The organism is Halorubrum rutilum, from assembly GCF_042665015.1.
Lineage (GTDB): Archaea > Halobacteriota > Halobacteria > Halobacteriales > Haloferacaceae > Halorubrum > Halorubrum rutilum.
Map to the genome: position 1 here is coordinate 256,435 of NZ_JBHTBL010000008.1, position 56,333 is coordinate 312,767.

Here is a 56,333-nt window from a genome sequence, read left to right on the forward strand (position 1 = left end):
GCCGAGTCGTGATCGAGGGGAGCGCGCGCACCGTCGCGGTCAACGCCGCCTTCGGCCACGAGGTGAACGAGACCCTCGCGCGCCTGCTCGCGGCGCTCGTCGGTCAGCGCGCGGGCTCGTCGGTCGGGATGGACGTGGACCCCTACCGGATCGAGTTTGAGGTCCCTCACGGCGTCAACCCCGGGACCTTCCGCGAGGTGCTGGAGACGACCGACCCCGACCGGCTGGAGGCGTACCTCGAACTCGCCCTGAAGAAGTCGGACGCGCTCAAGTTCACGCTCGCGCAGGTCGCCGCGAAGTTCGGCGCCGTCAAGCGCTACCGCGAGGGGAAGGGGCGGTTCGGCGGCGACCGCCTGCTCGCGGCGCTGGAGGGGACGCCCGTCTACGACGAGGCGCTCCGCGAGGTGTTCCACGCCGACCTCGCGGTCGGGGAGACGGCCGAGCTGTTGGCCGACCTGCAAGACGGGTCGATAGAGACCGCGATCGCCCGCGAGCGCACGCCGCTCGGGACCGCCGGGCGCTCCGCCGGGACCGAGTTCCTCGTCCCGGAGAACGCCGACGCCGACGTGATCGAGACGGTCCGCGAGCGCATCCGGAACGACCGCGTCATCCTCTTCTGTCTCCACTGCGCCGACTGGCGGCGCACGACGAAGGTGCGGCGCGTCCCCGACCAGCCGGAGTGCCCCGACTGCGGCTCGACCCGCGTCGCCGCGCTGAACCCGTGGGACGACGAGACGGTCGCGGCGGTCCGGGCCGACGAGAAGGACGAGGAGCAGGAGCGGCGGACGGAGCGGGCGCATCGGGCGGCGAGCCTCGTCCAGACGCACGGGAAGCGCGCCGTGATCGCGCTGGCGGCGCGGGGGGTCGGGCCGCACAACGCCGCGCGGATCATCAACAAGCTGCGCGAGGACGAAGACGAGTTCTACCGCGACGTGCTCAGACAGGAGCGCGAGTACGCGCGGACGCAGTCGTTCTGGGACTAGATCGAGACTCAACTGTTACGGTCATTGATAAGCAAAACCGTGGTGCGATCGTTCAGTTATAAATAATCGGCCGTGCGACGAATACGTCCAACGCCCCGGTAGCTCGGTGATACTTTTTTAGCTACTTCACCGTGGCACCGCCAAAGCCCCAGTCGCGAGGACTCGCGCGGCTCGCTGCGCGCTTCGGTCGCTCACTTCGTTCGCTCCCTCCATTGCTTGCGTCGCCGTGCTTCGCCCTTCCGAGAGACTTCGTCTCTCGTCTTCCCGCTCGCTCCGCTCGCGGGAATCGCGACTTGCCCCTTTGAGTCCCGCCCGCACAGCGCCGCACAGCCTCACACCTCCCCAGCCTCGTCGCTCGCTCGGGCTCCCTTCGGTCGCCCGCTCGCGACTCCCTCGCGCGTGCTGGCTCGCGGCCGCCACGGGCGGCCGCTCGCAGGCGCACGCCACCGCACATCTATTTATAAATAGTCACCGCTGTCGCCCCCACGATTCGCCCCCTATTCGTCCGGGTACTTCGGCTCGCGGCGCTCGGCGCGCTCGGTCGCGCGCTCGATGACCTCACGGACCGTGTCGGGGCCGTCGCTCGCGCGGTAGACGTCGCCGTGTCCGGGGTACATCGCCTCGACGGTGTCGGGCAGGCGGTCGAGGAGCGCGTGCAGGCTCTCGATCAGCGTCTCGCGCGACTGGCCCGCCATGTCGGTGCGGCCGAAGGATCCGTCGTCGAACGCGCCGTCGTTGTAGACGACCACGTCGCCGGAGTAGAGCCGCTCCTCGCCTACCAGAGCCACGTGGTCGTCGGCGTGACCCGGCGTCTCGACGACCTCGCAGGGCTCGCCGCCGACGAGCACCTCGTCGCCGTCGCCGATCGCCACGTCGCGTCGCGGGTGCGCGGCGTTCGCGTAGAGGGTGGCGTCGAAGCGGTCGAGCACCGCGTCGAGCTCGCCGACGTGGTCGTGGTGTTGGTGGGTCAACACGACACGGTCCAGCCCGTCGACGCCGGCGTCGTCGAGCGCGTCGGCGACGACGTCGTCGACGCCCGGCATCGTCCCGGCGTCCACGAGGGTCGGCGCCTCGCCCGGCACGAGGTACGCGTTGCAGGTGAACTCCTCCGCGTCGGCGGTGGCGGTGATCGGCTCCATACCCACACGAGGGCGTTCGCGGCGTAAAAACGTGTGCGGGCCCGGAGGGCGTTCCGGCAGGGGATTTATCAGTCGCGCTCTGTTAGTCGTACACACAGATGGGCTTCGGAAGCTACGACGAATCCGAACAGGAGAATCAGGACCTGGACGCGGATTTCGACGACGAGGACGGAGTCCGAGCGGCCGAAGAGGTACACGAGGGCGAGGTCGACTACGAGCCCGGCGCCTCGAACGACGAGCTCCTCGACCGGCTCCAGGAGATCAAGTCCGAGGAGACCTGATCGGGTGACAACGCCGAGCCGGACGCTCGGAATCGCATTCTCCGACGGCGACCGAACCAGCCGCCTAGCCGGCGCCGTCGTCAGGGCCGACGGGACCCTCGACGGGCTCGCCTTCGAGCGCTGCGCGGTCGGCGGCACCGACGCGACCGACGCCGCGATCGCGCTCTTCGACGCGCTCGACCGCGAGGACGTGCGACACGTCGCCTGCGCCGGCGTCGCCCCGGCGTGGTTCAACGTCCTCGACCTCCGCCGACTGCACGAGGCCCTCGACCGACCCGTCTACGCCGTGAGCTACGAGCCGAGCCCCGGGCTCGAACCCGCGCTCCGCGAGGCGTTCGACGGCGACGCGCTGGAGCGCCGGCTCGGCGTCTACCGGTCGCTCCCGCCGCGCGTCCGGGTCGAGCGCGACGGGCCGGACGCCGGCGGGGCCGACGACGCCGGGGGCGGCTACGTCGACGACGCCGACACCGAGAACGGCGGCGCCGACCCCCTCTTCGTCCGCGCGGTCGGGATCGACGACGGCCGCGCGGCCGCCGCCGTCCGCGACTCGGTCCGGGAGGGGTTCCGGCGGCCCGAGCCGCTCCGGCTCGCCGCGCTCGCGGCGAGCGCGCACCGCGAGGCGGTCGCGGGGGGGTGACGGCGGGTCCCGCGCGACCGCGTCCGCCGCGCCGGATATATGTCGCCCCCGCCCGACGGCCTCGGCATGAACGACGGCGACCCGACGGCCGACGGCCCCGACCGGGGCGACCCCGCCCCCGACGTGACGTTCCGCGACCGCGAGCGCCTCGTCCGAACGCCGGCCCACGGCGTCGCCCTGGACTGTCTCGCGGCCGGGATCGCAGCCGCGCGCCCGGACCGACTGATCCCGGGCGCCGCGTCGGTGCGCGACGGGATCCTCCGGATAGAGGGAGCAGAGACGGGGAGGGGAGTCGGGAGCGCCGACGGGGTCGGCGAGTACGACCTCGACGATTACGACCGCGTGCTTCTGATCGGCGCGGGCAAGGCGTCCGCGGAGGTCGCCGCCGCGCTCGCCGGCGTGTTCGAAGACGGCGACTACGGGATCGCCGAGGGCGTCGTCGTCACCGAGGACCCGGAGACGGGACCGTCGACGCCTGGGGTCGAGATTCTCCCCGGAGACCACCCGGTGCCGAGCGACGCGGGCGTGGAGAGCGCGCGACGCGCCCTCGATCTGGCCGAGCGCGCCGGCGCGGACGACCTCGTGATCGTCGCGGTCACCGGGGGCGGGAGCGCGCTGCTCGCGGCGCCCGCCGACCCGATATCCCCCGACGATCTCCGCGATCTGACCGAGGCGCTGCTCGCCTGCGGCGCGTCGATCGACGAGATCAACGCGGTCCGCAAGCACTGCTCGGCGGTCAAGGGCGGGCGGCTCGCGCGGGCGGCGGCGCCCGCGACCGTCGCCACGCTCGCCGTCAGCGACGTGATCGGGGACCCGCTCGACGTGATCGCGAGCGGGCCGACCGTCCCCGACCCCTCCACCTACGGGGAGGCGCTGGCGGTGCTGGACCGCTACGACCTCGACGTCCCCGACTCGGTGCGCGAGCGGCTCAGTGCGGGCGCGGCGGGCGACCTCGCGGAGACGCCGACCGCGGGCGATCCGGCGTTCGACCGGACGCGGGCGTTCGTCGTCGGTAACGGCCGGACCGCGCTCGACGCCGCCGCGGACGCCGCCGCCGAGCGCGGGTACGAGCCGCTGACCCTCGCCGCCGGGGTCCGGGGAGAGGCCCGGGCGGCCGGGACCGCCCACGCGGCGATCGCGGAGGAGTGTGCGGTGCGGGGGTCGCCCGTCGAGCCGCCCGCCGTACTGCTCTCGGGCGGCGAGACGACCGTGACGCTCGGCGGCGCCGACGGGACCGGCGGGCCGAACGCGGAGTTCGCGGCGAGCGCCGGCCTCGCGCTGGCGGAGGGACCGCTCGGCGAGCGCGAGGGGGCGGCGGGCGACGGGGGAGAGGCCGACCCCCGGATCGTCGTCGCCGCCGCCGACACCGACGGGATCGACGGCCCGACCGACGCCGCGGGGGGGATCGCGGACGCGACGACGCTGGACCCGGACGCCGCCCGCGACGCCCTCGACCGCCACGACGCGTATCCGCTGCTCGACGAGGCCGACGCGCTGCTCCGCACCGGTCCGACCGGCACGAACGTCAACGACCTGCGCGCCGTCGTGGTCGAGGCCGCGGACGGGGAGTGAATCGGGGCGGTACCGAGGAGTGAATCGGGCCGCTCACGACGGGTAAGTCGGGACCGCCGGCGCCTACCGGTCGGCGCAGTACTCGACGAAGTTCCGCAGGATCTTGAGCCCCGTCTCGCCGCTCTTCTCGGGGTGGAACTGCGTGCCGAACACGTTGCCCGCCTCGTTGGCGACGACCGCCGGGAAATCGACGCCGTAGTCGGCGGTGGCGACGACCGCGTCCGGGTCGTCGGGGGCGGCGTAGTACGAGTGGACGAAGTAGGCGTGCTCGCCCTCCACGCCGTCGATGATCGGGTGGTCGCGCTCGATGTCGAGCTCGTTCCACCCCATGTGCGGGACCTTGCGGTCGACGTCGAACCGGACGTTGGTGCCGGGGATCAGGTCCAGGCCCGTCACCTCGCCTTCCCCCTCGTGGTCGGCCTCCTCGCTGGAGGTGAGGAGCATCTGCATCCCGAGGCAGATCCCGAACAGGGGGCGACCCGCCTCGGCGTGGGCGGTCAGCGCCTCGCGCAGCGGGCCGGCGTTCTCCATCCCCTCGCGGAACGCGCCGACGCCCGGGAGGACGACCCCGTCGGCGGCGGCGAACGCCTCGGGGTCGTCGGTGATCTCGACGGACGCGCCCGCGCGCTCCAGCCCGCGGGTCGCCGACCGGAGGTTGCCGAGCCCGTAGTCCACGAGCGCGACGGACACCTCCCGGTCCGTTGCTGAGTCGTCCATGCCGCCGCTTGATCACCTGCGTGGAAGTCAGTTTCCATCCGTCCCGCCTTACATATCAGTACATATCTGTCTGTATATTTAAACAGCAAAACTTTTGAGAGCTTAGTCGGATTCACAGACGTACTCCTCATGGCGAAACGACGCAAGTTCCTCAAGATCGCGGGTGCGGGAAGCATCGTTGGACTCGCGGGATGTAGCGGCGGCGGTGGCGGCGACGGGTCAGACGGCTCCGGAAGCTCCGACGGGTCAGACGGCTCCGGAAGCTCCGACGGGTCAGACGGCTCCGACGGCGGCGACTCGGAGAGCGAGCCCGAGATGACCTTCGGCGGCGACGGCACGGTCGACTTCGGCATCTCCCCGTCGGTCCCGCAGGAGGACCTCAACGTGCAGTACTCCCCGCTCGAAGATCACATCGGGAGCTACCTCCGGGAGAACTACGATGTCCCCAGCGACCTCAGCGTTGAGGGGACCATCGGAAGCAACTACAGCGCCATCATCCAGTCGCTCGGCCAGGGAACGCTGGACATCGCCGAGACCGGGCCGTTCGCGGCCGCGCTCGGCGTGAAGACCGACAACGCGGAGATCATCCTCCAGCGGTACGGCTACGGCGGCTGGACGTACAAGAGCATCATCGCGACGCCGAACGACAGCGACATCGAGGAGCTGTCCGACCTCTCCGGTAAGACGGTCGCGTTCTCCGACCGCCTCTCGACCAGCGGCGCGCTGTACCCGCTGTACAGCATGTCGAGCGAGGGCGACCTCGACGTCGGCGAGCTCCCCGAGGGCAACGGGTCGCAGGCCGAGTTCGACGCCCGCTTCGCCGGCGGCCACGTCGGCTCGTACACCCTCCTCGAACAGGGACAGGTGGACGCCGCCGCGATGGGCGGGTTCGTCCGCGACACGAAGACCGGCCCCGCGCCCGAGGAGTGGCAGGAGGTCGCGACCACGCTCCACGAGGACGAGGGGCTCCCGCGCGCGCCCATCGTCGTCTCCCCGGAGCTCAGCGACGATGTCCAGACGGCCATCCAGGAGGCGTTCCTGGAGGGTCCGGACAGCATCTACTACGGCGCCGACGGCGAGGACGGCACCGGAGACGACCTCTGGTTCAGCCGCGTCCGCGAGGCGAACCAGGAGGACTACCAGTCCGTCATCGACGTCGCCGACGAGCTCGGCGTCGGGACCGACATCTTCGAGCAGTAGATCCCCCCACCCCCGTTTCGGATCGCTTTTCACACGATCGGTCCGTTCTCGCACAAAGCCACACTCCATGCCAACGATCGAATTCGAAAACGTCACCAAGATCTACGACGAGGACACCGTCGCCCTCGACGACGTGTCCTTCACCATCTCCGAGGGGGAGTTCGTCATCCTGCTCGGGCCCTCCGGCGCCGGGAAGTCGACGATGCTCCGGGTGTTGAACGGGCTCACGCAACCGACCGAGGGGACCGTCCGGGTCGGCGGCGAGGAGCTCAGCGGCAACCGCAGCGAGGTCGGGATGGTGTTCCAGGAACACTACCTCATCGAGAGCAAGACCGCGTTCGGGAACGCCCTGTCCGGGGCGCTCTCGCGGAACGGGCTCCTTCGGAGCGCCCTCGGGATGCACGACGACGCGGACAAGATGACCGCCCTCGAAGCCCTCCAGACGGTCGGCCTCCTCGACGAGGCCGGCCAGCGCGCCGAGTCGATGAGCGGCGGGCAGAAACAGCGGGTCGGGATCGCCCGCGCGCTGGTCCAGGAGCCGGAGGTCGTCCTCGCCGACGAGCCGGTCGCCAGCCTCGACCCGAAGGCCGCCCGCGACGTGATGCGCTACCTGAAGAAGGCCGCGACCGACCAGGACCTCACGACGGTCACCAGCCTCCATCAGGTGAACATCGCGCGGGAGTTCGGGGACCGGTTCCTCGGCATCCGCGACGGCGAGGTGATCTTCGACGGCGACGCCGACGACCTCACGATGGACGAGATGGACCGGATCTACTACGGCGAGGCGCAGGGCGGCAAGGCGGTCCCGACCGGGGCGGCGGGCGACGAGTTCGACGGGAGCGACGCCGACGCCGCCGCCGACGGAGGGGGTCGGGCGTGAGCTCCGACTCCGCGATCGCGGACCAGTTCCGGGCGCTCGAACGGCTCCGCCGGCTCAAGTACGTCCTGTGGGGCGTGTTGCTCGCGGCGGTCCTCGGCGTCACCTACTGGGGGCTCGGCTTCATCGGCTTCCAGCCGAACGTCGTCGCCGGGCGGCTGCCGGGGATGTACGAGTTCATCAGGACCGGCTTCTTCCCGCCCGACTTCCAGAACTTCACGATCTACACCAAGGACCAGGGGATCACCGGACTACGGGCGATCCCCGCGAGCTTCGGCGACGGCGGGGCCCATATCGTCGAGAGCCTCCAGTCGTCGCGGCAGTCGCTGGTGAAGGCGAGCCTCGTGACGCTCCTCTTAGGCTTCATGGGCACCGTGTTCGCCTTCCCGTTCGCGCTCGTTCTCGGCGTGCTCGGCAGCGAGCGCGTCACCCCGTTCCCCTTCAACTTCGTCTTTCGGGGCACCCTCAGCGGCATCCGCGCCATCCCCGCGATCGTCTGGATCTTCCTGTACATCCCCATCGGGCCGCCGGGCCAGGTCACCGCGGTGCTCGCGATCGCGACCGACAGCATCGGGAACCTCGGCCGCCTGTTCACCGACGACCTCGAAGAGATCGAGGAGGGGCCGATCGAGGCGATCCGGTCGACCGGCGCCTCCGGCACCCAGACCGTGAGCTTCGGGATGCTCAGTCAGGTGTCGCGGTCGTTCATCGCGTGGACGCTGTACATCCTGGAGATCAACACCCGGATCGCCATCTCGCTCGGCGTCGTCGGCGCCGGCGGCCTCGGGCTGATGATCCGGAACAGCCAGGACCTGTTCGAGTTCCAACAGACCGCCGCCGGCCTCGTGATGGTGTTCATCGTCGTGCTCGGCATCGAGCTGATCTCCTCGCGCATCCGCGCCCGGCTCCGGCCCGGCGAACACGAGGGGAAGGGGCTGCTCGAAGCGATCCGCGGCCTGTTCGACCCGCGGAAGTGGCTCGGCGTCGGCGACCGCCGCGACCGGGACTGACGGTCAGTACTCGCCGAGCCGGGACTGGCCGTCGCCGCCGTCCTCGTCTCGCTCGCCGACGCCGCTCAGCTCGCCCGCCCGCGCGATCGACTCGAAGAAGCCGTCCCGCTGGCTCCGGTCGTACAGCGTCGCGGCCGGGTGGACTGAGAGGAGCACGCGGCGCGACGCGCCCGCGATGCGGGCGTCGACGACGCCGCCGGACTCAGACGTGATCGCCACCGAGCGGTCGAGCAGGTGCTCGCTCGGCACCTTCCCGAGCGTCACGATCAGCTCCGGGTCGAGCCGGCCGATCTCGCCTTCGAGGTGACCGCGGCAGTTCGCCAGCTCCTCGGCCGTCGGGTCGCGGTTGTCGGGCGGCCGGCAGCGCACGCAGTTCGTGATCCGGACGTCCGCCCGCGCGAGGCCGGCGTCCCGTAACGCCTCGTCCAACACGTCCCCCGACCGCCCGACGAAGGGCTCGCCCCGCTCGTCCTCGGTCGCGCCCGGCCCCTCGCCGACGAACAGGAGGTCGGCGTCCGTCGGGCCGACGCCGTCGACGATCCGACTCCGCGACTCGACCAGCGCCGGGCAGCGCTCGCAGGACGGCACCCGGAGGTCCGCGTCGAGCGCGTCCCCGTGCTCTGTCATGCGTTCCGATCCGGACGCGGGCGACATAAGTCCGTCCGCCCCGCGTCGCCGGCGCCCGTCCGGTCGGCGTCCGACTCGCCTTCGACGACGCCCCTTTCACCGGCGGGCGCCTGGATCGGCCATGCCGACGGTCAGCGAGACGTACATCGAGAACCGCCAGCGGGTCCAGCCGACCCACACCAACAACTACGAGTCGGCCCATGGGGGGAACGTCGTCAAGTGGATGGACGAGATCGGCGCGATGTCGGCGATGCGCGCCGCCGGCGAGACCTGCGTCACGGCCAAGATCAACGGGCTCGACTTCAAGCGTCCGGTGCCGCAGGGCGACACCTGTATCGTCGAGTCGTACGTGTACGCGGTCGGGCGGACGAGCCTCCGAACGCGGATCCGCGCGTTCCGCGAGTCGCCGCGGACCGGCGAGCGCGAGCCGACGACGGAGTCGTACTTCGTGTTCGTCGCCGTCGACGCCGACGGGAACCCGACGCCCGTGCCGGAGCTGGAGGTCGCCGGCGAGCGGTGTCGGGAGCTCCGGGAGGAGGCGCTGGCGGGCGAACCGGACGAGGACCGGTGAGGACGGGGAGAGCGGGCCCGCGGGCCGGTCCGCCTCAGTAGTCCCCGAGCACGCCGAGGCGCCGCGCCCGCCGCGTCGCGTAGTGAAAGACGACGTAGCCGCCGAGGAGGTAGGCGACCGCGACGCCGACGAGGAGCGCGAGGTCGGCGGGGGCGAACTCCCACAGCCGGACCCCGTCGACCATCGCGCGCTGGAGCATCGCGCTCCCGTGGGCCAGGGGGAGGACGCGGGTCCACGGCGCGTCGAAGACGGGCGCCGAGACCAGCGCGACGAAGCCGAACTGCAGGAGGTTCAGCCAGTTGCCGATCCGCTTGTACAGCACGGTCACGCCGCCGGCGGCGAAGCCGAGCCCGAGCACCGAGGTGACCGCGAGCCCCGCGACGGGGATCACCGTGAGCGGGTCGAGGCTGAGCCGAGCCCCGGTGAGCAGCAGCATAGCGGCGAGCACGACCGCGCTCGTGAGGAACGTCCGAACCACCTTCGCGACCCCCTTCAGGAGCGCCACCGGCGCGAAGCCGAACGGCGTGGTGATGTGGCGCTCCAGAGTCCCCCACTGCACCTCGCTGCCGATGTCGTTCGACACCGACGAGTAGGCGCCGACGGAGAGCGTCCACAGGAAGTAGCCGACGACGATCCCCGACAGCGAGTCCGTCAGCGCCCGCCCGGCCAGGAGCCGCCCGCCGTAGAAGAGGACGCCGAAGAAGAACAGCGCGACGACGATCCCGCCGACCGCGTTCGCCGGGTACCGGACGAATATCAGGTACTCGCGGTAGAGGACGGCCTTCGCGAGGTGGACGTAGGTGGCCGGGCGGGGCTCCCCGTCGGCGTCGACGGCGGCGGGCGCGGCGCCGGTGTCGCCGCCGCTCACGGCGACCGCCCCCGCGAGTCGGCGGCCGCGTCCGAGAGGTCGCCCTCGCCCGAACCCCCCTCGTCCGAGCCCCCCTCGCCCGGTTCCACGCCGGTGAGGTCGACGAACACGTCCTCAAGCTCGGGGCGAACGGTCTCGATCCCCTCCACGGTGACGCCCGCCGCGCGGAGCGCGTCCATGAGGTCGTACAGGGCGTCGCCCCCGGCGGCGACCTCGACGGCGGTCGGGCCGCGTCGGTCTCCTCCGTCGCGCCGGTCCCCGTCGCGCTCGACCGCGCCGAGGTCCGTCTCGACCCCCCGCACGTCGAACCGCTCCCGGAGGGTCGCGACGACCGCGTCGTCGACGTCGGCGCTGACGACGCGGACGACGTCGCCGGCTCCGGAGCGGAGCGCCGCGACGGTGTCGTCGGCGACGATCCGCCCGTTCGCCATCATCACCACGCGGTCGCAGACGTCCTCGACGACGTCCATGTCGTGGCTGCTGAGGACGATTGTGAGCCCCTCCTCGCGGGCGAGCCGGCGGAGCTCCCGGCGGAGCGTCCGGGAGCTCTCGACGTCGAGGCCGAGCGTCGGCTCGTCGAGGAAGACGAGCTCGGCGCCGCCCGCGAGCACGCTCGCCAGCGACACCTTCTGTTTCATCCCGCGCGAGAGCTCCCGAACCGGCGTGTCGGCCTTCGCGGTCAGTTCGAGCCGGTCGAGCAGGCGGTCGTGTCGCCCCCGCACCGAGTCCGGGTCGACGCCGGCGATCGTCGCGAAGTACCGCAGGTTCTCGCGGACGGTGAGCCGCCAGTAGTCGTTGCGCGCGCCCTCCAGCATCGCGTCGACGTTCGCGTACGCCGCCCGCCGCCCGTCGGTCACGTCCGCGCCGAACACCCGGACCGACCCCGAGTCGGGGAGGACGATCCCGAGCGTGCACTTGATCAGCGTCGTCTTGCCGGCGCCGTTGGGACCGAGCAGCCCGACGATCGAGCCGCGCTCGACGGTCAGGCCGACGTCGTCGACCGCGAGCACGGATGCCGCGCCGTCGCCGAACCGCTTCGAGAGCCCCTCGATCGCGAGCGCCGGCGGAGCGGCGTCCGCCGGCTCCTCGCCGGGGCGGACGCCGTCGGACAGAGAGCCGTCGCGCTCGCTCGCCGCGCCGCGTGCCATTACCGGTCGATACGTGCCGAACGGGGATATATCCGCGTTCGGGGGCTACCTCCGGGCGCGATGGATCTCGATCGATTCGCCGCGGACGCCCCGGCCGACGACGCGCCCGGCGACGCGCGGGTCTGCGTCGTCGCGACGCAGTCGGACACCTTCGAGCGCTGTCGAGAGGGGTACTACCCGGCGCCGCGGTCGTACGACCGCACCCGCGCCGACTTCGACTACATGGCCTTCTACCGGACCGCGCCGGTGTCGGCGGTCACCCACTACGCCCGCGTCGTCGACCGGGTCGAGCAGACCCGCGGCGAGCCCGGGCCGATGGACGAGGGCGACTGGGCGGCGCTGATCGACCCGTTCTCGGAGGAGCGGGTCGTCGTCGTCTTCGAGTTCGACGGGCTCGTGCCCCTCGACTCGCCGGTCGAGAACGACCGGAACGGCGTGCGCGGCGCGTGGTACTGCGCGGTCGACGACCTCCGCGCCGCGGGGACGCTCTCGGCGCTCCGCGACCGGGCGGAGGGCTGACCGGCCGGTCGCGGTCGCCGGCGCTATCGAAGGTTACTGTGACTGATGGTTTGGAGAGGCGACGCTGAATAGCGCGCGCGAATCTGCCGGAAGAGACTTGTCGGACTACTCCCGGAAGCGAAGCAGTAGCGGGTACCGTGACGACCCGGATCGTGTCGGGCGTTCTCACCACGCAAGAGCTATTCTGCGTGGTCGCCTGCGTCGGCACGTGAAGCGCTACGAGAACGCCCTCGGGTTCCTCGCGCTCGCCGCCCTCTGGGGCGCCTCCTATCCCGCGATACGCGCCGCGAAAGCGGGCGTCGAGCCGCTGCTGATGGCCGCACTCCGGTTCGACGCCATCGGCGTCGTCGTCCTCGGGTACGCACTCGCCCGCAGCCAGCAGGTCCGCCCCACCGGCGCCGACGCCGCGACGATCCTGATCGGTGGTGTCGGCATGATCGCCGTCCACAACGGCCTCCTCTTCGTCGGCCAGACCATGGTCTCCGGGGCCGTCGGCGCGGTGGTCCTCGCTACCGTTCCCATCTGGAGCGTCGCGTTCGCCGTCGTCGCCCTCGACACCGCCCGCCCGACGCCCACGCGCGTCCTCGGTATCCTCCTCGGCCTCGTCGGTACCGGCGTCCTCGTCGTACCCGGTCCCACCGACATACAGCCGCCCGACCCGCTCGGCGTCGCACTCATGACCGCGAGCGCGGTCGCGTTCGCGCTCGCCGCCGTCGCCCTCCGCCGCGAGACCCCCGCGCTCGGCGTCGCCGCCCGCCAGGGCTGGATGATGCTCGTCGGCGGCACCGTCCTCCACGCCGCCAGCCTCGCCCGCGGCGAACCCCAGACCGTCGCACTCACCCCGGACGTGCTCATCGCGTTCGGGTTCCTCGTGTTCGCCGCCGGCGTCGTGGGCTACCTCCTCTACTACACGCTCCTCGACCGCCTCGGTCCCGTCGAGGTCAACCTCTTCGGGTACGTCGCCCCCGTGTTCGCCGCCATAACCGGGTGGCTCTTCCTCGACGAACGCCTCGCAGCGACCACCGTCGTCGGCTTCCTCGTCATCGCCGTCGGCTTCGCGCTCGTCAAACGCGACGCCATTCGCGACGCGCTCATCGACGAAGCCGCACCAGCGACCGGCGACTAACTGGCTCGACCAGCGTCCGCCGTCCTCGCGGCGGTCGTCCGCTGCTCGGTTGGCTTCGTTGAACCCCCAACGGCGACGCCTCTTCGATTCGCGCGGAATACGGAGCGCAAAATCGTCCGCGAGGGATCTCCCGGCTTTCAATCGTCCGGCGTGATAGATGCAGGGCGCGAATGCGGTGCGAACCGAAGCCGATCTTCGGGAGAGACCGATCGCTCGTACGGGGGACTCACGGACCGCTCAGTACAACGGATGTAATCAGGAAACGGTCAGATTAGGTTTCGGGATCCGTGTTGAGCGAGTCCAACCCTTCTTCGAGCGAGTCGACACCCTGCTCAAGCGTTTGTCGGGTATCGGGATGGTCTACATCTTTAATGGCGAGGTTGGTCTGCTTGATCGCCTCAGTGAGTCGCTGAGAAGGTTTCATAACGTCAATATGTCGGCTAATCGTAAAATACCCCGGTACTCAACTGATAAGCTACGCGCGGTAAACACCGAGCGACTATCGGAATATCCCTCTGTGCTGGCGGAACCCTCGGCGGTTAATACGCAGGCGCGTTCCATCGGTTAGTTCAGTTCACTACCTCCGGAATGAATACGACTGCCGTGCTGAATACACCCCTCTGTATCGGTCACGCTGAACCGATGCCCGCGATTGGACGAGATCCTACATCGGTTGACTAGTCCTGCTGTGAGTATCCTCTGAGCTCCCCAATCCGTTGTCAACAGTCCCGAGCCGTATCGTCGAACCAGCCCCTCCGCAGGGGTGAACGGAGCTGTGTGATCCTCGACAGAGTGCCGCTGTGGTGGCTAATCAGCCCGAGATCGAGAAGGGGAATCGGATCAAGAACCGACACAATCGCTTGATGGAGGGCCGAGCACGGGGACCGTACCGCCCATTACGGGCGTCAGGGAGTGCCCAGTCTTATCGAAGTCGCTCGTGTTTTTGTATATTATGCTGACAACGTGACAACGTTCTCATCGTCATTAGTAGTGCGTCAATAAGACAACTATCATGAATGAATAGCGCTTAGGCATCGATATGACCAACGACGGCACTGGAGGGGCTTCCGGGCCCGCTGACTCGATGGCGTCAGCCGGTATCGAGATGGACATGGACGTGCGCAACCGTGTCCACGTCATCCCGTTAGGCTACGAACGCGATCGAGTCGTCGTTCCCCCCATACGGATGGGAGCGGACGCGGTAGTCCTGGTGAAACACAACGGAGACGATCCCGAGGACTACCCCGAGTACTACGATGATATCTTCGAGGCCTTCGACGAGTCTGCCGTCCGAGTGACCGAAGTAACTGCCGATATATTCGACCTCTACGACGCGCTTGGCACGATCGCCGGGCTGATTCAGAAGCATGACCGCGACGATATATACGTCAACCTGGCCACTGGCGGGAAAGTCACCGCCATCGCCGGGATGATCGCCTGCATGGTCACGGAGGCGGCTATCCCGTACTACGTGAGTGCGGACACGTACGGTGACCACCGACAGGAACCGGTCGCTCGGAACGTCACCAACATCTCGAACCTACCGACCTATCCCATCGATGCACCCACCCCCGAGCAGGTACAGATGCTCGCGTACATCGCGGAGGAGGGCCCGGTATCGAAGAAGCGGCTCATCGAATACGCTGAGGGCCAAGACCTGCCGTTTATCGCTGATTATCAAGGCGGTGATCTCAAGGGGAAATATCGGAAGCTCGATTCCGCGATTCTCGACCCGCTCGTGGAGGACGGTTCCGTCAGCCTCGACCAGCAAGGACGACGAAAGGTCGCGTACATCACTTCCAACGGTGAGAATACGCTTCGTGGTTTCAAATATATGATAGAGAAAAACGAGAGGCAATGAATCGCCTCGCAATGGGTCGTTGAGCGCGCGTATCGGTCACCAGTTCGGTACGTGATGTGATCGGCTCGAACGGTACAGGCTCGTACGGCGGATGGATTCGGCGGTCACGCTTCAGCGCTCACCCCCTGTATTCGACACCAGCTCCCGTCGGGTTCCGAGTGTTTCAACGGGTTAGAATCGGCAGCCCGCGGTCGGGGTCATCCGCCGTCGGCGCGCACCGAAGGCGTCGTCGCGTCCACGTGCGCGACCCGATCGTGCGCGGCGGGCGGCGTCGCCGCGTGCTCGGGGTGGAGACACGCGAACAGCGCCGCCAGCGAGTCGACCAGCCGGTGGCTCGGGCGGTTGAACAGGGCGTTCCCGTCGACCGCATAGGTTCGGTCGCCGGCGACCGCGGCGAGGTCGCGCCAGCCCGGCCGCGCCGCGAGGTCGCCGATCGCGTCGGCGGCGCGGTCGCGGTCGAACCCGCAGGGGGCGACGACGAGCGCCTCGGGATCGAACTCGCGCACGTCCGCCCACGCGACCGGTTCGGAGGGGCCGTCGGGCTGGAACGAGGGGTCGCCGCCGGCGACCTCGACCATGTCGCGGACCCAGTGTCCCGCCCGGATCGGCGGATCGGTCCAGTCCAAGACGGCGGCCCGGGGGCGCCCCTCGTCGGCGACCGCGCGCTCCGCGCGTTCGCGGACCGCGTCGACGCGCTCGCGGAGGGCGGCCCGGAGCTCGCTCGCGGCCGCCTCCTCGCCGACCGCCTCGCCGATCCGCACCGCGTCGTCGAGCGCGTCAGAGAAGGAGTGCGGGTCTAGGGCGAGCACGTCGGGTTCGGGGTCGAGCGCGGTGGCGGCCGCGCGGACCTCGCTCGCGTCGACCGCGCAGACGTCGCAGGTCGCCTGCGTGACGAGGAGGTCGGGCGCCAGTTCGGCGAGCCGGTCGGCGTCGAGGTCGTAGACCGCGCCGTCGACCGCGCGCATCTGCGCGTCGATGTCGGCGGCGGAGCGCCCCTCGTGGGCGACGACCGTGCTCGTCAGCGTCGGCAGCTCGCGGGCCGCGGGCGGGTGGTCGCAGCTGTGCGAGACGCCGACCGGCTCGACGCCGAGCGCGAACAGCGTCTCGGTGGCGGATGGCAGGAGCGAGGCGACGCGCATGGGGGACCGTCAGCGAGCGAGGGCGAAAAGCGCTCCGGCGGGGTCACTCGGCCGGGAGCCGCGCCGCGGCCGCGGCGGCGTACGCGGCCGCGAGGTCGCCGTTCGGAAGCGCGTCGCGCGCGGCCGCGCACCCCCAGCGCACGCGGTCGCGCCGCTCGCCGGGCGGGAGCTTGTTCGTCGCCACCGTCTCCGCGGTGTCGAGCAGCGCCCGGGCGGCGTCCGCGTCGCCGCGCTCGGCGGCCGCGCGCGCCTCCGCGAGCAGCTGTCCGAGGCTCGCCCGGACGTCGTGTGGGACCTCGTCGGGATCGGTCACGGTCGAGTCCGGTCGTCGTCGGTCCGGTCGTCGGCCACCCTCGCGAACGCGAACTCGGTGCTACTTCCCAGCGGGTCGGTCGCGGTCCGGGTCTCGACGTCCGCGAACCCGGCCTCGCGGAGCTGTCCGAGGGTGCGGTCGCGCCCGGGCGCCGAGAAGAACATCCGACCGCCCATCCAACCGCGGCGCACCGTCTCGAACCGGCCGCTCGGCAGCGTCATCAGGAGCCGACCGCCGGGTCGGAGGACGCGGGCGAACTCGGCGTAGACGGCGGGGTGGCGGTCGCGCTCGACGTGAAACACCGCGTGATACGCCGTCACCGCGTCGAACCGGTCGGCGCCGAACGGGAGCGCGGACATCTCGCCGTGGACGAGCCGGGCGTCGGGAACGGTCTCGCTCGCCAGGTCGAGCCCGCGCCGCGAGACGTCGAGCCCGACGCTGCCGGCCGGGAGGTTCGCGAGCGTCCGAGCGCCGTCGCCGCAGCCGACGTCGAGCACGTCGGGATCGGTCGGAAGCTCCGCGAGGAGGTCGTCGATCAGCGCCGCGTCGGAGCCGTCCGGATCGCGGCGAGCGGCGTACGTCGCCGCCACCTCGTCCCACGCGCGCCGCACCTCGTTTCGGTCCATGCGCGATGTTACCGCGCGAGCGACATGACTCCTCTGGCGGCGACCGCCGCGGAGGGATCGGCGTCGGTCGATAAGCGGTGATAAACAAATCGATCGTGGGGATTTTCGCGACACGTGACGGGGACGGCTCCGGATCGGAAAACCCACTTTTTTAATTAATGAACGTGATGTACCCCGCGTTGCATGAGGATGACAGTTCGTCACATGAGTCGTCTACGGAATCGAGTGACCGAGAGTAACGGGGAGGGGAGGCTATGACGACGGGGATCGACATCGCCGTGGCCGCGGTGCCGCTGCTCCTGGCGGGGATCCTGTTGGTCGGCTTCCTTTGGCCGGCGACTCGCGCCATGCCGGTGGCGTGGGTCGCGGCCATGGTGGTCGGCTACGCGGCGTGGAACATGCCGGTGAACTGGCTGTTCGCGGCGTCCGGCGTCGGCGTGATGACCGCGATCGAGATCCTCTGGATCGTCTTCGGCGCGCTCGTGCTCTTGTACACCCTGATGGAGGCCGGCGCGTTCGACCGGATCAACCGCGGGTTCGCGACCGTCAGCGACGACAGGCGCGTCCAGATCGTGCTGATCGGCTTCTTCATGGCGACGTTCATCGAGGGCGCCGCCGGCTTCGGGACGCCGGCCGCGGTCGTCGCGCCGCTGCTCTTGGGACTCGGTTTCCCGGCACTCGCGGCGGTCATCGCCGGGATCATCGGCCACATCATCGCCGTCACGTACGGGGCGGTGGGGACGCCGATCGTGGTCGGGATTCAGAGCCCGATGGAGAGCGTCGAGTTCACCCGCAGCGCGATCGAGAGCGGCGGGATGACCGTCCAGGAGTTCTCCGTCAACGTGGCGGCGTGGGCGGCGACGTATCACGCCTTGGTCGGATTCGTGATGCCATTGTTCGCGGTCGGCATGGTCGTCTACTTCTTCGGCGACCCGGACGACCGCTCGCTGGCGCCGGCCTGGGAGGTCGCGCCGCTCTGTCTGGCGTCGGGGATCGCCTTCGCGGTCCCGTACTGGATCTCGGCGTGGTTCCTCACGGCCGAGTTCCCGTCGCTCATCGGTTCGATGGTCGGCGGTGCGATCATCCTGAGCGTCCTGCGTGCGGGGTACCTCCTGCCCGACGAGGAGTGGGAGTTCCCGGACCGGGAGCGGTGGGCCGACCACTGGGTCGGCTCGATCGAGCCGGGACAGTCGAACGGATCGAACGGTGAGGACGCGGAGACCCGCGGCGGCGTCTCGCCCGAGGCCGAGGCGGCCGAGCTCAGCGGCGGCGAGGACATGTCGCTGCTGAAGGCGTGGTCGCCGTACGTCCTGCTCGTGGTCCTGCTGGTCGTGACGCGGGCGGTCGACCCGATCTCGAACTTCATCAACCGGGACGCCTTCGTCGTCACCGTCAGCGACATGTTCGGAACCAGCCTCAGCGGCGCCGTCGCGTGGATGAACGTGCCGGGCTTCTGGCTGCTCGTGAGCGCCGTGCTCGCGATCCCGATCTTCGGCATGTCCGGCGACGAGATCTCGGCGGCGTGGAAGGAGGCCGGTCGGAAGATCGTCTCGCCGTTCATCGCGCTCGTCTTCGTCATCGCGATGGTCCAGGTGATGCTCCAGTCCGGCGCGCATCCGGGCGCGCCCGAAGTGGGGAGCATGATCGTCCTGCTCGCGCAGACGACCGCCGACATCCTCGGCGTCGGCTACCCGGCGTTCGCGTCGCTCATCGGCGCGCTCGGCGCCGCGATGGCCGGGTCGAACACCGTCTCGAACATCACCTTCGGCGCGTTCCAGTTCGAGGCGGCGACGCAGCTCGGGCTCCCGCGGACGATCATCGTCGGCGCGCAGGCCGTCGGCGGCGCCATCGGGAACCTCGTCGCGATCCACAACCTCGTCGCCGCGCTGGCGACGGTGGGCCTCCTCGGACAGGAGGGCCGGGTGATGCGGCTGAACCTCATCCCCCTGCTGTACTACGCGACCGGCGTCGGGCTGCTGTGCCTGCTGTTCAGTTACGTGCTGTTCCCCGGCGTGTTCTGAGCGCAGGAATAGGACGGCGATGCCGTGCGGATTTCTTTTGTTTGCGTGGCGGGTTTCGAAAGGGCTACTCGCGGATCGGTAGTGTAGGATTGCAAAGTCCTGGCCGCTCGGCTATACGCGGTTGATTTCGGACCGTCGGTGAAAACCTCCAAAGCCCCAGCCGCTCGGCTGTACGCGATTAGTGACTCGACGACGGAGAACATCTCCAAAGCTCCAGCCGGGAGGACCTCCGAACGTCGTTCCTGCTCGCTTCGCTGCGCGGGCTGCGACGTTCGTGGTCCCGCTCGCGCTGCTCGCGGGACTCGCGCGGCTTGCTGCGCTCCTCGCTCGGTCGCTCACTTCGTTCGCTCCCTCGCTGTGGTGCTTACTGCGCCGTGCTTCGTCCTCCCGGCCGCCCCTTTGAGTCCCGCCCCGCACAGCACCGCAACCGCACCTCACACCTCCCCAGCCTCGTCGCTCACTTCGTTCGCGACTCCCTCACGCGTGCACCTCGCGCCCTGCGGGCGCTCGGCGGCACGCGCCGACCACATCGTTCTGTATAGCTGTCCGTCAGCGTCGCTCGCTCTTTATAGAATCGCAGCGTCGGTGACAGAAGACGGCGTCGGGGCGCTCCGGGGCCGCGACGCCGACTCGTCGACGGGTAGCGCAGTCGGCGGGCGGCTCAGTCGTCGGCGGGCGAGGGGGTCGTAGCCGATCCGGCGCTCGCGTCGGCGACGGCGTCGGGCGACGGGCCGGTCACCGCGTCCGCGAGCTTCTCGATCGGGTGCGGCGGGTTCTCCGCGTCGCCGTCGCGGTCGCCGAGCTGCGAGCGACAGGAGGCGCCCGGGGCGGTCACCGTCTCGCCGTCGCTCTCGTCGACCTGGTCGAAGAGGATCCGGCCGATCGCCTTCGAGATGTCGTAGTGTTCGGACTCGTAGCCGAACGAGCCCGCCATCCCGCAACAGGAGGAGTCGAGCGGGTCCACGTCGTAGCCGGCCCGGCGGAGCACGCCGACCGCGTGGTGGTCCTTGTTCGTCGCCTTCTGGTTGCAGTGGCCGTGGTAGGTGAGCGACTCGCTCGGCGCGTCGAACGCCAGCCGCTCGTCGACGCGGCCGGCGTCGAGGTACTCCAGGACCCCGTACGCGGCGGCCGACACGGCCTCGACGTCGTCGCCGTCGAGCAGGTCGAGGTACTCGTCCTGGAACATCACCGCGTCCGATGGCTCCACGAAGACGACGGACTGCCCGTCGCGGACGCGGGGCGCGAGCGCCGCGACGTTGGTCTCGGCGCGCTCCCGAGCGTCGTCGAGGAACCCGGTGGAGAACGCCGCGCGGCCCGAGGGAGCCAGGTCGTCCGGCACCTCGACGCGGACGCCGGCCGCCTCCAGCACCTCGACGGCGGCCTTCCCGGCGGCCGGGTAGCTGTAGTTGGTGTACGTGTCCGGGAACAGCGCGACCGTGTCGACCGCCTCTTCCGGGGCGACCGTCGACCCGCCGCGGGAGTCGAACCACTCCTCGAAGCTGGTCGACCGGAACGTCGGCAGCTCGCGGTCCGAGGCGATCCCCACGACCGCGTCCATCACCCGGCGGGCGCCCGGGACCTTCGTCGCCGCGTTCGAGATCGGCGCGAGCGCGCTCCCGAGCGCCGAGAAGCGGTCGATGTCGCGGAAGATCCGCTCGCGGAACCCGGCCCCCTCCTCCTCGTGGTGCTCGTGTTTCACCTCGGCCTTCAGCTTCGCGAGGTCGACGCCGGTCGGACAGTCGCTCTTACAGCCCTTACAGCCGACGCAGAGCCCGAGCACCTCCTCCTGGAACCGGTCGGAGTGGATCTCCTCGTCGTCGAGCTCCCCGCTGATGGCGGCCCGGAGCATGTTCGCGCGGCCGCGGGTCGCCTGGATCTCCTCCTCGGAGGCGCGGTAGGTCGGGCACATGACGCCGGAGTCGGTCTCGCGGCAGGTGCCGCAGCCGTTACACAGCTCGACGAGGTGCGAGAAGCCGCCCTCGTCGGAGAAGTCGAGCTCGGTCTGCGGCTCGATCGACTCGTAGGCGGGACCGTACCGGAGGTTCTCCCGCATGTCCGTGTCGGCGGCGGTGTCCGGGTAGCCGCGCTCGGCGGCGGTGTCGCCGTCGACGTACACCACTTTTCCGGGGTTCATCCGCCACTCGGGGTCGAACGTCGACTTGAGCTCCTGGAACGCGCTCCAGAGGGCCTCGCCGTACATCTTCGGGTTGAACTCGGTGCGCGCGAGCCCGTCGCCGTGCTCGCCGGAGAAGGCGCCGTGGTGCTCCATCACGAGGTCGGTGACGTCCTCGGAGATGGAGTGCATCTTCTCGACGCCCTCCTCCTCCTTCAGCGAGAGGATCGGACGGATGTGGAGGGTCCCGCTCCCGGCGTGCGCGAAGTAGGCGGCCGAGGTGTCGTGGTCGGTGAGGACGTCCTCGAACTGCCCGACGTACTCCGCGAGCTCCTCGGGCGGCACCGTCGCGTCCTCGATGAACGGGTACGGCTTGGGGTCGCCCTGCATGCTCATCAGGAGGGGGATGGCCGCCTTCCGGAGCTTCCAGAGGTCCTCTTGGTCCTCGGGGGTGTACGCCTCCAGCACGTCGAAGGCGTCGCCCTCGTCGACGAAGTGGGCGTTCGTGTCCGCGATCGCCGACTCGAAGTCGTCGACGAGCTCGGAGTCCCACTCCAGCATGAGCGCCGCCGTGGCGCGGTCCGGGATCGGCTCGGCGTACTGCGCGAACTCCTGTGAGCCCGCGGCGAGCGAGAACACCTCGTCGTCCATCAGCTCGACCGCGCTCACCGGGAACTCCAGCGCCTCCGGGACCGCCTTCATCGCGTCGACCAGCGAGTCGAAGGTGTACAGCGCGAGCGCCGTCTCCTCGGGGCGCGTGACGAGCGACACCTCGGCCTCGACGATCGTCCCGAGCGTCCCCTCGGCGCCGACGAACAGCTTCGAGAGGTTGATCACCTCCTCGCCCTCGTCGTTCTCGTAGATCACTTTGTGGAGGTTGTACCCCGAGACGGAGCGCTTGAGGTTCGGGTACTTCTCGTCGATCTCGGCCCGATTCTCCTCGACGAGCGCCCGAGTCGTTTCATACAGCGCGGCCTCCCGGTCGTCCCGGCCGACGATCTCCTCGTACTCCGGGGAGTCGAGGACGACCTCGCGGGTCTCGATCAGCGACCCGTCCGCGAGCACGACCGTCAGCCGCTCCGTGTACGCGTCGGTGATCCCGTACCGCACCGAGTGCGCGCCGGTGGAGTTGTTGCCGATGCCGCCGACGACGGTCGCGCGCGCCGAGGAGGCCGGGTCGGGCGCGAACTTCAGCCCGTGCTCGGCCAGCCGGTCGTCGAGGTGGTCCTGGACGACGCCGGGCTGGACCACCGCCCGGCGGTCGTCGGGCCGGACGTCGAGGATCTCGTCCATGTACTTCGAGAAGTCGAGCACGACGCAGCCCGGGCCGACGGTCTGGCCGCCCAGCGAGGAGCCGGCGCCCCGCGGGATGACGGGCACCTCGTGGTCGGCCGCGACCCGCATCGTCGCCTGCACGTCCGCGACCGAACGGGGCGTCACGACGCCGGCCGGACGCGCCTGATAGATGCTGCCGTCGGTCGCGTACAACACCTGCGCGTACTCGTCGAACTGGACCTCGCCCGCGACGCGCTCGCGGAGGTCCTCCGCGAGCGCCCGGTAGGCGGGCACGTCCGGTCGATCGTGGCCGAGCGCGGCCGACGACGTGTCCAGGTCCGGCGTGTCGGCTCCCCACGTGGGCTCAGTTGCCATACCCTGACTCCGGGTCGAAGGGAGAATAAATCCTTTGTTAAAAATGAGTATAGTCGCGGGTCGTCGCCCGAGTCAGACGCCCCCGCAGGGGCGGGCCGAGCGCCCGACGCCCCCGCGGGAGCGAACCGATCCCGAGGGGATTTATCCCGGCGCCGCGACACCCCGACGCATGGAGATACTCCACACGTGTCTCAACGTGGCCGACGCCGACCGCACCGCCGACTGGTACGTCGAGCAGCTCGGGTTCGAGCGCTCTTGGGAGTTCACGACCCCCGACGGCGACACGCGGAACGTGTACGTCTCCGACGACGCCGGCGTCGAGTTCCAGCTGTCGGACACCGACGGCGAGGAGCCGAGCGACGACGGGGACCGCTACGACCACGTCGCCGTCGGCGTCGGCGACGTCGACGCGACGTTCGAGGAGATCGACCACCACGGCGTCGTGAAGGAGCCGGGCGACCAGCCGGAGGCCGGCGCGCGCACCGCGTTCGTGAAGGACCCCGACGGGCACGCGGTCGAGCTGATCGAGCCGCTATAACCCGACGAGCAGTATCGACGCCGCGACCGCGGTCCCCGTCCAGCCCGCGCCGACCCAGGTCAACACGGCGAACGCCTGTCGCGCCCCCCCGCGACTCCACTCGGACTCGCCGCCGAGGTGCGCCTGGACCGCCGACATGGAGTCGCCGAAGCCGACCGTCCCGCCCCACGTCGCGATCCCGAAGCCGAACAGCAGCGCGCCGAGCGCGAACGAGGTGTCGGTCGCCCCGCGCGCGCCGGCGATCGGCAAGAGGAGCCCCGCGACGACGAGCCCGAGGAGGGCGCCGACGCCGACCCACCGGGCGACCGTCCGTCCGAACGGCCGAACGTCGCGGTCAGTCAACGGTCTCTCGCATCCGGGGGTCGAGCGCGTCGCGCATCCCGTCGCCGAGGAGGTTGAACCCGAGCACCGTCAGCGCGAGCAGCAGGCCGGGGAAGAACGACCACCACCACGCCCCGGAGAACAGCCCGAACTCGACGCCATTTGAGAGCATCATCCCCCACGTCGGCTCCCCCGGACTGGCGCCGAAGCCGAGGAACGACAGCGCCGCGATGTCGATGATCGCGAGCCCGTAGTTGAGCGTCGACTGGACCGTGATCGGCGCGAGGCAGTTCGGGAGGACGTGCCGGATGAGCAGCCGGGGGTCGGTCGCGCCGAGCGCCTTCGTGGCGTCGGTGTACTCGTCTTCGAGCACCTTCAGCGCGGCCCCGCGGACGACGCGGGCGAACCGGGGCGTGTAGACGAGCGTCAGGGCGCCGACGGCCCGCCACAGGCCCAGCTCCTCCGGGAAGATGGTGACGAGCGCGAGCGCCAAGAGTAGCGACGGGAACGACAGCAGGACGTCCATCGTCCGCATGATGACGTTGTCGGTGAGGTCGCCGTAGTACGCCGCGACGATCCCCAGCCCCACCCCGAGGAACGTCGACGCGACGACGGTGACCGTGCCGTAGAGGACCGCGTACCAGGCCCCGTACAGCACGCGGGGGAAGATGTCCCGGGCCTGCCCGTCGGTGCCGAAGGGGTACGCCGAGCTCGGGGGGGCCTCGGAGGGGTTCGTCCCGAACTGGGTCGCCATGAGGTCGCTGAGGTCGTAGGTGAGACGCGCGTAGATCGCGATCAGGACGACGCCGACGATGATGACGATCCCGGTGACCGCGAGTCGGTTCGAGAAGAGCTGCGAGAGGAACGGGCTCGCGCGCAGCCGCTCGACGATGCCTCGGTCGACGGTGCCGGTCTGTGTCTCCGTGCTCATTGTTCGATTCGGGGGTCGAGGACCGAGTAGGTCAGGTCGACGCCCAGGTTGACCAGCGTGTACAGGACGGCGAAGACGAGGACGGTCCCCTGGACGACGGGGTAGTCGCTGCGGTTGATCGCGTCGACGAGCAGGGTGCCGATGCCGTTGATCTCGAAGACGGTCTCCGTGAGCACCGCGCCGCCGAGCAGCGATCCGAACTGGATGCCGATCACGGTGATGACGGGGATGAAGGCGTTGCGGAGGCCGTGTTTCATCACGGTGATCTTCGAGCCCTGTCCCTTCGCCCGCGCGGTCCGCATGTAGTCCTGGCGGATCACCTCCACCATCGACGAACGCATCATGCGCGAGAGCAGCGCCATCTGGTAGATGCCGAGCACCACCACCGGTAAGAGCAGGTGAATCACCGCGGACTGGAACGCCGCGAGGTTCCCCGCCAACAGCGTGTCGACGAGGATGAGCCCCGTGACCGGTTCGACGAAGTACTCGGAGCCGATGCGACCGCTGGTCGGGAGGAGCCCGAGGAACTGCGCGAACAGCAGGATGAGCAGCGGGCCGCTCCAGTAGATCGGGACGCTGATCCCGCTCAGCGCGCCGATGCGGGTGAGGTGGTCGGTCCACGTGTCCTGTTTGACCGCGCTCAAGATTCCCAGCGGGAGCCCGAACAGGAGGCCGGCGAACTGGCCGAGCAGCGCGAGTTCGATCGTGATCGGGAGCCGGTTCGCGAGGATCTGGCTCACCGCCACGCCCCGGTTCACCTGATACGACTGGCCGAAGTCGAACGTCGCGACGTCGCCGAGGAAGCGGACGTACTGCTGCCAGAGGGGGTCGTCGAGTCCCAGGTCCGAGCGGACCTGGTTGACGAACTCCTGGCTCGCTCGCTCGCCGGCGATGACCACCGCGGGATCGCCCGGAGAGAGGTGGAGGATAGCGAAGACCACCGTCGCGACCCCGAACAGCACGGGGAACAGCATGAGCAGCCGTTTGAAGACGAAGCGTTTGGAGACCATTCAGGGAAACGGGCGCGTGGGACGGTCAAAAAATCTGCGTTCGGCGCCGACTACTCAAGCTCGACCGCTTCGAGGTACGGGCCGCCGATCGCGGCGACCGTGTAGCCGCTCACGCGGTTGGAGACGCCGCGGACCTCGTCGGCGTAGTCGATGAACACCCACGGCGCCTCGTCGTGGGCGATCTGAGCGGCCTCGCGGTACAGCTCGGCCCGGTCCTCCTGGCTCGTGGTGCGCTGGGCCTCCTCGACGACGGTCATGTACTCGCTGTTGGCCCACGCGGCGTTGTTCGATGTGTTGAACCCCTCGGTGTCCCAGGAGACCCAGTCCTGGCCCTCCGGCACGTCGGTCTGCGGGTGGAGCAGGACGTAACAGAAGTTGTCCGGGTCGGCGTTGTCGGTGTACCAGCCGGCGAGCGTCGCGTCGTGGTTCCCCTGGCTGGTGTACGTGAGGTAGTCGGAGAACTGCCGGTCGTCGATCGACACCTCGATGCCGACCTCGGAGAGGTTCGACCGGATCGTCTCGGCGGTCGGCAGCGGGGCCGGGTTGTACCCGCGGGGGTTCTGGAACGTGGTCAGCGAGAACGAGAACCCGTCGCCGTAGCCGGCCTCGTCGAGCAGGCTCTGCGCCTGTTCGGGGTCGTACTCGTAGGGGCTGATGTCGTCGTTGTGGCCGAACAGCGCGGGCGGGATCGGCTGGTCGGCCTGCGTGGCGATCCCCGAGTAGATGTTCTCGACGATCGCCTGCGTGTCGATGGCGTAGCTGATCGCGCGGCGGACCCGGCGGTCGCGGAACGCCTCGACGCGCGAGAGGTTGAACGCCATGTAGCCGATGTTGATCCCCGTCGCCGTCCGGTTCTCGGCGGTGTCCGACCCCTCGATGATCTGCATGCTGTCGGGGTCGAGCCCGTCGATGATGTCGAGCTCCTCCTCGACGAGGGCCTGGGCGCGCGTGGAGTTCTGCCCGCGGGTGAGGAACAGCACCTCGTCGACGTTCGGGCTCTCGCCCCAGTAGTCGTCGAAGGCGGTGAGCCGGATGCGGTTGTTGGCGTCGTCGAGGGTCTCCAGCTGGAACGGCCCGGTGCCGACCATCTCCTCGCCGAGGTTCGTGTCGCCCTCGATCGCGTCCTGGGAGATGACGACGGCCGCGAACATCGCGAGGTTGCGGAGGAACGGCGCGTACGTCTGGGTCAGCGTGATCGAGAGCTCGTAGTCGCCCGGCGCCTCGACGGTGTCGATCCAGTTGCCGAGCGTGAACGGCCCGTAGACGGAGGCGTCCTCGAAGTGGTACTCGTAGTCGTCGTCGACGAACCGCCGGTAGGTGGCGATGAAGTCGTCGGCGGTGAACTCCGACCCGTCGTGGAAGCTCACGCCCTCTCGGAGCGTGAGCGTCACCGAGTCGCCGTCGAGCGACCAGTCGGTGGCGAGCGACTCCGTGAGCGACGCCTCGCCCGGCTGGAAGGCGATCAGCCCCTCGTACGCCTGGTTGGTGACCTTCGCGACCTCGCCGCTGGTCGTGTTCTGCGGGTCGAGGGTGCTGGAGTGGGCGCCGCGGCCGTAGCGGAGGGAGGTCGTGCCGTCTCCACCGTCGCCGCCGTCGTCGCCATCGCCGCCGTCACCGCCGTCGCCGCCGTCGCCGCCGTTGCCGCTGCAGCCGGCGAGGGAGGCGACGGAGGCCGTCGCGACCGTCGCGCCGCCGGCTCGTTGCAGGAATCCGCGTCGTGACGTTTCTGTCGTATCGGGGGACATACATCGGCGCTAAACTGGGGGGACGGATAATTCTAATGGTCCGACAGGACGGAACCGCGGGACAAACGCCGCTTGAGTGGTCGACTGTTTACTTCGTTACCTATCCCGGCCGTCGTCGTAGAGGTGGCACGCGGCGGGGTGGCCGCTCTCGTCGAGCGCGGGGTTCTCCCGCTCGCAGACGCTCTCGAACGCCTCGCGGAGCGTCGCCTCGGCCGCCTCCCACCGGCCGTCCTTGAGCTGCTCGAACGAGTCGGCGACGACCGCCCGCGCCTCCCCCGAGAGCGGCCCGTCGAAGAAGTACTCGAAGAGCGTCGGGTGTTCGCCGCCGTCGGCGACGGCGGTCGGCGCCGACTCGTCCTCGATGCGGACCTCGGACTCGATGGCGTCGAGGTCGATGTCCCCCGACTCCAGGCGCTGTCGGTAGAACATCACCTCCCGGTAGCGCTCCTGGTCGATCTCCAGGTCGTCCGGCGGGATGACCGACGGACACCGGGTGCGGAACCGACAGCCGGAGGGCGGGTCGATCGGCGACGGGACGTCCCCCTTGAGGATCGTCCGGTCGGCCGTGTCGGCGAGGGGGTCCGGCTCCGGGATCGCGGAGAGGAGCGCCCGCGTGTATGGGTGTTTCGGCGTCTCGAACAGCTCGTCCGTCTCGGCGACCTCGACGATCTCGCCGAGGTACATCACGGCGACCCGGTCGGAGATGTGCCGGACGACGCTCAGGTCGTGGGCGATAAAGAGGAAGGTGAGCCCGAACTCCTCCTGGAGGTCCTCCAGGAGATTGATGATCTGCGCCTGCACGGAGACGTCGAGCGCCGAGACCGGCTCGTCGGCGACGATGAAGTCGGGGTCGACCGCGAGCGCCCGCGCGATGCCGACCCGCTGGCGCTGGCCGCCCGAGAGCTCGTGCGGGTAGCGGCCGAACTGCCCGCGCTCCAACCCGACCGCGTCCATCAGCTCGAAGACGCGCTCGCGGCGGCGGCCCTCGGCGAGGCCGTGGATCTTCAGCGGCTCCATGATCGTCTGCCCGGCCGTCATCCGCGGGTCGAGGCTCGACATCGGGTCCTGGAACACCATCTGCATGTCCTTCCGCCGCTTGCGGAGCTCCGACTTCGAGAGCGACCCGAGCTCCTCGCCGGCGAACACGACGGTGCCGTCGGTCGGCGGGTCCAGGTGGAGGATCGCTCGGCCGGCCGTGGACTTCCCGCAGCCGGACTCGCCGACGAGCCCCAGCGTCTCCCGCTCGCGCACGTCGAGGTCGATCCCGTCGACGGCCCTGACGCTCGGGTCGCCGCCGCCGAACACCCGGTCGAGGGGACCGTCCTCCTGTTCGTAGTACTTCCGCATACCGCGGACCTCGACGATGGGATCGCCGATGGCGGACCTGGCGCCGGCCGCGACGCCGTCGGACCCGTACGCGCCCTTGTCGAACTCGTCGTGGACGCATTTCGACCGGTGGTCGACGTCGTCCCCGCCGTGCTGGAGGTACGGGATCTCGCCCTCGCGACACCGCGGCTCGGCCCACGGGCAGCGCGGCGCGAAGTGGCAGCCGTCGGGCATGTCGATCAGGTCGGGGACGTTCCCCTCGATCGGGGTCAACCGCTCCTTCTCCTCGGTGGGGATCGACTCCAGGAGGGTGTACGTGTAGGGGTGACTGGGGTTGGCGAAGATCTCCTCGACCGGCCCCTCCTCGACGATCTCGCCGGCGTACATCACGGCCACGCGGTCGCAGGTCTCGGCCACGACGCCGAGGTCGTGGGTGATCATCAGGACGGACATCCCGAACTCCGCTTGGAGGTCGTCGATCAGGTCGAGGATCTGCGCCTGGATCGTCACGTCGAGCGCGGTCGTCGGCTCGTCGGCGATGAGGAGGTTCGGCCGGCAGGCGAGCGCGATGGCGACGAGCACGCGCTGGCGCATCCCGCCGGAGAACTCGTGCGGGTAGTCGTCCACGCGCTGTTTCGCCTCCGGGATGCCGACCGCCTGCAGCATCCTGACGACCTCGTCCATCACCTCCTCGTCGCCGTCGCGGCCGCCGGCCTTCGGGAGGATCTCGCGGATCCCGTTGAGCCACGAGTCGTCCTTCTGCCCGCCGTACCGGTGGAGCCGCAGCGACTCGGCGATCTGCTCGCCGACGGTGACCGCCGGGTTGAGCGAGGTCATCGGGTCCTGGAAGATCATCCCCATCTCGCCGCCGCGGACGCGGCGGACGGCCGCCTCGGGGGCGGCCGTCACGTCGACGATCCCCTCCTCGATGTCGACGTCGCTCGGCCTCGCGCCGTCGCGGATGCGCTCGCGCGCCGCGGCGTCGAGGAAGACGAAGCCGTCGACGGCGTCGGCGAGCGCCGCCTCCAGGTCGTCGCCGACGGTCTCCGGGTCGGCGCCGCCTTCGAGGCGGTCGGCGGCGCTCGCGAGGTCGCCGGCGAGGTCGTCGGGGTCGGCCTCGCCGGCGAGGTCGTCGGCCATGCCGCGGAGCTCGGCCGGCGTGTCGGGGACGCGCCGGCCGGCCCGGAGGTCGCTGCTCACGGCCGCGACCGCGTCGATCAGGCCGGAGGGGTACGGCACGTACGCGTCGTCGAACTCGTCGAGGAGGGCGGCGGCGAGCGACGGGTCGGCGAGGGCGATCCGCCCGCCGACGACCTCGCCGGGGTCGTCGACGAGGTCCATCGCCGAGAGGGCGGTGACGCTCTTTCCGGAGCCGGACTCGCCGACGAGGCCGACGGTCTCGCCGTGTTCGATCGAGAGGTCGATGCCGTCGACGGCCTTGACGGCGCCCCGTTCGGTCCTGAACTGGGTGCGGAGCGCCGAGAGGGAGAGGAGGTCGGTCACTACCGGCGGTAGCGCGCCTCACGGAAAAATATCTTTGGAGACGGTCGCCGGTCACCCCTGAGACGGGACGGCCGGGTCGCTCGTCGCCGGAGTCGACGGATCGGTCTCGAAGTCGACCCGCGTCCCGCCGGTCGCGCTCTCGCCGATCGAGACCGCCCAGCCGTGGGCGTCCGCGATCCGCTTGACGATGGTCAGCCCGAACCCGGTCCCGTCGGCGGCGGTGGTAAATCCGGGCTCGAAGAGGGTCTCGCACTCCGTCGCGTCGATTCCCGGTCCGTCGTCGGCGACGTAGAACCCGTCTTCGGACCGGCCGACGCGCACCGTCACGGGGGACGCGCAGTGGTCGTCGACGTTTCGGAGGAGGTTCTCGAAGAGGCGTCGGAGGCGGGATCGATCGGCGTCGATCCGGAGGTCGCCGTCCGGCAGCTCCAGCGCGTCCCGCGGGGTCCCGAAGGGCTCCCACGCCTCGGCGGCGATCACACCGACGTCGACGGGCTCGGTCTCCGACGCCGTCCGGCCCTCCCTCGCGAGCGTGAGCAGCTCGTCGATCATCCGCTCCATCCGCTCGTGCTCCCGGTCGAGGGTGTCGAGGTGCGCGTCGTCGCCCGTCGTGCGGGCCATCTCGGCCGCCGTTCGGGCGTTCTGCAGCGGGGTCCGGAGGTCGTGCGAGACGATCGAGGTGAACTCGTCGAGCCGCTCGTTCTGCCGGATGAGCTCCTCGCGCCGCCGCTGTTCGCGGGTCGCGTCCCTGAGGATCCCCACGGAGCCGCGGAACGCCTCGTCGAACGGGAGCGCCGCCATGTGGTCGTAACACGGCACCGTGTCGCCGTCCTTCGTCCGGATGTCCACGCGGAACTGCTGGGTCTCCGGCCCCTCGCTCGAAACGATCGACGCGAGCATGTCGTTGGCCCGCCGGACCCCCTCGTCGGTCTTGATCTTGCCCGGCGGGCTCCCGATGACCTCGTCGCGGTCGTACCCGACCAGGTCGAGGAACGCCTCGTTGACGTACTCGAACTCGGCGTCCGCGTTGACCACGTAGATCGGGTAGTCGAGCGCGCGGAGCACCGTCGAGTAGCGCTCCGACTCGATCTTGGCGCGGTACTCGTGCGCGGCGTGTTTGACCCGGTTCGCGAGGCGGCGGTGCTGGTCCGGTCCCCCCTTCTGGAGGTACCCGGTCACCCCGGCGTTGATGGCCTGTGCGGCGATCTCCTCGCTCCCCTTCCCCGTGTAGAGGACGAAGGGGAGGTCGGGGAACCGCTCGCGGACGTCGGCGAGCAGTTCGAGCCCGTCCGTGCCGGGCATGTCGTAATCGCTCACGACGCAGTGGAACGACCCGGCGTCGAGCTTCGGAAGCACCGCCTCCGGGTCGGTCACGGTCGTGACGTCGACGGCCGCCAGTTCGTTCGTCAGGAACGATTCCGTCAGGTCGAGGAACGCCGAATCGTCGTCGACGTGTAAGAGTTCGATCGGCGCAGCCGTGGCTTCCTCGGGGTCGTCGACCGACATCGTAACTACGCGTGTTAGTGGTTCTATACGGAAAAATACCCGGTCGAGGGTCACGGTTCGTGTGCGCTCACGTGCGGACGGTTTCGGGGGGCGTTTCAGATCTCATATGGGAGATTCCGCCGAGGCGTCGGCGAGCGCGTTCCCCGCCAACGACCGCCTCCGCTACTCGACGAACCGGTCCGGCGGCCGTCGGTGGTCGGTCGCCCGCTCGAAGGCGTACGCGAGCTCGAACAGCCGGCGCTCGTCGAACGCGCGACCGAGCAGCTCGACGCCGACCGGCAGCCCCGCCGGGGTGAACCCGGCCGGGACGACGATCGCGGGGAGCCCCGTGTGCGCGGCGAGCTCGCAGTTCATCTCCTCGAAGGGCTGGTTGTCGGGGATCTCGACCGGCGGCACCCGCGACGGGGGGTAGAGGACCGCGTCGAGGTCGTCGGCCGCCATCCGGGCGAGCACGGCGTCCCGGATCGCCTCGCGGCGGCGGAGGCTCCGCAGGTAGCCGGTGTTCTCGTCGAGCGCGTCGACGTCGGTGTCGAGGATCGCCGCGTCCTCGAACCTGGCCTGGACCGACGGGTGAAGCTCACCGGTCGCGACGACGTCGGCCAGCGAGTCGTGCGGGGCCGCGTCGCCCAGCTCGGCGAGGTACGCGTCGAAGTCGCGAGCGAACTCGTATTCGAGCACCCGAGCGCTTTCGAGCCGGGTCCGATCGACGACGTCGACGGGGTCGACGATCGTCGCGCCCGCCGCCTCCAGCTCGCCGATCGCGTCCTCGACGACCGCCGTCACGCGCTCGGCGGCGCGCGCCGGCGCGCTCTCGTCGTTTCGGAGGCCGAAGAACTCCCGCGCGACGCCGATCCGCGCCCCAGTGAGCGCGTCGGGGTCGAGCCCCGCGGCGTACCCCTCGTCCGGGATCCGACCGACGCCGCGGGCCGTGACGGGGTCGGCCGGGTCGTAGCCGGCCATCGCTTCGAGCGTCCGCGCCGCGTCCTCGACCGTCCGGGCGATCGGGCCGGCCGTGTCCTGGGTGTCGCTCAGGGGGACGATGCCCGTCCGGCTGACGAGCCCCGTCGTGGGCCGAACCCCGACGGCGTCGTTGAACGCGGGCGGCGACCGCACCGACGAGCAGGTGTCGGTCCCGGTCCCGACGACGGCGAAGCTCGCCGCGACGGCGGCCGCGGTCCCGCCGCTCGACCCGGACGGGCGCCGGTCGAGGGCGTACGCGTTCCGCGTCGCCCCGCCGAGGGAGCTGACCGTGTCGACCCCGAAGGAGAGCTCCTGCAGGTTGGCCTTGGCGAGGACGACGGCGCCGGCCTCGCGGAGCCGCCTGACGACGGACGCGTCCCGGGGCGGCCGCGACTCGGCGAGGGCGGTCGAGCCGGCGGTCGTCGGCATGTCGCGCGTGTCCTGGTTGTCCTTGAGCACGACCGGGATCCCGTGGAGGGGACCGACAAACCCGTCGCGGTCGAACGCGGCGTCGAGTTCGCGTGCGCGGTCCCGCGCGTCCCGGTTCACCGCGAGGATCGCGTTCAGCTCGTCGTCGTGCTCGTCGATCCGCGCGAGGTGCGCGTCGGCGACCGCCTCGGCGGTCGTCTCGCCGGTCTCGTACGCGTCGCGGATCTCCGAAACGGTCGCTTCGACCGGGTCGAAGGGGCGGGCGTTCGGCGGGCTCATGCGAACGTCTGCGAACAATTCGCACGAGGGTACTCAATCTGTCGCTCGGGCGTCCGCGTGTTCGGCGCGGCGGGGACGCCGACGTGCGGACGGGAGCCGCTCCCCAGTGGAAACATTCAACCGACTACCGGCGCGTCTCCAGGTATGGGCGAACCAGCAGGCGGCGACGCACCCGCGAACGCACAGGTCGGAGACGGGTGGACCGCGGTCATCGAGGACATGGAGGCGACCGCGGCGGAGTACCGGGAGCGCGGGTGGACGACGCTCGAACTGCACCCCGGCGACTCGGTCCTCGTCGACTCGGACCGCCGGACCGGCCTCGACGTCGTCCTCCCCGGCCCGGAGTTCGAGGACCTCGAATCGCTCGTCGGCGACCGGGAGTTCCGAGACGTCGAGGTGTTCCGGGCGGAGGGCGACGGGCTGGTCTACCTGCTCGTCGTCGAGATCGCCCCCGAGAGCGAGACGGCCGCGTTCGTCCCCGCGTACTACGATCCGAGCCGGGCGGCGGAGACGATCGAATCGATCAGGGACGCGGGGGTCGTGCGGCTCTTCTGTCGCCGACTGAACGACGACACCGTTCGGTTCGTCCACGACGACCCGACGCCGTTCCTCCCGGCACCCGTCGAGTGACCGCGGTCCGGTGAGCGCGGAGGAGACGGGAAATCGCGTTTCGGGACCGATAGAAGCAATAAAAAGAGATCGCTCGGCGTCGGACGTGACCGTTAGAGGATGCCGGCGGCCTCGGCGGTCTCGACGATGTCCTGGGCCATCTTGTTGGTCGCCTCGTCGACCATCTGCCCGTCGACGCTCACGGCGCCTTTGCCCTCCTCCATCGCCTCGGCGTAGGCGTCGACGATGCGCTTGGCGCGCTCGGCGGTCTCCGGGTCCGGCGCGAACACTTCGTTGCCGATCTCGATCTGCGACGGGTGGATCGCCCACTTGCCGTCGCAGCCGATCATGTTGGCGCGCTCGGCCGAGTCGCGGAAGCCGTCGGGGTCTTCGATGTCGGCGTACGGGCCGTCGAGGCACGGCAGCCCGGCCGACTTCGCGGCGGAGTTACACTCGGAGAGGGCGTGGTGCCAGTAGTGGCCCGGATACTCCGGGAACTGGCCGATGTCGAGTCCGGGCGTCCCCATCGCCGCGGAGTAGTCGCCGGGGCCGAAGATGATGGAGGAGAGCCGGTCGGAGGCGTGCGCGATGTCGTGGACGTTGTGGATCCCCTCGCCGTCCTCGATCTGGGGTTCGAGGCCGATGCCGCCGACCTCCAGGTCGTTGTTCTCCTCGACCTGCGCGAGGAGGTTCTCGACGGTGTGGACGTCGCTGGCGGACTTGACCTTCGGGACGATGATGTCGTCGATGAACTCGCCCGCCTCGCCGACGACCGTGATCAGGTCGTCGTACCACCACTTGGTGTCGATCCCGTTCATCCGGAAGCTGAGGACTTTGTCGCTCCAGTCCTCCTCGCGGGCGGCCTCGATAAGCGGCTCGCGCGCGTCCGGCTTGGCGTTCGGCGCCACGGAGTCCTCCAGGTCGAGGAACACCTCGTCGGCGTCGCTGTCGGCCGCCGAGTGCATCATTTTCTCGTCGCTCGCGGGCGTTGCAAGCTGCGTCCGGCGAAGAGTGACGTCCGTCATATAGCGGCTCTACCACGCTCGGCCACGGAAATAAAGCTACCTCACGCGGGGGTATTTTCTCTGAGTCGGAAGCGAGTGAATATCGGCGCGACGCGGTTCCCCGGCGGCGGGTCCGCCGACCTCGACGCGGGCGGAGCACCGGCGGCGCGGTCGCTGGCGGCGCGATTGCTGGCGGGGGCGGCGACCGCGAAAAATCGTCGGGGTTCGGGGCGGAGTCGCCTCCGGCCGCGTCAGTCGTCGGCCGGGGCGCGCGGCTCGGCCGGCGGTTCCGCGTCGTCGGCCGAATCGTCGACGGCCTCGACGTCGGGGGTCTCGTCGAGCCGTTCGTCCGCCTCCTCGGACCGGTGACGCTCTCGGATCTCCTCGATCGAGCGCGCCTCGATGTGATGATGGCACATGACAACTGTTCGCAAGGCTCGGTCGCTCATAAGCATTGTGCCGAGAGCAGCGTCTAAAGCGGCCGAGACCGCAGTGCTACGGTTTTACCAGCACCTTGATCGCCTCGCGCTCGTCCATCATCCGGTACCCCTCGGCGACCCCGTCGAGCCCGACCGTCTCGGTGAAGACCGGCGCGGGGTCGAGCGTCCCCTGCAGCACGTCGGCCATCAGCTCCTCGGCGTACGCGCGGACGGGGGCGACGCCCCCGGCGAGCGTGACGTTGTCGCCGAACAGGCCGAAGGCGTCGAGGCCCTCCTCCTCGACGCCGTACGGCACCCCGATGTAGCCGATCCGACCGCCGGGGCGGACGGCGTCGATCGCGGTGTTCATCGCGCTCGCGGCGCCGACGCACTCCATCACGCGGTTCGGCCCGCCGTAGGTCAGCTCCCGAATCCGCTCGACCGCGGCCTCCCCGCGCTCGGAGACGGTCTCGGTGGCGCCGAACTCCTCGGCGAGTTCGAGCCTGTCCTCGTGGTGGCCCACCGCGATAATTCGCTCGGCGCCGAGCCGGCGCGCGGCGAGGACGCCGCAGAGCCCGACCGCGCCGTCGCCGACGACGGCCACCGTCGAGCCCGCCTCGACGCCCGCGCTGACGGCCGCGTGGTGGCCGGTCCCCAGCACGTCGGTCAGGGGTAAAAGCGAGCGGAGCGTCTCCTCGTCGTCGGCGTGGCGGTCGGGGACGCGCACGAGCGTCCCGTCCGCGTGGGTCGACCGGACGTACTCGCCCTGGCCGCCGCCGTTGTCGCCGCCCCACGAGTCGCCGTTCGCGCAGGAGGTGTGGAGCCCCTTCCGGCAGAACTCGCACTCGCCGCAGGAGATGGCGAACGGCGCGAGCACGCGGTCGCCGGGGGCGACCGAGGTCACGTCGTCGCCGACCGCCTCGACGATCCCCATCGGCTCGTGGCCGACCGGGGACCCCTCGTCGCGATCGCTGTCGCCGCGGTAGAACCAGAGGTCCGAGCCGCAGATCGCGGTGTGAGTCACCCGGACGATCGCGTCGGTCGGGGCCTCGATCTCGGGGCGGGGTCGCTCTTCGACGTCGATCTCGCCGGGACCGTTGAAGACGGCTGCGCGCATGCGGTCCGTTTCCGGCGGGCGAGACAAAAGTGAGAGGGTGACGGAACCCGGTCGGGGCGGAAATCGGACGATCGATCGGCCGACGGTCGGGCCGGTTCGGGTCGGTGGTCGAGTCGGTGCGGTCCAGTGGTCGAGTCGGTGCGGGCCGGTAGCCGGACCGGTGCGGTCCGGTGGTCGAGTCGATGCGGACCGCGCCGCCTACGGCTCCAGGACGACGCGGAACCGCGCCTCGTTGTCGGCCATGCGGTCGTACGCGGCGGCGACGTCGTCGAGCGCGTACGTCTCGACCTCGGGGGTGATGTCGCGCAGGGCACTGAACTCAAGGGTGTCCTGCGAGTCGCGGGCGTGGCCCGACCCCCAGCCCTCGACCGCGCCGCGCGTCCCGACGAGCTGCTGGGCGTCGACCGCCACCGGCTCGCCGGGGATCCCGGCGACGATCACGGAACCGTCGATCCCGAGCCCGCCCACGACCGACTCGATGGCGTCGCTCGCGGGCGCGGTCGTGAGGACGGCGCTCGCGCCGCCCAGCTCCGAGAGCCGTTCGGCCGGGTCCTCCTCGGCGGCGTTCACGAAGTGGTCGGCGCCGAGCTCCCTCGCGAGCGACTCCTTGTCGGGGCTGCGCGAGACCGCGACCGTCTCGTAGCCGGCCGCGTGGGCGTACTGGACCCCGAGGTGGCCGAGGCCGCCGACGCCGACGACCGCGACGAGGTCGCCGGCCCGGGCGTCCGAGTTGCGCAGGGCGTTGTAGGTCGTGATCCCGGCGCAGAGCAGCGGCGCGGCGTCGACCGCGTCGAGGGCGTCGGGGATCGCAGCCAGCGCCTCGGCGGGGACCGTCGCGTACTCGGCGTAGCCGCCGTCGAAGCTCAGGCCGGTGATCTCGGCGTTCTCGCACTGGAGGAACTGCCCGCGGCGACACGGCTCGCAGGTGAAGCAGTGCCCGCCGTGCCAGCCCGCGCCGACGCGCTCGCCCGGCTCCCACGCCTCGACCGCGTCGCCGACCGCGTCGACCGTCCCGGCGATCTCGTGGCCGGGGACGCGCGGGTAGCTCACGCCGGGGTACGCCCCCTCCACGACGAACTCGTCGCTGCGGCAGATCCCGCACGCCTCGACGGCGACCCGGACCTCGCCGGGACCGGGCTCGGGGACCGCTCGCTCTTCGAGTTCGAACTCGGCGCCGGGTTCCGGGACGACCGCGGCTCGCATGGTGTCCGTCATCGGTGCCCCGTCCGTCCGAGACGGGCAAGAAGTTGGCGACGGCGGCGAGGCGGTCGGTCGGTGACGGCAGCGAAGCGGTCGGTCGGCGGCGGCGGTGCGGTCGGTGGTGATGGTGGTGAGGCGGCCGGCGACGGCGGCGGCCCCGCGTTCGTTTCTCCGCGATTAAACATCGAGGTAGTGACAGAAAAGAACCCTTAACCGGGTCAGGCGGTCACCCGCCGATCGAACGATGACGCGGTCCAGCGACCCGCCGACACGCCGGCGGCGCGGGCGGGAGGTCCGCCCGTGAGCGACGGTCCGACGCTCCGAATCGCCGACGAGTCCGACGGGGACCGGGACGGCGCGGTGCCGGCGCCCGTCCCGCCGGACGACCCCGAGGCGTGGTACGCGCCCGAGGTGCGGGCGCAGTACGAGGCCGCGCCGGGCGTCGTCGCCACTATGCGCGAGCGCGACGGCGGGCGGTTCGGCTACGACGTGCGGGAGCCGCCGCTGTCGCCCGCCGACGAGGCGGCGCTGGAGCGCGTCCGCGACCACTTCTCCGCGGTCCGGCACCGCCGCCCGCTCACTCGCGTCGGCGTCGTCGAACGGGCCGAGGCGGGGTTCGAGCCGAAGTACGACCGCGCGCTCGACCGCCTGCTCGACGCGAGCGCCGCCGCGCGCCGGCGGGTCGGCTACCACGCGCTGCGTGACCTCCGGCTACTCGGCGACGTGACGCCGCTCGCGCTGGACGACCGGATCGAGGTGGCCGACGTGGGCGACGAGCGCGAGCTGGTCGTCCACACGGAGACCTTCGCGCCCCTGGAGACGGGGATCGACGCCGACGCCGACTACGTGGAGCGGGTCGCCGCCGAGCGGCTCGCGCGGTACGCGGTCGGCTTCGCGGGGCTCTCGGTGGACGTGGTCGTCTACCGCGAGCGGCTGCTCGGCTCCGACGCGTTCGAGACGAAGTACGCGGTGTTGGAACCGGACCTCCTCCCGGGGGACGCGGCGCTGATCGAGGAGTGCAAAGAGCGGATCTGGGAGACGACCGTCGACGGCGCCGTGGACGACCGCGAGGCGTTCGTCGCCGAGCACGCGCGGCGGTTCCTCTCGCGGCGGCTCACCGCGCGCAACACCCGGGCGTGGCTCGACGCGGCGGCCCACCGCGTCCGGTCCGCGCTGGCCGACCGCGGGCTCGCCGTGCCGCCGGTCGACTCGCGGTACGCCCGCGACCGGCTCGACGACCTGGCGTACTACGTGCTCCGCGACTTCGTCGGCGAGGGGATCCTCACGGTCCCGATCCGGGACCCGAACCTGGAGGACGTGGAGGCCAACCGGGTCGGCGAGCGCGTGAAGGTCGTCCCGCGGGCGTCAGTGCTGCGGGGGGCGGACGCCGAGGGCGACGGCGCCGCGGGGGGCGGGAGCGACCGCGACGCGGCGACCCCCGACGCCGGCGCCCGAGTCCCCACCAACCTCGCGTTCGAGGACGAGACGACGTTCGTTAACGTCGTCACGGGGCTGGCGGCCCGCGACGGCACCGAGCTCAACGCCTCGACGCCGTCGGCGAAGGTGAACCTCGACGTGGAGGGGGTCGACGAGACGGTCCGCTGTGCGGTGGCGCTGCCCGTCATCTCCGCCGACGGCCCCCACGTCTCGATCCGGAAGCAGAGCCCGGACGCCATGACGCCGGTCGACCTGATCGAGCGGGGGACGCTCTCGGCCGACCTCGTCACGCTGCTGTGGCTGCTGTACGAGCACCGCGGCGTCGTCCTCTTCGCCGGGCCGACCGGCGTGGGGAAGACGACGCTGCTCAACGCGCACACCCCCTTAATCCCGTTCGACGACCGGCCGGTGTCGATCGACGAGGGCTCCCGGGAGGTGCGGCTCCCGCACGAGACCGGGGTGTCGCTCACGACCCGCGAGCACGAGGAGGCGTACAAGGCCGTGAGCATGTCGGAGCTGATGACCGAGGCGAACTACCTGAATCCGGACGTCGAGGTGATCGCCGAGATATGTGTATCTGTGTGAGTAAGATCTAATTACAGATCGAGTCCCCTTAGCACTGTACGGCCGTAGCCGCCTCTTGCTGCCGTTGACGTCGACACCACGGCGGTCTCTCGGCGCGGGACGGACGTCGGACGGGCGGGACCGCCGTTAGAAGTGGGAGACCGTCGTCTCCTCGACGTCGACAGGCTCCCGACCCCCGTCGTCGTCAACGAGACGCGAATCGATCGGACGAAATGGATCGACGCCGACAATCGTGGTACCGTCGGCGAGTCTGATTGTCTCAGTCACCGTCTCGTCGTCGTCGAGTTCACGGGCATGGTCGAACATGCACGCCCGTCACTCGGGGGCGGCAGACATATCAGTATTCTGTAAAGTCGGCGCGACAGATACCGAGTGTGTCGCACGACTGCGACACAACGGCCTTGTTTCTGCGACCTACTCCCGTGAAAAATAGCTCGGCAGGAAAGCCCCCGTACGGTGTGGGAGGGCTTCTCGACGGCCGTCTCTGTGGGTCAACCTTAGGGTTAGACGCCCGAGACCGCCGTCGCTCGGCGTCGCACGGCCGTCTCTCGCCTCGTCTACTTACATGAAGGTGATGAACACATAAACAAGCAGCACAAGAACAAACCCAACCACAAACACCGCCTTTGCGACAGCTGCCGTTGCCTTGCCTGACTCCATGGTCCCGTCGCCTGTGAGCGATTGGTACCCCCTCACGCCATCTTCCACCACGCTCGCCAGTTCCTCGAATCCATCACCAGTGGGACCGCTACCATCAGCACGGTTATACTGATCTGCTGACGCTCCCTCTCCGTAGTTGGTTTTCTTCTTGTGAATGAACTTGACAGGAGCGGCATCCGGGTCCATCCCCATTCCCATCTGATTCTCATAGTCGTTCTTCAGTTTCCGCCACCCATCCATGTCATCAATCCCGCAGGCAAGTGCAATCACATGAGTATACTCTTTCTGGTACTCCTCGATCTGCCCTCGAAGCTTCTTTGTTTGGCTGTTGCTAAGGTCACGCTTCATTTCGATTCCAATATCACCGTTCACCACAACGTCACCATTAACGTTACCGTGCTCACGCTCAACTACGATCTCCTCAGTAGGGCCGAGCATCATGTCGTTTCCCGAATTGAGCCGTTGATCCAAGTACTCCTGTAACTCGTTTTGGAACTTTGACTCATGTCCGTATGCTTCGGAGGGAGTCCAGTCCTCAATCGCTGAGGACACTTTGCTGGCTAACTGTTGGTTGTTGCCAAGGAACATTTTGTGTTGGCCCAACATGACAGCGACATGTACTTAATCGTACTGGACCGCGAGTCAACTGCAAACTCGCACTACATCCACTTGACCGCCGTCGCTCGTCGTTGCACGGCCGTCGACCGCGGTGTTAACCAACACTCGGCGGTGATAGGTCCGACTGTTGGTTAAGACAACTGACGGCCCTCACTCTGCGGGTGACCGATATGCGACGAAAGTGGGGGCGCGACGATGGGCGACTGATACGCAACGTGATAGGTATCCGGGCGTCGACATGGGACCGCCTTGGTTGGCGCGTGTGCGGAAATCGCGCGCTCACGCTCCACATACACTATTGTCACATGCAGTATACCGATGTGCGGCGCCAAGCACACAGACATCGGTCCGGCCAGCGCATGCGCGGACGTCCGGGTGACGCGCGTGAAGCGGCGAAATCAGATTTTAGCGATTTGCTCGTTGTGATACCGCAGGAATTCCTCGTCAATATCGTGGTCCGGAGCGACCTCTAATGTACTTCCGTCAGTATCTGACTGAGTGTGCGTTATTTCCAAGCTCATAGGGTCGACACGGATCATTCCGTAGTCAAAATCGGCATGATGGTTCGGACAGAGGACCAGAATGTTCCGCCTGTTGTCGGGGCCTTCATGCGGTCGGCCGAGCGGCTTGAGATGATGCGCCTCTGAGTATGTATCGCTAGGGGACTTGAGACGTGTGTCGCCGCAGACCATACACACGTCATCGTACGTTTCTTTCATTTCCCGAGTCAGAGTTGTGTCTCGTATTGGTCGCGTCGACTCCGTACGTGTTCGGTCTGGTTGCTCATAGTCGGCTGGTTGATTGTCCTCCTCAATCTCTGTCTCAAGCACATCACGCAGACGGGATTTGCTCGACTCCGAGATACTGTGAGATAGCAGATGACTCACGTATGCTTCAATCACCTCCTCGCTCCCGATGGCAGTCCCCATAATGTGCGGCGTCTCAAGCGGGAAATCACCCGTCCAGTCTTCCCTAAAGGGTGTACTTAGCTCTCTTTCAGGTTGTCCCCGACAGTAAAGGATCCATTCGTAGTCCAACATTTCACCGTCGTGATCCCGCCACGAATCTGCTAATATCGATTGGTCGGTAACGCGTCTGGCCTCTTCAAACGTCCAAATACCACGGACGCCTATACCCTTCTCACGTACTATGAACAAGTCACCCGGGTCAAGCCTTGACGGGTCTGGGGAACGGCCCCCTTCAGGTATTCCATGCCACGGCTCACCAAGGTGGTGATCAGGATGCTTTGTCCCGTCGGTCGGCCCTCGAACGCAGTGATCCCAGTGCGATTCCAGCGTGTTCAAAACCCAAGCATTAGCCATATTACATGCTCTTACTGACTCAAGTAAAACGCTGTGCAAAAGCTCGGCCTGAACGACGCGCCTACCGCCATAGAGATCAGTCGACCTCGCACAGCCTCCGTCAAGGCATGAGAACATCCTCATATCGGCGTGTATTGACGCGCTAAGACGAGTCAACCGCTACCGAGAGGGAAACATCGTATAGAGTCGGAATCCGCTCAGCGCGCCGTTACAGACGTATCTCGAACCGCAGTATAGACGCCCGACACCTCGAACTCGGGACAGTCGCCGAGAGGCGTTTCAATCGCCCACAACCGCTGTCACTCCTCAAATGTTGGGTTTGCTTCTCGATATGCCTCACGGGCTTCTTTGTCAGTGATCTTCAGGTACACTTCTGTTTGGGAAATGTCCGTATGGCCCATCAGCTGCTGGAGGTACCGTATATCGACGCCCTCCTCCAACATCCGAACCGCAAACGTATGTCGAAGAGTATGAGGCGTCACCTTCCGCCGTGGATTACCGCTCGCATCGTGGTACATTACTTCTTGAATCCCCGCTTCCTCGGCGGCTTTTTTGATGATCTCACCGATACGGTTGGGTGACAGTTGCTCAGACTGTTCCGTCACGAACAGATACTCACTGCGCTGCGCAGGCTTGTTACTCGCCCGATACTTGTCGAGCCACAGATCAAGCTCAGGCGACAAGTCAGAATACGGAACAGTGCGGACCTTCTGTTTCTTGTCATCTCGAAGGGTAACAGCCCGCTTGTCGCGGTCAATATCATCTAACTTGATACTCGTAACTTCGTTTCGTCTCGCCCCGACCTGAATCATCAGTTTTACGAGTAGTTCGTTACGAACCTTCGGCGCGGGGACGCTCTCACGTAGCTTCCGAGTCTCCTCGGCCTCCAGATAAACAACACCTTCCTTGTCGGCAAACTCTTGTTTCCTCGTGGTGGTACCATAGCTGTCGACATATCTTCCGATATTCGCATTTTTGACAGGATTATCTTGACGATCCGTATAGCCAAGATCGATCGCCGCATCAAACATTTCCGATAGCGTCTGCTTCGTGCCGACAAGTGAGTGAGGGGCGAGCCCGCGGTCATCTTCGCTGTTTAGGAAGTCAACGACATCACCTGTATCCGCCTTAAGTGGGGAGCCCTCACCGTTCTCTTCCCACCAGCTGCTAAACTGTCGAAGTCGGCTCACACGAGCGTCGCTGGGGCCGCTCACTATTTTCGGGGCGATACTGTCGACGTCATCGTGTAGTCCGTCCATCGTTACACCTCCTTCCAGTAGACTGACTGTTCACCGACCCGATCGGTCTTGACACGTCCGCTCTTTTGTTCCATGAATCGAACAGTATGACCGACGACACCCTCGCCGTAGGGGAGTTTCTCGGCGAGTTGTCCGACGGTCTCGCCGTCGCCGACGTCGTCACCTTCGGGGAGTGCCTCGAACACCTCTCCGTCAGGGTACGCACGGGGCTCATCGACTTGTGCCTCTTTCGGCACGGAACCTCTGTCCTCAACGCGGGTGACACCATCCTCAATCTCGACGACATGCTCCTCAACCCGTTGAACCCGCTCTAGCAGCTCGGCGAGACGATCATCATCCGCTTGTCCGTCACCGTCGTCGTTCGTCTGTCCACTCGGCGCGTGACTTTGGTCAATCTCGTTCTTGACGGCGGTACGGATTAGCCCCGACAGTGACGTGTAATTGTCCGACTCGTCGACGAAGTCCGTCCACCGCTCTTTCGTCTCCGATTCAACTCGCATGTTGACGCGGGTGTACTCTCCCTCGCCCATGTGAGTACAACAAACCTCTGTGTACATAAATTTTAATCACAAAAAGACACTTATCGCCGAGATCAACACGCCCGCGAGCTTCGAGACGTTCGCGGAGACGCTGAACACGGGCCACGGCGTGATCGGGTCGACGCACGCCGAGGACGTCGAGGCGCTCGCGAACCGCGTGGTCGAGCGCGGGCTCCCGCCGTACCTCCTCCGCGAGATCGATCTCGTCGTCTTCCCGCGGCAGATCGACGGCGAGCGGTACGTCTCGCGGGCGGTCGAGCTCCTCTCGGCCGAGGAGTACGAGGCCCTCGACCCGGAGGCGAAGCGGAGCCCCGCCGGGAACCCCGAGCGCGGCGGCGCCGGCGTCGTCGACAAGGGCGGCGAGGCGGTGTACTACAACGCGGTCGCGTGGCGCGACGCGGACGGGGCGTTCCGGTTCCCGGGCGCGCCGGAGGGCGACGCGGCGGGCGCCACCGACGGGGGACCGCGCCTCCGCGCGTTCGACCGGATCGCCGACCACACCGACCGCGAGGTCGACGCCGTGCGGTCGGAGTTCGCCGCCAAGCGGCGGTACGTCGAGTACCTCGTCCGGGAGGGGGTCGACGACGCCGACGCGCTGTTCGAGTTCCTCGCCGACCTCCGGACCGACGAGGCCGCGACCGTCGAGCGCGCGGCGCGGACGATGTGCCGCGAGGACGGCGGCGCCGGCGGGGGCGACCGAGCCGGAGAGGGCGACGGAGCCGACGGGGGCGACCGGCGCGGCGACCGGAGGCGGCCGTGAGCCGGGAGCCGACCGCCGACGGCGACGACGGGAGCGGCGGGCTCGGGCGAGCCGTCGACGCCGCCGAGGCCGACGGGTTCCTGCGGGAGGGTCGCTCGGCCGTGATCGACCGGGCCCTCTACGCGCTGTTCGCGCGGCACGCGGGCGACCGGCGGCACGACGCCGACCGGAAGCGGTACCGCGGGACCGCGCTGGACACCGGGTTCGAGACGTACCTGTCGCGGGTGTACGGGTGCTCGTGGCTCGTCGCGCTCGCCGTCGCCGCGCCGACCCTCCTCGTCGCGATCGGCGCGGTGCCGGGGCTGCTCGCGGTCGCCGAGCGGGCGGTCGGGGGCGCCGCGCCGGTCGGGTCGGCGTCGCCCGCGGCGGTCGCCGTCGGGCTCGCCGCGGCGGCCGGGCTCCTCGCGAAGCGGGCGACGGTGCGGCTCGGCGGGCTCCGCCTCCGGTGGCTCACGGCGACGCGCCGGACCGACATCGAGCGGACGCTCCCGGCGGCCGTCCGGTACCTCGAACTGCTCGCGTCCGGGAGCGACGGCCCCCGCGAGATGGTCGAGAAGACCGCCGCGAGCGACGCCTACGGCGGGACGGCCACCTCGCTGCGGAAGGCGCTCAACGCGGCGCGGCTCGCCGGGAGCCTCGACGAGGGGCTCCGGCGGGTCGCGCGCGACACGCCCTCGCGGGAGCTGCTCGCCCCCTTCCTCCTGAAGTTCCGCAAGCACGCGGCGACCGGCGACGCGGCGCTCGCGGAGTATCTCCGGACCGAGAGCCGGATGCTCGCCCACCGACAGGACCGGGCCCGCAAGCGCGCCCGGCGGTTCTTGGAGCTGCTCACGGAGCTGTTCGTCGCCGTGCTGGTGCTGCCGGCGCTGCTCGTCATCGCGGCGACCGCGCTCACGGTCGTCGTCCCCGAGCTGCTTCCGCCGGTCGAGACGCCGGTCGGGGTGGTGCCGACGCGGGCGGTCGTGCTCTACGGGGCCGTCGCCTTCCTCGTCGCCATCGGCCTCGCCGGCGCGGTCGCCGTCGGGACGCTCCGCCCGCCGAACCAGCGCGCGAGCTACGACCTGCCGGGGTCGCCGCGCGAGATCCTCGGCTCAGTCGGGCGCAATCCGGCGAGCGCCGCGGTCCTCTGCGCGCCGCCGGCCGCCCTGCTCGCGGTCGGCCTCGCGCTCGCGGGGACCACCCTGGTCAACGTGGCGCTGCTCGCGTACGCGGCGTTCGCGGTGCCCGTGGGCGCGGTCGCGGTCAGGCGCACCCGGATCGACGACGCGAAGGACCGGGAGCTCGCCGACTTCGTCCACGCCGTCTCCGGCCACGTCGCGCACGGGCGCCCGTTCCCGGACGCGGTCGCGACCGTCGCTCGCGACGTCGACCTCGGCGTGCTCGACGACGACGTGGCCGACCTCGCGTTCGCGCTGAGATCGACGACGGCGACCGGGGGCGACGAGGGGCCCGCCGACGTGCGCGCGGCCGCCATCGACCGGTTCGTCGAGCGCGTGGGGACCCCGCTCGCCGAGGGGACGCTCGGGCTCGTCACCGGCGCGCTGAACGCCGGCGGCGACGCCGACGCCGTCTTCGAGACGCTCCGGATCGAGGTGGGACAGCTGTACAGCGAGCAGCGCGCGCTCCGCTCGTCGATGCACCCGTACGTCGCGGTCGGCTGGGCGGCGGCCGCGCTGGTCGCCGCCGTCGTCGCCGTCGTCAACACCCAGGTGATCGACGCCGCGCGGCTCGCCGACCTCGCCGCCGCCACCGACCTCGTGACCGAGCCGGAGACGGTCCACCCGGAGCTCGAACGGTTCCGGCTGTACGTGGTCACGCAGGCGACGATGCTCGCGTCCGGCTGGTTCGCCGGCACCGCCTCCCGCGGGCGCTACGAGGCGCTGCTCCACTCCGGGCTGCTCGTGGCGATCTGTCACGCCGTCTTCGCCGTCGGCGGGCTGGTGTAGCCGCGAGCGTCCCGGTACGGCCGTTACCCGTCGACGACGCGAGCGTCACCCCCGCCCGACGGCGCGGCCGGCCCGGTCGCGGGCTTCGAGCGCCCAGACGTTCGGGTCCTCCCGGAACTCGTACTCGGTGAGATGGGTCGCCTGATAGGCGTTGTCCGCCATCGCCTCGCGCGCGGCGTCCCACTCCCCCGGCGCGATGCGGTCGATCGGGCCGGCGACGATCGCGCTCCGCCACGACCCGTCGGGATCGACGTCGAACGCGGCGAAGCTCGCGACCTCGGACTGCGCCGCGTACGTCGCCTTCCGGAGCTCGTCGGTCCCGCCGAGGAAGGCGAAGTACAGCGTGTCGTCGCCGTCGTAGCCGAACGACAGCGGCACGCCGTAGGGAACCCCGTCGGCGCTCATCGAGAGCACGCCGACGCCGATCTCCGTCAGGAACTCGTCGACGGCGGCGTCGTCCATGTCGGTGCCGAGCAGCGCTTGGTACCGTGTCATACAGTAGCGGGACGCACGCCGGACGGAAGTAGCCGGACGCGGTTTCTCGCCCGCTCGAAACGCGGGTCGGCGCCGCGACGGACGCGATCGGGGGTTCGCGGCCGCGCGGGGACGAGCGCGTCGCCGCGGCGCCGGTCGCGCTCGCCCCGAACCGCGTCGGGGCTCGGTAACGCTCGGTAGCGCTCGGTAACGCCCCGTAACGCTCGGGAGCGGTCCCGAGTAACGGTTATAGTGGTATCCCCCGGATACCGACTCGTGAGCAACCACAACGGTCGACCGGACCACCGGGTCGCGTTCGTCTGCGTGCAGAACGCGGGACGGAGCCAGATGGCGGCGGCGTTCGCGGCGCGCGAGCTCGACCGTCGTAACGCGGGCGATCGGGTCGAGATCGTCACCGGCGGGACGCGGCCCGCCGACCGCGTTCACGGCGTCGTCGTCGAGGCGATGAGGGAGGTGGACATCGACCTCGGCGGTCGGACGCCGCGAGAGGTGACGCCCGAGGAGCTGCGCGCGGTCGACCTCGTCGTCACGATGGGCTGTTCGGCGTCGGACGTCTGCCCGGCGACGTGGAACGGCGAGAGCCGCGACTGGGGGCTCGACGACCCGCACGAGCGTCCGATCGAGGACGTGCGCGCGATCCGCGACGAGATCGAGGGCCGCGTCGGCGCGCTGTTCGACGAGCTGCTGTCGGAACCGGCGGACGCGGAGTGAGGCGGGGATGGGCGGGATCGGGGCACCACCCGTCGACGAGACTCGACGCGTTCACCGGCCTGCTCGGCAGCCGCGTTTTCGAGACGCGAGATATCCGTATTTGTTGATCAGAGTCCTATATATCTGAACATACCAGTATAAATCGGGATTCTTGTACCCGCGCTCTGTGGGCGTAATTATGCCACGTGCCGTACTCCTCGCCTGTCCGGTATGCGACGCCGTGCTGGCGATCAGAAGTAAGCGGGCCGAGGTTTCGAAGCGATCCCTTCGTGCGACCGCAAAGCGCCACCTGATCGAACACGAACTCATTGAGTCGAAGGCCGCGATTCGGAAGCACGCGGTGGCCGCAAACGCCGTCGAAGTGATCGTCTCCCCGGAGGAGTATCAACGGCTTCCCGTCGACGAGTGGACGGACCGCGACGCGGCGGGGATCCCGGACGACGCGGTCAGTGGCCACGAGTTCGGGAGCGACGGGGTCGGGTCGTCGTCCGACCCGGCCGTCGAGACCGGCTCGCCCCGCTCCGCCTCCAAGGAGGGACCCTCGCAGTGAGGGTCGCGGAGCGACCGCTGGGCGTGCACCCGACGACAGCTATCCGGCGTGAATCGAGACGACGAGGCAGGTTACACCTCGCGGACTCCGGGACCGATTCAAACGGCCGCGTATCGCTTGGAGGGCGTCGCGGTGAGTGAACGCAATCTGACCGACCCCGACTACTACCTCAATCGGGAGCTCTCCGAGCTCGCGTTCCAGGAGCGCGTCCTTCGCGAGGGGATGGACGAGCGGAACCCGCCGCTCGAACGGCTCAGGTTCCTCGCGTTCTTTACGAAGAACACGGACGAGTTCTTCATGAAACGCGTCGGCGGTCTCAAACAGCAGATCGACGCCGGCGTGACCGAGACGACGGCGGACGGCCGGACGCCAGAACAGCAGTGGACCGAGGTGCTCGAGAAAGCGCGGCCGCTCTTTCGAGAGCAGTCGGAGTACTGGCGGACCGTCCTGCGACCGGCGCTCGCGGACGAGGGGATCGAGATCCGCACCCCCGACGAGTTGCAGGCGGACACACAGGAAAAGCTGAGCACCCACTTCGAGGAGTCCATCCTACCCACCCTGACGCCGCTCGCGTTCGATCCGGCGCACCCGTTTCCGTTCATCTCGAACCTCTCGCTCTCGCTCGCGGTGCTCTCGTCGAACGACACCGACGAGCCGACGTTCACTCGGATCAAGATCCCGCCGAACCAGCCCCGGCTCGTAACCGTTCCCAACGCGGGCGGGCAGTACGTTCTCATCGAGGACCTCATCGAGGCCAATCTCGACCTCCTGCTCCCCGACCTCGAGATCAGCGACGTGTCCAAGTTCAAGGTCACCCGGAACGCCGAGGTGCGGCGCGACGAGGAGGTGGCCGAGGACCTCATCGACATGGTTGAGGAAGTCCTCGAACAGCGTCGCTTCGCGACGGTCGTCCGCCTGGAGGTCGACGACGACATGCCCGAGGAGTCGCTCTCGATCCTGAAGACACAGCTCGAAGTGGACGACAGCGAGGTGTTCCACCGGAGCGGTCCGATCGACTTCGAGGACTTCTTCGAGCTCGTCGATCTCGACCGTCCCGACCTCAAGCCCCCGGAATGGACCCCGAAACCACATCCTCGACTGGGATCGGTGACGAGTGACGGCCAAGACGGGACGAACGATATCTTCGAAGAGATTCGAGCGGGCGATATCCTCGCGCATCACCCGTATCACTCCTTCGAAGGGACGGTCCAGCGGTTCCTTCACGCGGCGGCGAACGACCCCGACGTGCTCGCGGTGAAGGCCGCGATCTATCGGACCGCGAGCGACTCGAAGGTGATCCAGAGCCTCATCGACGCCGCCGACAACGGGAAACAGGTGGCGGTGATGGTCGAGCTCAAGGCCCGGTTCGACGAGCGGAACAACCTCGAATGGGTCCGACAGCTCGAAGAGGAGGGGATCCACGTCGCCTACGGGACCGTGGGGCTGAAGACGCACACCAAGACGGCGCTCGTCGTTCGACAGGAGGACGACGGCGTCGAGCTCTACTCGCACGTCGGCACCGGTAACTACCACTCGGGGACGGCGAAGGGGTACTCGGACCTGGGGCTGTTGACCGCCGACCGGGATATCGGGTTCGACCTCACGAAGGTGTTCAACTTCTTCACCGGACCGACGCTCGACGACCGCTTCCGGAAGCTCCTGATCGCGCCCGTCACGATGCGGGAGCGGTTCACCGAGATGGTCAGGCGAGAGGCCGAGCACGCCCGGGCCGGTCGGCGGGCGCGAATCGTGGTGAAGGTGAACGGGCTCGAAGACCCCTCGATGGTCGAGGAGCTGTACCGGGCCTCGATGGCCGGGGTCGAGATCGACCTGATCGTCCGGGACATCTGTCGGCTCCGACCCGGTATCGAGGGGGTAAGCGATAACGTCACTGTGCATTCGATCGTCGGCCGCTTCCTCGAACATGCCCGGATATTCTATTTCGAGAACGGGGGTGAACCCCGGTGGTATATTGGGTCGGCCGATTGGATGACTCGTAACCTCGATTATCGCGTCGAGGCGGTCGCCCCCGTCGAGGCCACGGAGCTCCGAGAGCAGCTCCGGTTCATCCTGGAGGCCTCTCTGAGCGACAACCGCCGTCGGTGGGTGATGGGGAGCGACGGGAGTTACGAACGGGCCCCGGCCGACGACGGACCAGTACGAGATGTCCAAGAGGCGCTGATGGCGGCCACGGAGACGGCCCTCGACCGCGGGTACGGACCCGGGATAGCGGTCGATCCGGACCTCGTCGAGGAGGAACTGCTCGTCGAGGACGTCGGAGAGGAGGAGCCGGACGCTGACTCCGCGGACCCCGACGAGATCGCTCCCGATGACGACGGTGGGCGACCGCGTTCGGACGGCGGGGACGCGTCCGTCTTCGACGCGTACGCCGAGCGCTGGTATCGTCCGGATAGCGACACGTACGGCTGGGCGGTCCGGACGACCGACGGCGAGCGACGATACTTCAGGACGCGGGACGGGGCGCGCCGTCGGCTGCGGGCGGAGTACGACGACTCCGAGGACCGAGACGAGGAGTGAATCGCCGGCGTCGTCGTCGCTCCGCTTCCGTGGAGACGGACTCGACCGCAGGCCGGTGAGACCGCTCAGGCGGGGTCGACGACCTTCGAGCTGGCGCGATCCTGATGGGTCTTCGACGCGACGGTACGGAACTCGTCGTTCCGGTAGTCGTACGCGGTGAGCTCGCCGCCGTAGACGCAGCCGGTGTCGAGGCCGACGGCGTGTTCGCGGTCCACCGGCCGATCGTGGACCGTGTGACCGAAGAAGACGCGGTGCGGTCCGTCGTAGTCGTCGTACCAGAACGGCCCGTCGTACCCGTCGCCGTGCGGGGAACGCATCGTCAGCAGCTCGTCGGCGGTGTGGTCTTCGAGCGACCGTTCGGGGTCGACGCCGCCGTGAACGACGAGCGCGGCGTCGAACGAGATCGCGATCGGAAGCGACTCGAAGTACTCCCGGTCCCCCTCGCGGAGCCAGTCGGGGTCCTTGTCGCCGCGCAGGATCTTCTGTTCGTTGTTCCCGCGGACGCTGACGAGACGCGGGTCCGCGCGGACGAAGTCGACGACACCGGGGCTGTCGGGGCCCTTCCGCACGAGGTCGCCGACGAAGATAACGAGGTCGTCGTCGTTCAATTCGAGCCGCGCGAGGAGCCGCTTGAGAGCGTCCAAGCTCCCGTGAACGTCTCCGACGACGTAGACGTCTTCGTACCGATCGACGTCGAACCGCGCGTGACGTGCTTCGAGGTCGGCGCCGAACTGAGGTTTCGTGCTCATATGGTGGTGTTAGGGGACGCGTTCGAACACGCGTAGCCGCTCGCCCGGTTAAGCCGTTTCTAATAGCGGACTATATCGCTATGTAGCCCTCGTGGGCGCGGGTCGACCGTCGCGACGTCAGGAGGGGTCAGCGACGTTAGTCCAGCCGTTCCGGCTCCGGATCGCCTATCGGCTCCCCGCAACGGACCGCGCGGCGGAGCCCGACCTCCGCGATCCGGTCGCCGCACTCCGCGGTTCGGCGCAGTCCCCGCGAGACGCGGCGGAGTGCCGCCGTGTCTCCCTCTGCGTCGTCCAGCGTTCGATCGAAGGCGTCGAGGCGCTCTCGGACCCGTCGGAGGTCGCCGATGGCGTCTCGCGCCGCGTCGACGTCCGCGTCGCCGAGGACGACGTCCACGCCGTCGGACACGATCTCGCGGACCGCGTCGCCGACGTCGCGACACGTCTCCAGTCTCGCGTCCGTGGGGGGGTCGTCGAGGGACGCCGCCGCGTCGCCGATCGCTCCCGCGGCGTCGCGGACGCGGCCCAGTTCGCGCATCGCGGTCCACGTCTCGAACAGCTCCGAGCGGTTCTTACCAAGGGAGTCGACCTCACCAAGGTCCGCCATGCCGCAGGAGACGGAGCGTTCGACCATCGCCGACAGGCGGTCGACCTGCTCGTCCCGGGAGCCGATCGGCGGCGAGTCCGGAGGCGACGCGAGGGCGGCGACGGCGTCGCGGTGGACCGAGCGCACGGTGAACGCCAGCTGCCGGAGCGACTGGCTCACCGACACCTCCTCAGAGTCCAGCATGATCCGCACCGTCGTCGCGGCCTCCGACTCCGCGGCCACCGACACCCCGATCCGCTCGCGGGCGACCCGCTCGACGACGCGCCGGGCTTCCGGCGTGAGCGGCCCGTCGCGCTCGATCGCGACCTCCCGCGCGCCGGCCGCGTACGCCGCCCGCAGCGCGCGCTCGATCACCGCCGGGTCGCTCGACTCGATCCGGGCGGAGACCGGCGCCTCGTCGTGCGTTCGCTCCCGCGCTTGGACCGCCAACACCCCGTCGACGTGGTCGTGCAGCGTCACGACGTCGCCGGCGGAGAGGCCGTGCGACTCGGCCCACGCCTTCGGGAGCGAGACGGTGTACGTTCCGTTTCCGACGGTCTGAACCTTTCGCGTCTCCATGATCAGTAGAGCAGCTCCGGGTCGTTCTCGACCATGTACAGGGTGCGCGCCGCGATGTTCACGGCGTGGTCCGCGACCCGCTCCAGGTCTCGGATCGTCAGCAGCACGCGCGAGACGTCGTCCAACAGCCGCTCGGCGGCCCACGAGTCGTCGTCGTTCTGCGCGATCAGGTCTCGGGTGACGCTCTCGCTGGCGTGCTGACACATCGCGTCGACCTCGTCGTCGGCCTCGGCGATCGCGCGACACTCGTCGGCGTCTCGCGCCGCGTACGCCGCGAGGCTGCGTTCGAGAAGCGCGCGCGCCGCCTCCCCGATCGCGTCGATCTCCGCGTCGGGCGCGACCGTCCGCGTCGCGGCCCGCGAGTAGTTCGCGAGGTTGACGGCGAGGTCGCCGACCCGTTCGAGGTCGGTGATGATCTTGAACGAGGCGGTGACGAACCGGAGGTCGCCGGCGACCGGCTGCTGGAGCGCGAACAGGTCGACGCAGCGGTCCTCCAACCGCAGGTACGTCTCGTTTATCTCGGCGTCGCCGTCGACGACGTCCCGCGCCAGCGACTCGTCGCGGGTCTCGATGGCTTCGAGGCCCTCATCGAGCCGTTCGACGACCCGATCGCCCATCGCGAGCACGTCGGACCGGAGCTCGTCGAGCGAGTCCTGATAGCGTTCCCGGGGCATGCGATTACCCGAACTTCCCCGTGATGTAGTCCTCCACGCGCTCGCTGCGCGGGTTCTCGAACACCTGGTCCGTCTCGCCGTACTCGACGAGCTCGCCGCCCGTGAGGAACACCGCGGTCTGGTCGGAGATCCGCGCGGCCTGCTGCATGTTGTGGGTGACGATGACGACCGTGTACTCCTCGGAGAGGTCGTCGATCAGGTCCTCGATCTTCGCCGTGGCGATCGGGTCGAGCGCCGACGCGGGCTCGTCCATCAGGATGATCTCCGGGTCGACGGAGAGGCAGCGGGCGATACAGAGCCGCTGCTGCTGCCCGCCGGAGAGCCCGAGCGCGTTGTCGTCGAGCCGGTCGCTCACCTCGTCCCACAGCGCCGCGTCGCGGAGGCACCGCTCGACGAGTCGGTCGCGCTCCTCGGCGTCGCTCCGGTTCAACAGCCTGGCGAGGAGGCCCGTATCGAGGTCGCCGTGCTTCTTCGGCCCGTACGCGATGTTCTCGCGGATCGACTTCGGGAAGGGGTTCGGCGACTGGAACACCATGCCGACCCGCTTCCGCAGCTCGACGAGGTTGACGCCGTCCTGGTAGATCTCCTCGCCGTCGAGACGGACGGACCCGTCGACGTCCGCCGACTTGATTCGGTCGTTCATCCGGTTGAGACACCGGAGATACGTCGACTTGCCGCAACCCGAGGGACCGATCAGCGCCGTGACGCTCTTTTCAGGAATCTCCATCGAGACCCCTTTCAGCGCGTGGTCGTCGCCGTAGTGGACGTCGAGGTCCTCGACGGTCATCTTCGCCTCGCCGGCGAACTCGTACTCGGTCCACTCGTCTTGCGCCTGCTCGTCCGTCTCGCCGGTCGTCGTCGTGAGCGGCTGGTCGGTCTCCGTCGTCGCGGTCTCGGTCTGCGGTTCCGTCTGGGTCCGTGGGTTGGTGTTCTCGCTCATTGGTGATCAGGTGTGTCTGAGCCGCCGCCGGAAGTAGTAGCGCGTCGCGATGCCGATCGCGTAGAAGGAGAGGACGACGACGAGCAGCACGAGCGCCGTCGCCCAGCGGAACTCGTCCGCGTTGCCGACGTTGCTGCTCGCGCCGACGCCGGCCGTGATCAGCGCGTACAGCTGGTACGGGAGGGCCGAGGTGGCCTGGAGGAGCTCCGGGTTCGCGACGAACGGCGGCGCCGACGTGAACTGGAAGCCGCCGATGACGTCGGCCGTCTGGGAGCCCGGGACGAACGTCCCGCCGGCCATCGTCAGCAGGATCGGCGCCGTCTCGCCGGCGATCCGGCCGACGCCGAGGATGACGCCGGTGACGACGCCCGGGAGCGCCGCGGGGAGGACGACGCTCCGGATCGTCTGCCACTTCGACACGCCGAGGGCGGCGCTCGCGTCGCGGTACTCGTCGGGAACTGAGAGCATCGCCTCGCGCGAGGTGATGACCACGAGCGGCAGCAGCATGAAGCCGAGCGTGATCATGCCCGAGAGCAGCGACTTCCCGTTGCCGAACCGCGGGATGAGGAAGGCGAACCCGAACAGCCCGAAGACGATGCTCGGGGTGCTCCACAGGCCGTTGGTGGCGACCTCGACGACCTGGGTGAACCGGCCGCGCTCGGCGTACTCGGTGAGGAACAGCGCCGCGCCGACGCCCAGCGGGACCGCCAGCACGACCGCGCCGACGACGAGCCAAACCGTGCCGACGATCGCCGGCAGCACGCCCTGGAAGTCGTTGAACAGGGCGACGCCGTTCATGAGGAACGGAACCGAGACCGGGAGCGCGACCGACACGCCGAAGATCGACGTCGTCGGTCCGCTCCCGAGTCCGAACTCGGTGCCGTTCAGCAGGCCGGGGATTCCCTGAACGACCACGAAGGCGACGAGGATGAACAGGAAGGCAACGATGGAGAGCGCGTTCACGTAGACGAGCACGTACGCGCCCATGTGTCGCCCGCGGGCGCCGAAGCCGCCGTACGCCTTCGCCGACGCCCACCCGCCGTACAGCGCGGTGAACAGCGTCGCCGCGGGGATGAGGAACTCGGCGGTGATCGCGGCCTGCTGTTCCCAGCCGAGCTCCCACGTCCACGTCGGACCGATGATCCCGGTCAGGAAGACGAGCCCCGTCAGCGCGAGGAGGGCGCCGAGCGGGAGCGTCGATCCGAGGTCCTCGCGCGGGAGGACGGTGAGCGCGAAGGCGACGGCGCCGGTAGCGACCCCGGCGACGACGCCGACTCCCGCGCCGAGGCCGAGCGTCTGGCTCGCGACGCTGCCCCCGATCAGCACCCACGGGACGGCGGCGCCGAACCCGGCGACGAGCCCGGCGCTCGGGTCCGGATTCGTCTCGACGTAGCCGAACCGCGACCCGACGCCGAAGGCGGCCACCGCGACGCCGAGCGCCGTCAGGAGGCCGCCGAGCAGCGTCACGGTCCGGACTCCGAGCAGCGACCCGG

At 69.1% G+C, this 56,333-nt stretch carries 50 protein-coding genes and 2 pseudogenes (2 of these 52 only partly in view); 21 read left to right on the plus strand and 31 right to left on the minus strand.

Going from position 1 to position 56,333, the window contains the following annotated elements; genetic code table 11:
* Positions 1-983: the final stretch of a DEAD/DEAH box helicase gene (locus tag ACFQMF_RS10510; RefSeq protein ID WP_256409196.1), read on the plus strand. Its footprint begins 1,936 nt before the window's first position; the window shows 983 of its 2,919 coding nt (coding positions 1,937-2,919); the start codon falls outside the window, past its left edge; its stop codon occupies positions 981-983.
* A 497-nt stretch (positions 984-1,480) separates the two neighbouring features.
* Here the strand turns inward: ACFQMF_RS10510 and ACFQMF_RS10515 are convergent, their stop codons facing one another.
* Positions 1,481-2,122, minus strand: coding sequence for an MBL fold metallo-hydrolase (locus ACFQMF_RS10515; RefSeq protein ID WP_256409197.1), 642 nt, complete (start codon positions 2,120-2,122; stop codon positions 1,481-1,483).
* A 98-nt stretch (positions 2,123-2,220) separates the two neighbouring features.
* On the opposite strand from ACFQMF_RS10515, the gene ACFQMF_RS10520 reads away from it, so the two are divergent.
* The 3 genes from ACFQMF_RS10520 (at position 2,221) to ACFQMF_RS10530 (ending at position 4,612) form a co-directional block, all read left to right on the plus strand.
* Positions 2,221-2,403 (plus strand): DUF5786 family protein, encoded by a 183-nt coding sequence (locus ACFQMF_RS10520; protein ID WP_256409198.1) that lies wholly within the window; start codon positions 2,221-2,223, stop codon positions 2,401-2,403.
* Between the two features lie 4 nt (positions 2,404-2,407).
* Entirely contained in the window at positions 2,408-3,040 is a 633-nt protein-coding gene (locus ACFQMF_RS10525) for an endonuclease dU (RefSeq protein WP_256409199.1), read from the plus strand.
* Positions 3,041-3,106: 66 nt separating this feature from the next.
* Positions 3,107-4,612 carry a glycerate kinase type-2 family protein gene (locus ACFQMF_RS10530; RefSeq protein ID WP_256409200.1) on the plus strand — a complete coding sequence of 502 codons (1,506 nt, stop codon included), beginning with the start codon at positions 3,107-3,109 and terminating at the stop codon, positions 4,610-4,612.
* Positions 4,613-4,675: 63 nt separating this feature from the next.
* Here ACFQMF_RS10530 and hisH read toward each other — a convergent pair whose 3' ends face one another.
* On the minus strand, positions 4,676-5,329 hold the full coding sequence (hisH, locus tag ACFQMF_RS10535) for an imidazole glycerol phosphate synthase subunit HisH (protein WP_256409201.1): 654 nt from the start codon (positions 5,327-5,329) through the stop codon (positions 4,676-4,678).
* A gap of 129 nt (positions 5,330-5,458) precedes the next feature.
* On the opposite strand from hisH, the gene phnD reads away from it, so the two are divergent.
* The 3 genes from phnD (at position 5,459) to ACFQMF_RS10550 (ending at position 8,416) form a co-directional block, all read left to right on the plus strand.
* On the plus strand, positions 5,459-6,529 hold the full coding sequence (phnD, locus tag ACFQMF_RS10540; protein ID WP_256409202.1) for a phosphate/phosphite/phosphonate ABC transporter substrate-binding protein: 1,071 nt from the start codon (positions 5,459-5,461) through the stop codon (positions 6,527-6,529).
* A 67-nt stretch (positions 6,530-6,596) separates the two neighbouring features.
* Positions 6,597-7,409, plus strand: coding sequence for a phosphonate ABC transporter ATP-binding protein (gene phnC / locus ACFQMF_RS10545; RefSeq protein ID WP_256409203.1), 813 nt, complete (start codon positions 6,597-6,599; stop codon positions 7,407-7,409).
* Positions 7,406-8,416, plus strand: coding sequence for a PhnE/PtxC family ABC transporter permease (locus tag ACFQMF_RS10550; RefSeq protein WP_256409204.1), 1,011 nt, complete (start codon positions 7,406-7,408; stop codon positions 8,414-8,416). The genes phnC and ACFQMF_RS10550 overlap by 4 nt, the downstream gene beginning before the upstream one ends.
* A gap of 3 nt (positions 8,417-8,419) precedes the next feature.
* On the opposite strand, the gene ACFQMF_RS10555 is transcribed toward ACFQMF_RS10550, so the two are convergent.
* Complete coding sequence (locus tag ACFQMF_RS10555) at positions 8,420-9,043, minus strand: uracil-DNA glycosylase (protein ID WP_256409205.1); 624 nt, start codon at positions 9,041-9,043, stop codon at positions 8,420-8,422.
* Positions 9,044-9,164: 121 nt separating this feature from the next.
* On the opposite strand from ACFQMF_RS10555, the gene ACFQMF_RS10560 reads away from it, so the two are divergent.
* Positions 9,165-9,614, plus strand: a complete 450-nt coding sequence (locus ACFQMF_RS10560) for an acyl-CoA thioesterase (RefSeq protein ID WP_256409206.1) — start codon at positions 9,165-9,167, stop codon at positions 9,612-9,614.
* 34 nt (positions 9,615-9,648) lie between these two features.
* On the opposite strand, the gene ACFQMF_RS10565 is transcribed toward ACFQMF_RS10560, so the two are convergent.
* Positions 9,649-10,482, minus strand: a complete 834-nt coding sequence (locus tag ACFQMF_RS10565) for an ABC transporter permease (RefSeq protein ID WP_256409207.1) — start codon at positions 10,480-10,482, stop codon at positions 9,649-9,651.
* The gene (locus ACFQMF_RS10570; RefSeq protein ID WP_256409208.1) at positions 10,479-11,630 is read right to left on the minus strand and encodes an ABC transporter ATP-binding protein; all 1,152 of its coding nucleotides are present in this window, start codon (positions 11,628-11,630) and stop codon (positions 10,479-10,481) included. The genes ACFQMF_RS10565 and ACFQMF_RS10570 overlap by 4 nt, the downstream gene beginning before the upstream one ends.
* Positions 11,631-11,690: 60 nt before the next feature.
* Between ACFQMF_RS10570 and ACFQMF_RS10575 the strand changes: the two genes are divergently transcribed.
* The 3 genes from ACFQMF_RS10575 (at position 11,691) to ACFQMF_RS10585 (ending at position 15,136) form a co-directional block, all read left to right on the plus strand.
* Positions 11,691-12,149, plus strand: a complete 459-nt coding sequence (locus ACFQMF_RS10575) for a hypothetical protein (RefSeq protein WP_256409209.1) — start codon at positions 11,691-11,693, stop codon at positions 12,147-12,149.
* Positions 12,150-12,357: 208 nt separating this feature from the next.
* Complete coding sequence (locus tag ACFQMF_RS10580) at positions 12,358-13,275, plus strand: DMT family transporter (RefSeq protein ID WP_256409210.1); 918 nt, start codon at positions 12,358-12,360, stop codon at positions 13,273-13,275.
* A gap of 1,039 nt (positions 13,276-14,314) precedes the next feature.
* Positions 14,315-15,136 (plus strand): HFX_2341 family transcriptional regulator domain-containing protein, encoded by an 822-nt coding sequence (locus ACFQMF_RS10585; RefSeq protein WP_256409211.1) that lies wholly within the window; start codon positions 14,315-14,317, stop codon positions 15,134-15,136.
* A gap of 197 nt (positions 15,137-15,333) precedes the next feature.
* On the opposite strand, the gene ACFQMF_RS10590 is transcribed toward ACFQMF_RS10585, so the two are convergent.
* The 3 genes from ACFQMF_RS10590 to ACFQMF_RS10600 are packed head-to-tail and all read right to left on the minus strand — an operon-like array spanning position 15,334 to position 17,214.
* Entirely contained in the window at positions 15,334-16,275 is a 942-nt protein-coding gene (locus tag ACFQMF_RS10590) for an ABC transporter substrate-binding protein (RefSeq protein WP_256409212.1), read from the minus strand.
* A 43-nt stretch (positions 16,276-16,318) separates the two neighbouring features.
* On the minus strand, positions 16,319-16,588 hold the full coding sequence (locus tag ACFQMF_RS10595; protein ID WP_256409213.1) for a DUF8101 family protein: 270 nt from the start codon (positions 16,586-16,588) through the stop codon (positions 16,319-16,321).
* A complete protein-coding gene (locus tag ACFQMF_RS10600; protein WP_256409214.1) occupies positions 16,585-17,214 on the minus strand; it encodes a class I SAM-dependent methyltransferase in 630 nt (209 codons plus the stop codon). The genes ACFQMF_RS10595 and ACFQMF_RS10600 overlap by 4 nt, the downstream gene beginning before the upstream one ends.
* 254 nt (positions 17,215-17,468) lie before the next feature.
* Between ACFQMF_RS10600 and ACFQMF_RS10605 the strand changes: the two genes are divergently transcribed.
* Positions 17,469-19,235 carry an L-lactate permease gene (locus ACFQMF_RS10605; RefSeq protein ID WP_256409215.1) on the plus strand — a complete coding sequence of 589 codons (1,767 nt, stop codon included), beginning with the start codon at positions 17,469-17,471 and terminating at the stop codon, positions 19,233-19,235.
* Positions 19,236-19,896: 661 nt separating this feature from the next.
* On the opposite strand, the gene ACFQMF_RS10610 is transcribed toward ACFQMF_RS10605, so the two are convergent.
* On the minus strand, positions 19,897-22,998 hold the full coding sequence (locus ACFQMF_RS10610) for an FAD-binding and (Fe-S)-binding domain-containing protein (RefSeq protein ID WP_256409216.1): 3,102 nt from the start codon (positions 22,996-22,998) through the stop codon (positions 19,897-19,899).
* A gap of 169 nt (positions 22,999-23,167) precedes the next feature.
* On the opposite strand from ACFQMF_RS10610, the gene ACFQMF_RS10615 reads away from it, so the two are divergent.
* Positions 23,168-23,536 (plus strand): VOC family protein, encoded by a 369-nt coding sequence (locus ACFQMF_RS10615; protein ID WP_256409217.1) that lies wholly within the window; start codon positions 23,168-23,170, stop codon positions 23,534-23,536.
* Here ACFQMF_RS10615 and ACFQMF_RS10620 read toward each other — a convergent pair.
* The 7 genes from ACFQMF_RS10620 to ACFQMF_RS10650 all read right to left on the minus strand — a co-directional run bounded on the left by ACFQMF_RS10620 (position 23,531) and on the right by ACFQMF_RS10650 (position 33,546).
* Entirely contained in the window at positions 23,531-23,878 is a 348-nt protein-coding gene (locus tag ACFQMF_RS10620; RefSeq protein ID WP_256409218.1) for a DUF7268 family protein, read from the minus strand. The two genes, ACFQMF_RS10615 and ACFQMF_RS10620, sit on opposite strands and share 6 nt — an antisense overlap.
* Positions 23,871-24,788, minus strand: a complete 918-nt coding sequence (locus ACFQMF_RS10625) for an ABC transporter permease (RefSeq protein WP_256409219.1) — start codon at positions 24,786-24,788, stop codon at positions 23,871-23,873. Before ACFQMF_RS10625 ends, ACFQMF_RS10620 begins: the two co-directional genes overlap by 8 nt.
* The gene (locus ACFQMF_RS10630) at positions 24,785-25,798 is read right to left on the minus strand and encodes an ABC transporter permease (RefSeq protein WP_256409220.1); all 1,014 of its coding nucleotides are present in this window, start codon (positions 25,796-25,798) and stop codon (positions 24,785-24,787) included. The genes ACFQMF_RS10625 and ACFQMF_RS10630 overlap by 4 nt, the downstream gene beginning before the upstream one ends.
* A gap of 50 nt (positions 25,799-25,848) precedes the next feature.
* Positions 25,849-27,543, minus strand: a complete 1,695-nt coding sequence (locus ACFQMF_RS10635; protein WP_256409221.1) for an ABC transporter substrate-binding protein — start codon at positions 27,541-27,543, stop codon at positions 25,849-25,851.
* A 96-nt stretch (positions 27,544-27,639) separates the two neighbouring features.
* Positions 27,640-30,372: a dipeptide ABC transporter ATP-binding protein gene (locus tag ACFQMF_RS10640; protein WP_256409222.1), complete on the minus strand. Its 2,733-nt coding sequence runs from the start codon at positions 30,370-30,372 to the stop codon at positions 27,640-27,642.
* Positions 30,373-30,423: 51 nt separating this feature from the next.
* Positions 30,424-31,878 (minus strand): hybrid sensor histidine kinase/response regulator, encoded by a 1,455-nt coding sequence (locus ACFQMF_RS10645; RefSeq protein ID WP_256409223.1) that lies wholly within the window; start codon positions 31,876-31,878, stop codon positions 30,424-30,426.
* 162 nt (positions 31,879-32,040) lie between these two features.
* A complete protein-coding gene (locus ACFQMF_RS10650) occupies positions 32,041-33,546 on the minus strand; it encodes an amidase (RefSeq protein WP_256409224.1) in 1,506 nt (501 codons plus the stop codon).
* Between the two features lie 144 nt (positions 33,547-33,690).
* Between ACFQMF_RS10650 and ACFQMF_RS10655 the strand changes: the two genes are divergently transcribed.
* A complete protein-coding gene (locus ACFQMF_RS10655) occupies positions 33,691-34,176 on the plus strand; it encodes a DUF7529 family protein (protein ID WP_256409225.1) in 486 nt (161 codons plus the stop codon).
* 92 nt (positions 34,177-34,268) lie between these two features.
* Here ACFQMF_RS10655 and ACFQMF_RS10660 read toward each other — a convergent pair whose 3' ends face one another.
* From ACFQMF_RS10660 to ACFQMF_RS10675, 4 genes are all read right to left on the minus strand, one after another.
* Complete coding sequence (locus tag ACFQMF_RS10660; protein ID WP_256409226.1) at positions 34,269-35,180, minus strand: HpcH/HpaI aldolase/citrate lyase family protein; 912 nt, start codon at positions 35,178-35,180, stop codon at positions 34,269-34,271.
* A gap of 230 nt (positions 35,181-35,410) precedes the next feature.
* Entirely contained in the window at positions 35,411-35,608 is a 198-nt protein-coding gene (locus ACFQMF_RS10665) for a hypothetical protein (RefSeq protein ID WP_256409227.1), read from the minus strand.
* A gap of 46 nt (positions 35,609-35,654) precedes the next feature.
* Positions 35,655-36,695 carry a zinc-dependent alcohol dehydrogenase family protein gene (locus tag ACFQMF_RS10670; RefSeq protein ID WP_256409228.1) on the minus strand — a complete coding sequence of 347 codons (1,041 nt, stop codon included), beginning with the start codon at positions 36,693-36,695 and terminating at the stop codon, positions 35,655-35,657.
* Between the two features lie 198 nt (positions 36,696-36,893).
* Positions 36,894-37,898 (minus strand): alcohol dehydrogenase, encoded by a 1,005-nt coding sequence (locus ACFQMF_RS10675; protein ID WP_256409272.1) that lies wholly within the window; start codon positions 37,896-37,898, stop codon positions 36,894-36,896.
* Between the two features lie 72 nt (positions 37,899-37,970).
* Here ACFQMF_RS10675 and ACFQMF_RS10680 point away from each other — a divergent pair, with 72 nt between their 5' ends.
* Positions 37,971-38,108 carry a hypothetical protein gene (locus tag ACFQMF_RS10680; RefSeq protein WP_256409229.1) on the plus strand — a complete coding sequence of 46 codons (138 nt, stop codon included), beginning with the start codon at positions 37,971-37,973 and terminating at the stop codon, positions 38,106-38,108.
* Between the two features lie 87 nt (positions 38,109-38,195).
* A pseudogene (locus tag ACFQMF_RS10685) lies at positions 38,196-39,902 on the plus strand (type II/IV secretion system ATPase subunit); the annotation flags it as partial.
* Positions 39,903-40,043: 141 nt separating this feature from the next.
* Here ACFQMF_RS10685 and ACFQMF_RS10690 read toward each other — a convergent pair.
* The 5 genes from ACFQMF_RS10690 to ACFQMF_RS10710 all read right to left on the minus strand — a co-directional run bounded on the left by ACFQMF_RS10690 (position 40,044) and on the right by ACFQMF_RS10710 (position 44,306).
* On the minus strand, positions 40,044-40,223 hold the full coding sequence (locus ACFQMF_RS10690; protein ID WP_256409230.1) for a hypothetical protein: 180 nt from the start codon (positions 40,221-40,223) through the stop codon (positions 40,044-40,046).
* Between the two features lie 255 nt (positions 40,224-40,478).
* Positions 40,479-41,165 carry a hypothetical protein gene (locus ACFQMF_RS10695; protein WP_256409231.1) on the minus strand — a complete coding sequence of 229 codons (687 nt, stop codon included), beginning with the start codon at positions 41,163-41,165 and terminating at the stop codon, positions 40,479-40,481.
* 428 nt (positions 41,166-41,593) lie between these two features.
* The gene (locus ACFQMF_RS10700) at positions 41,594-42,517 is read right to left on the minus strand and encodes an HNH endonuclease (protein WP_256409232.1); all 924 of its coding nucleotides are present in this window, start codon (positions 42,515-42,517) and stop codon (positions 41,594-41,596) included.
* Positions 42,518-42,816: 299 nt separating this feature from the next.
* Positions 42,817-43,776, minus strand: a complete 960-nt coding sequence (locus ACFQMF_RS10705; protein ID WP_256409233.1) for a tyrosine-type recombinase/integrase — start codon at positions 43,774-43,776, stop codon at positions 42,817-42,819.
* Positions 43,777-43,778: 2 nt separating this feature from the next.
* Positions 43,779-44,306: a hypothetical protein gene (locus ACFQMF_RS10710; protein ID WP_256409234.1), complete on the minus strand. Its 528-nt coding sequence runs from the start codon at positions 44,304-44,306 to the stop codon at positions 43,779-43,781.
* Positions 44,307-44,355: 49 nt separating this feature from the next.
* Here ACFQMF_RS10710 and ACFQMF_RS10715 point away from each other — a divergent pair.
* Together ACFQMF_RS10715 and ACFQMF_RS10720 are read left to right on the plus strand one after the other, a co-directional pair.
* Positions 44,356-45,075, plus strand: a pseudogene (locus tag ACFQMF_RS10715) (secretion system protein); the annotation flags it as partial.
* Positions 45,072-47,021: a type II secretion system F family protein gene (locus tag ACFQMF_RS10720; protein ID WP_256409235.1), complete on the plus strand. Its 1,950-nt coding sequence runs from the start codon at positions 45,072-45,074 to the stop codon at positions 47,019-47,021. The pseudogene ACFQMF_RS10715 and the gene ACFQMF_RS10720, both read left to right, overlap by 4 nt.
* Before the next feature lie 45 nt (positions 47,022-47,066).
* On the opposite strand, the gene ACFQMF_RS10725 is transcribed toward ACFQMF_RS10720, so the two are convergent.
* Complete coding sequence (locus tag ACFQMF_RS10725) at positions 47,067-47,516, minus strand: pyridoxamine 5'-phosphate oxidase family protein (protein ID WP_256409236.1); 450 nt, start codon at positions 47,514-47,516, stop codon at positions 47,067-47,069.
* A 255-nt stretch (positions 47,517-47,771) separates the two neighbouring features.
* Here ACFQMF_RS10725 and ACFQMF_RS10730 point away from each other — a divergent pair, with 255 nt between their 5' ends.
* The 3 genes from ACFQMF_RS10730 (at position 47,772) to ppk1 (ending at position 51,315) form a co-directional block, all read left to right on the plus strand.
* Complete coding sequence (locus ACFQMF_RS10730) at positions 47,772-48,227, plus strand: arsenate reductase/protein-tyrosine-phosphatase family protein (RefSeq protein ID WP_256409237.1); 456 nt, start codon at positions 47,772-47,774, stop codon at positions 48,225-48,227.
* A 178-nt stretch (positions 48,228-48,405) separates the two neighbouring features.
* Entirely contained in the window at positions 48,406-48,777 is a 372-nt protein-coding gene (locus ACFQMF_RS10735) for a hypothetical protein (RefSeq protein WP_256409238.1), read from the plus strand.
* A 132-nt stretch (positions 48,778-48,909) separates the two neighbouring features.
* Positions 48,910-51,315 (plus strand): polyphosphate kinase 1, encoded by a 2,406-nt coding sequence (ppk1, locus tag ACFQMF_RS10740; protein WP_256409239.1) that lies wholly within the window; start codon positions 48,910-48,912, stop codon positions 51,313-51,315.
* Positions 51,316-51,380: 65 nt separating this feature from the next.
* Here the strand turns inward: ppk1 and ACFQMF_RS10745 are convergent, their stop codons facing one another.
* From ACFQMF_RS10745 to pstA, 5 genes are all read right to left on the minus strand, one after another.
* Positions 51,381-52,064, minus strand: a complete 684-nt coding sequence (locus tag ACFQMF_RS10745) for a metallophosphoesterase family protein (protein ID WP_256409240.1) — start codon at positions 52,062-52,064, stop codon at positions 51,381-51,383.
* Between the two features lie 136 nt (positions 52,065-52,200).
* A complete protein-coding gene (locus tag ACFQMF_RS10750) occupies positions 52,201-53,226 on the minus strand; it encodes an AbrB/MazE/SpoVT family DNA-binding domain-containing protein (RefSeq protein ID WP_256409241.1) in 1,026 nt (341 codons plus the stop codon).
* Positions 53,227-53,228: 2 nt separating this feature from the next.
* Entirely contained in the window at positions 53,229-53,900 is a 672-nt protein-coding gene (gene phoU, locus ACFQMF_RS10755; protein WP_256409242.1) for a phosphate signaling complex protein PhoU, read from the minus strand.
* A 4-nt stretch (positions 53,901-53,904) separates the two neighbouring features.
* Entirely contained in the window at positions 53,905-54,840 is a 936-nt protein-coding gene (gene pstB / locus ACFQMF_RS10760) for a phosphate ABC transporter ATP-binding protein PstB (protein ID WP_256409243.1), read from the minus strand.
* 6 nt (positions 54,841-54,846) lie between these two features.
* Positions 54,847-56,333: the 3' portion of a phosphate ABC transporter permease PstA gene (pstA, locus tag ACFQMF_RS10765; protein WP_256409244.1), read on the minus strand. 142 nt of this gene lie beyond the right edge of the window; 1,487 of the gene's 1,629 nt are visible here — the last part of the coding sequence; the start codon falls outside the window, past its right edge — the gene reads right to left on this strand; the stop codon is at positions 54,847-54,849.

Bases quoted from the DNA above. Each gene is read 5' to 3' on its own strand.
- ACFQMF_RS10515 (WP_256409197.1), bottom strand. From the start codon at position 2,122: ATGGAGCCGATCACCGCCACCGCCGACGCGGAGGAGTTCACCTGCAAC.
- ACFQMF_RS10520 (WP_256409198.1), top strand. From the start codon at position 2,221: ATGGGCTTCGGAAGCTACGACGAATCCGAACAGGAGAATCAGGACCTG.
- ACFQMF_RS10530 (WP_256409200.1), top strand. From the start codon at position 3,107: ATGAACGACGGCGACCCGACGGCCGACGGCCCCGACCGGGGCGACCCC.
- hisH (WP_256409201.1), bottom strand. From the start codon at position 5,329: ATGGACGACTCAGCAACGGACCGGGAGGTGTCCGTCGCGCTCGTGGAC.
- phnD (WP_256409202.1), top strand. From the start codon at position 5,459: ATGGCGAAACGACGCAAGTTCCTCAAGATCGCGGGTGCGGGAAGCATC.
- phnC (WP_256409203.1), top strand. From the start codon at position 6,597: ATGCCAACGATCGAATTCGAAAACGTCACCAAGATCTACGACGAGGAC.
- ACFQMF_RS10555 (WP_256409205.1), bottom strand. From the start codon at position 9,043: ATGACAGAGCACGGGGACGCGCTCGACGCGGACCTCCGGGTGCCGTCC.
- ACFQMF_RS10560 (WP_256409206.1), top strand. From the start codon at position 9,165: ATGCCGACGGTCAGCGAGACGTACATCGAGAACCGCCAGCGGGTCCAG.
- ACFQMF_RS10570 (WP_256409208.1), bottom strand. From the start codon at position 11,630: ATGGCACGCGGCGCGGCGAGCGAGCGCGACGGCTCTCTGTCCGACGGC.
- ACFQMF_RS10575 (WP_256409209.1), top strand. From the start codon at position 11,691: ATGGATCTCGATCGATTCGCCGCGGACGCCCCGGCCGACGACGCGCCC.
- ACFQMF_RS10585 (WP_256409211.1), top strand. From the start codon at position 14,315: ATGACCAACGACGGCACTGGAGGGGCTTCCGGGCCCGCTGACTCGATG.
- ACFQMF_RS10590 (WP_256409212.1), bottom strand. From the start codon at position 16,275: ATGCGCGTCGCCTCGCTCCTGCCATCCGCCACCGAGACGCTGTTCGCG.
- ACFQMF_RS10600 (WP_256409214.1), bottom strand. From the start codon at position 17,214: ATGGACCGAAACGAGGTGCGGCGCGCGTGGGACGAGGTGGCGGCGACG.
- ACFQMF_RS10605 (WP_256409215.1), top strand. From the start codon at position 17,469: ATGACGACGGGGATCGACATCGCCGTGGCCGCGGTGCCGCTGCTCCTG.
- ACFQMF_RS10610 (WP_256409216.1), bottom strand. From the start codon at position 22,998: ATGGCAACTGAGCCCACGTGGGGAGCCGACACGCCGGACCTGGACACG.
- ACFQMF_RS10615 (WP_256409217.1), top strand. From the start codon at position 23,168: ATGGAGATACTCCACACGTGTCTCAACGTGGCCGACGCCGACCGCACC.
- ACFQMF_RS10625 (WP_256409219.1), bottom strand. From the start codon at position 24,788: ATGAGCACGGAGACACAGACCGGCACCGTCGACCGAGGCATCGTCGAG.
- ACFQMF_RS10630 (WP_256409220.1), bottom strand. From the start codon at position 25,798: ATGGTCTCCAAACGCTTCGTCTTCAAACGGCTGCTCATGCTGTTCCCC.
- ACFQMF_RS10635 (WP_256409221.1), bottom strand. From the start codon at position 27,543: ATGTCCCCCGATACGACAGAAACGTCACGACGCGGATTCCTGCAACGA.
- ACFQMF_RS10645 (WP_256409223.1), bottom strand. From the start codon at position 31,878: ATGTCGGTCGACGACCCCGAGGAAGCCACGGCTGCGCCGATCGAACTC.
- ACFQMF_RS10650 (WP_256409224.1), bottom strand. From the start codon at position 33,546: ATGAGCCCGCCGAACGCCCGCCCCTTCGACCCGGTCGAAGCGACCGTT.
- ACFQMF_RS10655 (WP_256409225.1), top strand. From the start codon at position 33,691: ATGGGCGAACCAGCAGGCGGCGACGCACCCGCGAACGCACAGGTCGGA.
- ACFQMF_RS10660 (WP_256409226.1), bottom strand. From the start codon at position 35,180: ATGACGGACGTCACTCTTCGCCGGACGCAGCTTGCAACGCCCGCGAGC.
- ACFQMF_RS10665 (WP_256409227.1), bottom strand. From the start codon at position 35,608: ATGAGCGACCGAGCCTTGCGAACAGTTGTCATGTGCCATCATCACATC.
- ACFQMF_RS10670 (WP_256409228.1), bottom strand. From the start codon at position 36,695: ATGCGCGCAGCCGTCTTCAACGGTCCCGGCGAGATCGACGTCGAAGAG.
- ACFQMF_RS10675 (WP_256409272.1), bottom strand. From the start codon at position 37,898: ATGCGAGCCGCGGTCGTCCCGGAACCCGGCGCCGAGTTCGAACTCGAA.
- ACFQMF_RS10690 (WP_256409230.1), bottom strand. From the start codon at position 40,223: ATGTTCGACCATGCCCGTGAACTCGACGACGACGAGACGGTGACTGAG.
- ACFQMF_RS10695 (WP_256409231.1), bottom strand. From the start codon at position 41,165: ATGTTCCTTGGCAACAACCAACAGTTAGCCAGCAAAGTGTCCTCAGCG.
- ACFQMF_RS10700 (WP_256409232.1), bottom strand. From the start codon at position 42,517: ATGGCTAATGCTTGGGTTTTGAACACGCTGGAATCGCACTGGGATCAC.
- ACFQMF_RS10705 (WP_256409233.1), bottom strand. From the start codon at position 43,776: ATGGACGGACTACACGATGACGTCGACAGTATCGCCCCGAAAATAGTG.
- ACFQMF_RS10710 (WP_256409234.1), bottom strand. From the start codon at position 44,306: ATGGGCGAGGGAGAGTACACCCGCGTCAACATGCGAGTTGAATCGGAG.
- ACFQMF_RS10725 (WP_256409236.1), bottom strand. From the start codon at position 47,516: ATGACACGGTACCAAGCGCTGCTCGGCACCGACATGGACGACGCCGCC.
- ACFQMF_RS10735 (WP_256409238.1), top strand. From the start codon at position 48,406: ATGCCACGTGCCGTACTCCTCGCCTGTCCGGTATGCGACGCCGTGCTG.
- ACFQMF_RS10745 (WP_256409240.1), bottom strand. From the start codon at position 52,064: ATGAGCACGAAACCTCAGTTCGGCGCCGACCTCGAAGCACGTCACGCG.
- ACFQMF_RS10750 (WP_256409241.1), bottom strand. From the start codon at position 53,226: ATGGAGACGCGAAAGGTTCAGACCGTCGGAAACGGAACGTACACCGTC.
- phoU (WP_256409242.1), bottom strand. From the start codon at position 53,900: ATGCCCCGGGAACGCTATCAGGACTCGCTCGACGAGCTCCGGTCCGAC.
- pstB (WP_256409243.1), bottom strand. From the start codon at position 54,840: ATGAGCGAGAACACCAACCCACGGACCCAGACGGAACCGCAGACCGAG.